We start from the raw sequence: 56281 nt of genomic DNA, 5'->3' as shown, positions 1-56281 counted from the left end.
GCGCATCGGCGAATTGGCCCAGGCCTGCGGGCTGTCCCGCGAAGCACTGCGCTTCTACGAGAAGCAGGGCCTGATCGGCGCCCGCCGGCTGGGCAACGGCTACCGCGACTACCCGCCGGAAACGGCCATGCTGGTGCACTACATCCGCACCGCACAGCAACTGGGCTTCACCCTGGCCGAGATCGGCCAGCGCTTGCCCACCCTGTGGCAGCAGGAGGACGCCGGCGCACTGCTGGCCATCGCCCTGCAGCAGAAGCTGGCCGACATCGATGCGCGCATCCATGCCTTGAGTGCGCTGCGCGATGACCTGGCCGGCCGCCTGGCCAGTGCCTGCCCGCTGCAGCCCAGCGCTGGCTGATGACAACCGGCCGCACAACGTGAACGGCACCGGAAGCGTTCACACTGCGTGCGTCAAGGCGGCGTGAGGGCAGGCCGATATGGTCGGACCCCCCCACGTCTTTGGATGCATCGATGAACTACTTGAGGAACGTCAGGGTTGCCTGGCGTCTTGGCCTTGGCTTTGGCCTGCTGTTGTTGCTGGTCGCGGCCGTGGTCGCCACCGGTGCCACCGCCACTGCCGTGCAGAAGCACGCCATGCAGCAGGTGGTGGACGTGAGCGTGGCCAAGGTGCGGCTGCTGTCGGAAATGCTGGACGCCAACAACCAGATGATGGTCGTGCGCCGCGAGATGCTGATCCGCCAGGGCGATGCCCGCGAGGCCGACGAGCAGCGCATTGCCGACCTGGTCAAGCGCTACGAAACCAGCTGGACCCGCTACCAGGCGCTGCCCGGTGATGCCGACGGCAAGGCGATTGGCGAGGCCATCGCGGCCAAGCGCGCCATCGCACGGCCCCTCAACAAGCAGACCAGCGAGCTGATGTCGCAGGGCGATTTCCCCGGCGCGGTGGCCCTGACCCTGGGCCCGGTGCAGGAAGCAGCCAATGGCTGGAACCAGGCCCTGGCCGATGGCGTGGCCTACGAGGAAAAGGAAAGCCGCGACGCGGCCGCCGAAGCCATCCGCCTGGGCGAGCGCAGCCTGCTGCAGCTGCTGGTGCTGGGCGGCGTTGCGCTGCTGGTCGGCATTGCGGCTTCGGTGATGATCGGCCGCAGCATGACCGCGCCGCTGGCGCGTGCCGTGCAGTTGGCCCAGCGCCTGTCCAAGGGCGAACTGGACCAGGAATTCCGCCTGGGCGGCCGCGATGAACTGACCCAGCTGGGCGAGGCCATGGCCAGCGTGCGGCAGAGCGTGCAGGCCGCCATCGGCGCGCAGCTGCAGATGGCCGAGCAGCATGAGGCTGGCGCGATCCGTTACCGCATGGATGCCAGCGCCTTCCCCGGCGACTTCGGCCGCATGGTGCAGGCCACCAACACGCTGGTGGAATCGCACGTGCAGGTGGAACTGCTGATGGCCGAAGTCATGCAGCGCTACGCAATTGGCGATCTCAGCCGTGATCTGCCGCAGTACCCGGGCGAGAAGGGCGAGTTTACCCGCACCCTGGCTGCGGTGAAGCAGAGCCTGATGGCCATCAGTGCGCAGATCGACGGCCTGGCCCGTGCAGCGGGCGCCGGCGATTTCAGCGTGCGTGGCGATGCCGCTGCGTTCCAGTTCCAGTACCAGGCCATGGTCGAGCATCTGAACGCGATGATGGCCAGCTCGCAGTCCAGCATTTCCGATGTCTCCGACGTGCTGCAGGCCATTGCCCAGGGCGACCTGACCGCGCGCATGGAGGGCCAGTACCAGGGCGTGTTCGCGCGCATGCGCGACGATGCCAACACCACCACCGCGCAGCTGACCGGCATCGTGCGCGGCATCCAGGATGCGGCCGGCAGCATCAACAACGCGGCGCAGGAACTGGCCGCCGGCAACAGTGACCTGTCGCGCCGTACCGAACAGCAGGCGGCCAATCTGGAAGAAGCCGCGGCTTCGATGGAAGAGCTGACCTCGACCGTGCGGCAGAATGCCGAGCTGGCCCGCCAGGCCGACAGCGAAGCCCATGCGGCCGGTGCCGCGGTGCGTGCGACCGAACAGGCCATGGCGCAGATGGCGACGGTGATGGGTGAGATCGACCAGTCCTCGGCGCGCATCTCGGAAATCTCCGCCACCATCGACGGCATCGCGTTCCAGACCAACATCCTGGCGCTGAATGCCGCCGTGGAAGCGGCGCGTGCCGGCGAGCAGGGGCGCGGCTTTGCCGTGGTGGCCAGTGAAGTGCGTACCCTGGCCCAGCGCGCCGGCGTTGCGGCCAAGGAGATCAAGGAATTGATCGACGATTCGGCGGCCAAGGTGCGCAGCGGCCTGGATGTGACGGTGGAATCGCAGGCCGCCATCGCGCGCCTGGCCCAGGCCAGTGCACGTACCAACCAGTTGATGAGCGATATTGCCGCGGCCAGCAAGGAACAGGCCGCCGGCATCGAGCAGGTCAACCAGGTGGTGGTGCAGATGGACCAGGTGACCCAGCAGAACGCTGCACTGGTGGAAGAAGCCACCGCGGCCAGCCGCGCGCTGGAAGAACAGGCCGAAGCGCTGGCCACGTCGGTCGCGGTGTTCCAGCTGGAGCAGGGCGGTGCAGCCCGCGCTGCGGTGGCGCGCGCGGCCTGACCGGCCGCCCCCCGGTAGAGTCGAGCTTGCTCGACTGCCTTTGCACGGAGATCAGGAGCAGTCGAGCAAGCTCGACTCTACTTGGGCTCCGGCGGTCAGGAACGTAGAGTCGAGCTTGCTCGACTGCCTTGGTACGTAGATCAAGCGCAGTCGAGCGAGCTCGACTCTACCGCCCGGCGCGGTTTTCGGCGATGCTCGGGGGCAAAGGGGGATCGCGCATGGACAGCAGGGAACCGGAACCGGCCTATGGCGATGTGCCGCGGCTGCAGGATATCGAGGTCGTAGCCGTTGCCGCGCGCGAGCCACCGACCGACTGGTCGATGCTGCCGCTGACCCGTGGCGACGATGATTCCCTGGTGATGCGGGCCCTGCGGCGCATGCGCCGCGAACCGGCGCTGCTGTTCACCGTGGCCTATCTGCTGGTGTCACTGCCGGGCCTGTGGTGCAGTTTCTGGTTCTACCAGGGCTTTGAACTGTCGATCCTGGATTACATGCAGCCCAGCGACTTCCTCGTAGCCGGCATGCGCGACCCGGTGTACGTGCTGTTGTTGCTGCTGGGCGTGTTGCTGGTGTTGCTGGTCAGCTGGCCCGACACTCTGCGCGCGCGCAACGCGGCCAAGCTGCAGACGCTGCGCCAGCGCAGCATGCTGTGGCGGGTGGTGCTGTCGCGCTCGGTGCTGACCAGTTGGGATGGGCTGCGGCTGCGCGCACTCACCGCGATGACCCTGGCCGTGGCAGCGTTCATGGCCGTCGGCGCAGCGAACTATGTGATGGTGCGCGGCGAGCAGATCCGCAACCACGGGCGCGGCGAAGTCGTGCAGCTGCAGCTCAATGGCGATGCAGCACCGTTGCCGGGCACCGCGCGTCTGCTCGGTTCCAGCAGCGCCTTCCTGTTCGTCTGGTGGCCACAGCAGCGGCGTGCCGAAGCGATTCCGATCGCCGCCGTGCGCAAGCTGCAGGCGCTGCCGGTTGCAGTGCGCACGCCGGTGCCGGCCGCACCCGCGCCGGGGGCGCCACGTTGACCGGCCCGGTGTCGCCCTGCCTGGTGATGTTGCCGGGGCTTGATGGCACCGGCCACCTGTCGGTCGCGTTCCTGGCCGCCGTACGCGCGCACGGTGTGCCCACCCGCGCGCTGGCCCTGCCCAGCAACGGCCCGCAGGACTACGCCAGCCTGCTGCAGCTGCTGCGCCCGCAGCTGCCCAGCCAGCCGTTCGTGCTGCTGGGTGAATCCTTCGCCGGCCCGCTGGCCATGCAGTTGGCGGCCGAGGCGCCGCCCGCGCTGCGCGGACTGGCACTGTGCACCACCTTCGCGCGCCGGCCGTTGCCGGTCCCGGCGGCAGGTGCGGCGTTGCTCGCACCCGCCTGGCCACTGCCGGCGTGGCCGATGCCACCGTTGCTGCTGCTGTCGCGGCTCTTGCTGGGGCGCTGGCGCAGCCGGCAGACCGTGCGTGAGCTGCGCTTGGCGCTTGCCCAGGTGCCAGCAGCGACGCTGCGCCAGCGTGCTGCCGCTACCCTGCGCGTGGATGCGCGGCAGGCGCTGCCGCGCATCGCGGTGCCCACGTTGTGCCTGCAGGCCCGCCAGGACCGCCTGCTGTGGCCGCCCAGCGTGGCCGAACTGCAGGCGCTGCTGCCGGACGCCCGGCATGTCACCCTGGAAGGGCCGCACCTGCTGCTGCAGGCGCGCACCGACGCGGCCGCCACCGTGGTGTCCAGCTGGGTGAAGGCCCTGCCGGGCTGACGCGCCGTTCGCTAGCGGTGGTCCTTGCGCCCACTTCCACTGCGCTTGCCACCGCCGTCCTGCTTGTTCACGGTGGCCCAGGCAATGCGCTCGGCCGTGCTCTTGCTGGCGCCACGCTCGCGTTCGCTTTCTTCGATGTGCGCGGCCTGGCGCTTCTGCTTGTCGGTGTACGCGGATTTGTCACCCTGGGACATGTCGTTTCTCCGGGAAAGAAGATTCAGGCCAGCAGGCGCAGCTTGGGTTCGCGCGCCCATTGGCGGGTTGCCGCGGCAGCCAGGAAACCCTTGGCGTCCTCGGCCTCGACGATGCCGGCGTCATTGCCCACGCGCGCGGCCTTCAACAGCGCCTGGCCGCCCGCATCGCTGGCGATCGCCTTCAGATGGGCCCAGGCGTGGCTGACGAACTCCACGGCGGCCGCTTCCTTGACCAGTGCCTTGGCGGCATCTGCGCTGAGCACCACCGCCACCGCATCGAACAGCACCGACGGCGTACCGGCCAACTGGCCGTCGGCGGCCTGCACCTTGCCATCGCTCAGGCGTGCGCCGCCCACCTTCGGCGCGACCAGCTTCACTTCGGCGCCGGCCTTCTGTGCGGCCTTGCGCAGGCTGGCGATCAACCCCGCATCCGAGCCTTCGTCGAACAGGATGCCGATGCAGCGCCCCTGCAGCGTGTCCTTGGTACGGCCGATGATGCGTACTTCCGGAACGGTGGGCATGTCGCGTGCCGGCGTTGCGGTCGGCGCAGGTTCGGGCAGGTCTGCCAGCGCCAGTCCGTCGGCCACGCGCTTGGCCAGCGACTCATCGATGTTGCGCAGATGGCTGACCGTGCGCACGCGCACCTTCAGCGTTTCCACCTTCGACAATTCGAACACCAGGGACGAGGCGAGGTGTGCCTGCTCGGGTTTTTCCAGGCTGCGGAAGAACGCCCGCGCCTGGCTGTAGTGGTCGGCGAAGCTTTCCGCACGGGTGCGCCCCTTGCGTCCGTCGTCGGCCATGGCGTGGCTGCGGAAACCGGCCTGCGTCTCGCGCGGGCTGTCGTCTTCCAGCGAACTGGGGTCATACGCCACGCGCCCCTTCGGCACCTGCATCTGCATATGCCCATCGCGCTGGTGGTTGGCGAAGGGGCACTTGGGCGCATTGACCGGAATCTGATGGAAGTTGGGCCCACCCAGGCGGATCAACTGCGTGTCCAGGTATGAGAACAGCCGGCCCTGCAGCAACGGGTCGTTGCTGAAGTCGATGCCCGGCGGCACGTTGGCCGGGCAGAACGCCACCTGTTCGGTTTCGGCGAAGAAGTTGTCCGGCCAGCGGTCCAGCACCATCCTGCCGATCACCTGCAGCGGCACCAGCGATTCGGGAATGATCTTGGTCGGGTCCAGGTGGTCGAACGGGAACGCTTCGGCCTCTTCTTCGCTGAACAGCTGCACGGCCAGTTCCCATTCGGGGAAGTCGCCGCGCTGGATGGCCTCGAACAGATCGCGTCGATGGAAATCATTGTCGGCGGCCTGCAGCTTCACCGCTTCGTCCCAGACCGTGGACTGGATGCCCAGTTTCGGCCGCCAGTGGAACTTGACGAAGGTGGAATCGCCGGCGTCGTTCAACAGGCGGAAGCTGTGCACGCCGAAGCCTTCGATCATGCGCAGCGACCGCGGAATGGCGCGATCGCTCATTGCCCACATGATCATGTGCATCGATTCGGGCATCAGCGAAATGAAATCCCAGAACGTATCGTGCGCGCTGCCGGCCTGAGGGTAGCCACGGTCCGGCTCCATCTTCACCGCGTGCACCAGGTCGGGGAATTTCATCGCGTCCTGGATGAAGAACACCGGGATGTTGTTGCCGACCAGGTCCCAGTTGCCTTCCGGCGTGTAGAACTTCACCGCGAAGCCGCGCACATCGCGTGGGGTATCGACTGAGCCGGCACCGCCGGCCACGGTGGAGAATCGGGTGAACACCGGCGTCTTGGTACCCACCTCGGTGAGCACGCGGGCGCGGGTGTACTTGCCCAGCGACGTGGTCAACTGGAAATAGCCATGGGCCGCAGTGCCGCGCGCATGCACGATGCGTTCGGGAATGCGCTCATGGTCGAAGTGGGTGATCTTCTCGCGGAGGATGAAATCCTCCAGCAGGGTGGGGCCGCGCGGCCCCTGGCGCAGCGAATTCTGGTTCTCAGCCACCGGGATACCCTGGGCGGTGGTCATGGCCGGGTGCGTGCCACCGGCCAGCAGGTGTAGTTCATCACCCTCACCGCGCGGCGGGTTCTGGGTTTTCTGCGACGGGGCGGTTGCGCGCTTGCCGGTGGGCTTGCTGGCGGCCATCAGGGTGTCTCCGGGGTACGAGGGGGCAGGGCATGACAGTCGCGCCCGGTCCGTTAACCCACGGTCCGCCGCGGGTGAACGTACGGGCAAAAGCCGGCTCGGGTATGCTTGCCGCATGCGAGTCGAGCCCACCGACATCGAAGCCCTGTTCGACGCCATTCCGGACGTGCTGTTCTTCATGAAGGACCGGCAGGGGCGTTATACCCACGTCAACCAGACCATGCTGCGGCGGCTGGGGCTACGTGCGCGCAAGGACGTGATCGGGCGCACTGCCGCCGAGATCTATCCCACCGGCCTGAGCGCCGACTACGTGGACCAGGACGCGCGCGTGCTGGGCGGTGAAGTGATCGAGAACCTGATGGAGCTGCACCTGTTCGCCAACCGCGAGCCGGGCTGGTGCCTGACCTGCAAGCGGCCGCTGCTGGTGGAGGGGCAGATCCAGGGGCTGATCGGCATCTCCCGCGACCTGGGGCAGAAGGACAGCCTGGGCGCGCAGTACGAACAGCTGCGGCTGGCGCTGGCCCATCTGAACGCCCATTACGCCGAAAACGTGCGCATGCAGACCCTGCTGGACATCACCGGCTTCTCGCTGTCCAAGCTCGAGCGCAGCTTCCGCAAGGTGTTCCAGATGACCCCGCAGCAGGTGCTGACCCGCCTGCGCATCCAGATGGCCATGCACCTGCTGCACGGCCAGGACAGCATCGCCTGCATCGGCCAGGCCTGTGGGTTCAGCGACCAGAGCGCGTTCACCCGCAAATTCAAGGCCGAAACCGGTTTTTCGCCGCGCGCCTACCGGGCCCGCATCGGCGAACCGCTGCCGGCCTGAGCGCCCTGCTGCACTGTGCCTATCCCGCCGGGTGGGGGACAATGTAAGGTGTCGCCCCTGTAGCCGCCGCCAGCCCTGCCGATGCCCGCCAACCCTTCTTCGACCGCTTCGACCTCGCGCCTGGGCCATTCGCTCAAGCCGCGCCAGCTGATCATGATGGGCCTGGGCAGTGCGATCGGCGCCGGGCTGTTCCTGGGCTCCGGTGTGGGCGTGCAGGCGGCCGGGCCGGCGGTACTGGTGTCCTACCTTGTGGCCGGTGCGCTGGTGATCATCGTGATGAACGCCCTGGGCGAGATGGCCGCGGCCAAGCCGACCAGCGGTGCGTTCTCGGTGTATGCCGCCGATGCCATGGGTGCCACTGCCGGTGCCACCGTGGGCTGGCTGTGGTGGGTGCAGCTGGTGATCGTGATCGCCGCCGAGGCGGTGGGCGCGGCCGGGCTGCTGGCCACCGTCTGGCCCGCAGTACCGGTACCGATGGCCGCGCTGGCCTTCATGCTGTTCTTCACCGCCATCAACCTGCTGGGGGTGAAGAACTTCGGCGAGTTCGAGTTCTGGTTCGCCATCCTGAAAGTCGCCGCGATCCTGGCCTTCATCGCGATCGGCATCGCCCTGCTGATGGGCTGGCTGCCGCAGGTCACCTCGCCGGGGCTGAGCAACTTCTCCCAGCACGGGGGCTTTGCGCCCAAGGGCCTGGCCGGCATCGGTGCGGCGCTGCTGGTGGTGGTGTTCGCCTTTGGCGGCACCGAGATCGTGGCGGTGGCCGCCGCGGAAACCGAAGACCCCGAGCGCAGCATCGCCCGCGCGATCCGTACCGTGGCCTGGCGCATCCTGGTGTTCTACATCGGTTCGCTCAGTGTCATCATCGCGGTGGTGCCGTGGAACAGCGAGTCGCTGAAATCGCCGTTTGCCGCCGTGCTGCAGGTCGCCAACATTCCAGGCGCGGCCACGGCCATCACCCTGATCGCGGTCATTGCCCTGCTGTCGGCGCTCAATGCCAACCTGTACGGTGCCTCGCGCATGATCTTCTCGCTGGCCCAGCGCCGCGAAGCGCCGGCCGTGCTGGGTTGGACCGACCCGCGCCAGGTGCCGGTGATCGCCGTGCTGGCCAGCGTGCTGTTCGGCTTCGCCGCCACCATCATGGAACTGCTGTTCCCGGACAAGGTGCTGCCGGTGCTGCTGAACATCGTCGGCTCCACCTGCCTGCTGGTGTGGACGCTGTCGCTGGTCTCGCAGCTGGTGCTGCGCCGCCGCGCCGACCGCCTGGGCACGCGCCTGCCGTTCCGCATGGCCGGTTTCCCGTGGCTGACGGTGTGCGCGCTGGCCATCCTGGCGCTGATCTTCGGCCTGCTGCTCAGCGAAGCGCAGACCCGCCTGCAGTTCCTGTCCATGGTGGCGCTGACGGCGACCATTGCGGCCGGCAGCGCGATCGCACGGCGCCTGCGCGAGGCCTGATCGCCGTCTTCGGATCGAAGCCGCCGGGCGTGGCCCGGCGTGATCGATACATGCTGCCTACATCTGCGGTGCGATCCTGATGGCCTGGGTCCTGAACGACCCGTCGAACAGGAGCACCGCATGCTGCGCAGCCGTCCTTTCCTGATGTTCACCGGCCAGGCCGAGGCCGCCCTGGCGCTGTACGCCGAAGCCTTCGCCGATTTCCGCCTGCTGGCCCTGCAGCGCCATCCCGAAGGCGCCGGCGCGGGCGTGCCGGGGCAGGTGCGGCAGGCGATCTTCCTGCTGGGTGGCACGCACTATCTGTGCTTCGACAGCCTGGACGTGCACGATTTCACCTTCAGCCCGTCGATTTCGCTGTTCGTGGAGTGTTCCGGTGCCGAGCAGTTCGAGCGCGCGGCGCGGGCGCTGGGCGAGAGCGGGCATTGGCTGATGCCGGTGGGCGACTACGATTTCAGCAACCGCTATGGCTGGGTGCAGGACCGCTTCGGCGTGTCGTGGCAGTTGAGCCTGGGGCAGATGCCGGACCCGTGATCGGATGATTGTGGGTGTGGACCTTGGTCCACACTCCTTTAAAAAAACGGCCCGCTTGCGCGGGCCGTTTGTTGATCATGCCTCGACTTCGTCGTCCTTGTAGGCATCGACTGGGATGCAGGCGCACATCACGTTCTTGTCGCCGTACACGTTGTCCACGCGCGCCACCGGCGGCCAGTACTTCTGCAGCTTCAGGCTGGGCAGCGGGAAGGCGGCCAGTTCGCGCGGGTAAGCGTGGGTCCACTCGCTGGCCGTCACCGCGGTGGCGGTGTGCGGGGCGTTCTTCAGCGGGTTGTCCTCGCGGTCCAGGCGGCCGTCTTCGATCGCGCGGATTTCCTCGCGGATCTGGATCATCGCGTCGATGAAGCGATCCAGCTCGTGCAGCGATTCGCTTTCGGTCGGTTCGACCATCAGCGTGCCGGCCACCGGGAAGCTCAGGGTGGGGGCATGGAAGCCGAAGTCGATCAGGCGCTTGGCCACGTCCTCGGCAGCCACGCCGCTGGTCTTCTCCAGCGGGCGCACGTCCAGGATGCACTCGTGTGCCACCAGGCCGTTGCGGCCGGTGTACAGGGTCTTGAAGTGCGGGGCCAGGCGCTTGGCGATGTAGTTGGCGTTGAGCTGGGCCACCTGGGTGGCCTTGCGCAGGCCTTCGGTGCCCATCATGGCGATGTACATCCAGCTGATCGGCAGGATCGAGGCGCTGCCGAAGCTGGCCGCGCTGACCATGCCGACCGGGCCGTTGTCGCCCAGCTTGCCCGGCAGGAACGGGGCCAGGTGTTCCTTCACTGCGCACGGGCCCACGCCCGGGCCACCGCCGCCGTGCGGAATGCAGAAGGTCTTGTGCAGGTTCAGGTGGGACACGTCCGAACCCCACTTGCCCGGCTTGGCCACGCCCACCAGGGCGTTCATGTTGGCGCCGTCGGTGTACACCTGGCCGCCGTGCTGGTGGATGATCTCGCAGATCTCGACCACTTCCTCCTCGAACACGCCGTGCGTGGACGGGTAGGTGATCATGATCGCGGCCAGGCGGTCGCTGTACTTCTCGGCGTTGATGCGGATGTCTTCGACGTCGACGTTGCCGTTGGCATCGGTCTTGGTCACCACGACCTTCATGCCGCACATCTGCGCCGAGGCCGGGTTGGTGCCGTGCGCCGAATCCGGAATCAGGCAGATGTCGCGGTGGCCTTCGCCGCGCGAGCGGTGGTAGGCGCGGATCGCCAGCAGGCCGGCGTACTCACCCTGCGCGCCGGAATTGGGCTGCAGGCTGACCGCATCGTAGCCGGTGCATTCGACCAGCATGGCTTCCAGCGATTCGATCAGTTCCTTGTAACCCAGCGCCTGGTCGGCCGGCACTAGCGGATGGATCTGCGAGAACTCCGGCCAGGTGACCGGGATCATCTCGGCAGTGGCGTTGAGCTTCATGGTGCACGAGCCCAGCGGGATCATCGTGCGGTCCATCGCCAGGTCCTTGTCGGCCAGCGAACGCAGGTAGCGCAGCAGTTCGTGCTCGCTGTGGTGGGTGTTGAACACCGGGTGGGTCAGGAACGCGGACTGGCGCAGCAGGCCGGCCGGCAGCGCGTCGGCGGTGCTGGCGTCCAGCGCTTCCACATCCAGGCCGGCACCGAACACGGCGGCCAGAGCCACGATGTCGGCGCGGGTGGTGGTCTCGTCCAGGCTGATGCCCACCGAGTCGCTGTCGATCGCGCGCAGGTTGTAGCCGGCGGCACGTGCCTTGGCGTGGATCTCATCGGCGTGCACGCCGGTGATGTGCAGGGTGTCGAAGAAGTCGCCACCGACCTGCACGCCGGCGTTGCGCAGCGCCGCGGCCAGGATCGAGGCCAGGCGGTGGGTGCGGCGGGCGATGCGGGTCAGGCCGTCCGGGCCGTGGTAGACGGCATACATCGAGGCCATCACCGCCAGCAGCACCTGCGCGGTGCAGATGTTGGAGGTGGCCTTCTCGCGGCGGATGTGCTGCTCGCGGGTCTGCAGGGTCAGGCGGTAGGCCGGGTTGCCCTGCGCATCGATGGACACGCCGATCAGGCGGCCCGGCATCGAGCGCTTGTAGGCATCGCGGCAGGCCATGAAGGCCGCATGCGGGCCACCGAAGCCGAACGGCACGCCGAAGCGCTGGCTGTTGCCGACCACGATGTCCGCGCCCCATTCGCCCGGGGCGGCCAGCAGGGTCAGCGCCAGCAGGTCGGTGGCCACGGCCACCAGGCCGCCACGCGCGTGCACGGCATCAACCAGCGCCTTGTAGTCGCCCACCTGGCCGAAGGTGTCCGGGTACTGCAGCAGCAGGCCGAAGGCTTCGGCTTCCAGTGCTTCGGCCGGGGTGCCCACGCGCAGCACGATGCCCATCGGCTCGGCGCGGGTGCGCAGCAGTTCCAAGGTCTGCGGGTGCACCGCGTCGTGCACGAAGAAGGTATCCGACTTCGACTTGGCCGAACGCTTGGCCAGGGTCATCGCTTCAGCGGCGGCGGTGGCTTCGTCCAGCAGCGAGGCGTTGGCGATCTCCATGCCGGTCAGGTCGGCGCACAGTGTCTGGAAGTTGATCAGCGCTTCCATGCGGCCCTGCGAGATTTCCGCCTGGTACGGGGTATAGGCGGTGTACCAGGCCGGGTTTTCCAGGATGTTGCGCAGGATCACGTTCGGCGTGTGGGTGCCGTAGTAGCCCTGGCCGATGAAGCTGCGCAGCACGGTGTTCTTGTCGGCGATCGCACGGATCTTGGCCAGTGCCTGCACTTCGGTGATCGATTCGGGCAGGGCCAGCGGCGCGGGCGACTTGATCTTCGCCGGCACGATGGCATCGGTCATCGCATCCAGCGTGGCGTGGCCGACCACGTCGAGCATCTGCGCGATCTCGGCGTCGTTGGGGCCGATGTGGCGTTCAACGAACGCGCTGTGGTGCTCGAGCTCACGCAGGGAGGGGGTGTTCTGGGACATGGCGAAGGATCCGTCAGGGAAGGGCACACGCACGGGCACAAGCCGCCGGTCGGCGGTCTGCGGGGCGCCCCTCTGTCCTTTTGCCTGAGAGTTTAAAAGCGCGGAAAACCGCAGCTTCGTGCCCCTTCGGCGCCGGATCGAACCGGTCTCTCCAGAGTTGTGTTACGGGTGGTATCGGGCCTGAGCGATTACGGGCGTTGCGCCTTCGGCAGCGGTGTTCCGCTTCTCCCACCGTGTTGCCCGCCGATTATAGCCGGTTGCCGGCCGGGCGCAGCGGGTCGCCGGCCTGTTGATGGGGCTGAATGGAGGATGGCCCAGACCCTGCGTGGCCGCGTTCCTCCATGGCGCCGGCAGGCCGGGGCGCCTATCATGGGCGGACTCTCGTATTCATCTGGCGCCGTCCCTGCCACGGGGAAGCGGCGCCTGCCGTGCATGCTGCGCACGGCCCTGCCGGACGCCCGCCGATGACCGCCGCCGTTGCACCCTCCACCCGTCGCATGGCCCTGCTGCTGGCCGGCCTGGCCATGTTCGGGCCGTTTTCCATCGACACCATCTTCCCGGCCTTCCCGCAGCTGGCCCAGCGCCTGGCCGTGGATGAAGTGGCGGTGCAGCAGACCATCAGCGTGTACCTGCTGTTCTACGGCCTGATGAGCCTGGCCCACGGCCCGCTGTCCGACGCCTGGGGGCGCAAGCGGGTGATCCTGGGCGGCCTGGTGGTGTTCGTCGGTGCCTCGGTGGGCTGCGCGCTGTCCACCGATCTGAGCACGCTTCTGGTGTTCCGCGCCGTGCAGGGCCTGTCGGCCGGTGTGGGCATGATCGTCGGCCGCGCGGTCATCCGCGATCTGTACCACGGCCATGACGCGCAGCGGCTGATGAGCCAGGTGTCCATGCTGTTCGGCATCGCCCCGGCCATCGCACCGATCATCGGCGGCTGGATCCTGCTCAGCGGTGCCGGCTGGCCGCTGATCTTCTGGTTCCTGGTGGTGTTCTCGCTGCTGCTGCTGGTGGCCACGGCGCGTTTCCTGCCCGAAACCCACCCCGTGGACGCCCGCGTACCGCTGTCCCCGCGCGGCCTGCTGCGCGACTACGTGCGCATCGGTTTCAACCCGCGCTTCCTGCGCCTGGCGCTGGCCGGCAGCATCAATTTCGGTGGCATTTTCCTGTACATCGCCTCGGCGCCGGTGTTCGTGATGCAGCACCTGCACCTGGGCGAAGGCGGCTTTGCCTGGTTGTTCATTCCCACCATCGGCGGCATGACCCTGGGCTCGTTCCTGTCCGGGCGCATGGCCGGGCGTACCCTGCCGACCCGCCAGATCAGCATCGGTTTCACCCTGTGCGCGCTGTCGGCGCTGCTGAACATCGGTTACGTGGCGCTGGCGCCGCAGCTGGCGCTGCCCTGGGCGGTGCTGCCGATCTTCCTGGGCGGCACCGGCATGGCGCTGATCTTCCCGATCCTGGCCCTGGCGGTGCTGGACATGTACCCGCACCAGCGTGGCCTGGCCTCGTCGCTGCAGGCCTTCGTGCAGCTGATGATCAGCACCGTGGTGGCCGGCGTGGTCTCGCCGCTGCTCAGTGCCAGCCCCCTGCACCTGGCGCTGGGCCAGGCCGGTTTCTTCGCCGCCGGCTTCGTGTTCTGGTACTGGGAACACCTGCGCCAGCGCACCCTGCAGGCACCTGTCCAGGAGCAGCCGCCGCTGGCGTGAAGCGGCGCGGAGGCCGGGCTGGGTTATTCTTGCGCCCCCTTGCTGTGCGATACGACCCCCATGTCCACCACGTCCAAGATCCGCCGCGACCAGCGTCGCCGCCAGGAAAAGCAGGCTGCCAACAAGGCGGCGGCCACCGCTTCGCCGGTCGAACCGCATGCCGAACTGCGCGATCCGCAGCGTGCCCTGCTGGCCGGCGTGGTCCGCCGCGATGGCGAATGGGTGCTGGGCATGGATGGCCGCATTGCCGGCCAGACCCACAGCGCCGCGCACGTGCTGGCCATGATCATGCAGGCCGGTGAGCTGCACGAGCGCAATGGCACGCCGGTGCGCCTGATCTATTCCGATGCGCTGCGCGATGCGGCGCAGGCCGAAGTGCAGGAGAAGGGGCAGACCTTCGACGAGTTCAAGGCCGAGCTGGCCGCGGTGATGGCGGCGAAGAAGGGCTGAGGCCGGCCTTACGTTTGTAGAGTCGAGCCATGCTCGACTGCATTGCTTGAAAGGGGCGGATCCTCGCGGATCCGCCCCTTTCCGTTTTACTTCGCCGGTGCCGCGCTGGCCTGCCAGCCGCACATCTGGCCTTCGTTCTGCTGCTTCAGCCACTCGTTGACCGGGGTGAAGTACTCGATCATCGGGCCGGCATCGAGCTTGTCGCTGCCGGTCAGCTCCTTCAGCGTGGCCTGCCACGGCTGGCTGGCACCCTTGCTCAGCATCGCCCAGTACTTCTGCCCGGCTTCCTTGTTGCCGTAGAAGGTGCACTCATGCAGCGGGCCCTTGTAGCCGGCCGCATCGCACAGGCCCTTGTAGAACTGGAACTGCAGGATGCGGGCCAGGAAGTAGCGGGTGTACGGGGTGTTGCCCGGCACGTGGTACTTGGCGCCCGGATCGAAGAACTCCTCACCGCGCGTGCTGGCCGGGGCCACGCCCTGGTACTTGGCCTTCAGGTCCCACCAGGCCTTGTTGTAATTGTCCGGGGTGATCGAACCGTCGAACACGCCCCAACGCCAGCGGTCGATCATCAGGCCGAACGGCAGGAACGAGACGCCCGACAGCGCCATGCGCATCTGGTTGTTGATCACCGCTTCGCGGCTTTCGGTCGGGGCATCGACCAGGCCGATCGAGCTGAGGTACTTGGGCGTCATCGCCAGCACGATGGTGTCGCCGATCGCTTCGTGGAAGCCATCGTTGGCACCGCCCTGGAACAGCGGCGGCAGCGGGTTGTAGGCCAGGTCGTAATAGATGTGGCCCAGCTCGTGGTAGATGGTGGTGAAGTTTTCTTCGTTGGGCTTGATGCACATCTTGGTGCGCACGTCGCCTTCCATGTTCATGTCCCAGGCGCTGGCGTGGCAGACCACGTCGCGGTCGTCGGGCTTGATGAACTGGGTCTTGTCCCAGTACGACTGCGGCAGCGAAGGCATGCCCAGCGAGACGTAGAAGTCCTGGGCACGTTCGGTCATCTGCCGTGCGGTGCGCAGCTCGGCTTCACGCTGTGCCTTGTAGCGCGCCGTCACATCGGCGTCCTTGCCGGCCTTGTCCAGCGCCGCGCTCAGGTTGGTCTGGTACTGCTTTTCCAGCGCTGCGGTGATGTCCAGGCTGCCGGCACCGGGGTAGGGCTCCAACTGGTCCCACAGGTTCGACCAGTCCTGCTGCCACATGTTGCCCAGCAGGTGCGCGGCGATCAGGCCGTTGCCCACTTCGGCCTTGTCCTTGCCGTAGGTCTTGTCCAGCTTGCCGCGGGTGTAGCAGTGCAGCTGCTCGTACATCGGCTTGACCTGTTCCCACAGGCGGTCGGTTTCCGGCCCGATCTGCTCCGGCGGCATGTCGTAGCCGCTGCGCCACATCTGCCCGGCATCGCTGAAGCCCATGCCCTTGGCGCCTTCGTTCACCAGGCTGACGAACTGCTGGTAGTCGGCGCGCATGCCCTTGGTGGTGCTGTGCCAGCCCTGCCAGGCGTCCAGCTGCTTGTCATAGTCGCGGCTGCGCGACAGCACCTGTTCCAGGTCGCCCAGCTGGCGGCAGGTGGCCGGATCGTTGGCGTCGGTGCAGTACTTGCCGGCGCCGTAGCTGCCTTCCATGCGGGTGGCGATCTGGGTCAGCTGGGCCAGCTTGGCGGCATCGCGCGGTGCCGGCATCGACGACATCAGCTTCAGCAGGTGGATGGCGCGCTTGCTGTCCTCGCTCATCGGCTGGCCTTCGAACTTGGCGGCCTGTTCAATCCAGCTGTTGAGCTGGGTCAGCGAGCGTTCGTTGGCCTTGGCGGCGATGCGTTCGGAATCGCTGTTGATGTAGGTAGAGGACAGCCACTGCGCCGAGGTCATCTCGGGGTAGGCGGCCTTGTATTCAGCGTTGATGCGGGCAACGAACTGGTCGGCGGTTTCCCCGGCCGGCGCGCTGGGGGCGGCGGCTTCAGAACCGGGGGTAGCTTCCTTCTTGCAGGCAACCAGGGCCAGCGTGGCGGCGGCGATTGCCGAGGCCAGCAGCAGATGGCGGTGTTTCACGGGTAGTCCTTGGGTGGTGAACGACGGCCGAAGGCTAGTGGGCGGCCGCAGCCACTGCAAGTGGCAAAGGTCCGGCAGGGCTGTGCCCTGCACCCGCTCACTGCAACGGCAACGGCAACGGCAACGTCAAGAGCGGGCATTCCGCGGGTTGGCGGGGTGGTTGGCCGGTGGCCAGTAGATCCACGCCATGCGTGGATGAAATCTGTCGGATATCCAAATGAATCTGGGGTCAGAGCCCGTTGCGCAGCAACGGGATCCGGCCCCGTCATTCCGGCAGATCGCAGGAAACTGTCGAAGGCGGGGTGGGTCCGGTCGAGGGGGCGTGAGCCGCATGGATGCGGCGACCGAGCTTACATGGACGTACTTGCAGCGTCCCCCTCGACCGGACCCACCCCGCCAACCCACGGATAGCCAGCTTCTGCTGTTGACGTTGACCTTGACGTTGATTCGGCAGGTGCAGGGCTGCAAGCCCTGCCAGCAAAAACCCTACCGTGCGCAGTTGGCGAACACGTCGCGGTCGCGTTCGTACAGCGCCGTCCTCACCTGCATCAGCCCCAGCACCGAGGGGAACAGGTTGTCGTGGTCGGTGTAGGCCGTCGCGCGCTTGCGCACGCACTGCAGATCCAAGCCACGGCTGTGCGCGAAGCCCGGCGAGAACCACATCGTCATCGGTACCCGGGTCTGCTCGGCCGGCGCGATGGCGTAGGGCACGCCATGCAGGAACAAGCCCTTTTCGCCCAGTGATTCGCCATGGTCGGACAGGTAGATCATCGCCGTGTCGTAGTCGTCCAGCCCCTGCAGCGTGCCGATCGTCCGGGCCAGGAAATGATCGGTGTAGAGCACTGCATTGTCGTAGCTGTTGGTGATCTGTTCGCGGCTGCACTGGCCGATGTCGCGGGTGTCGCAGGTCGGGGTGAATCGACGGAACGCGGCAGGATAACGCTCGAAATACGCCGGCCCATGGTTGCCCAGCTGGTGCAGCACCACCACCCGGTCGCCGGGCTTGGCGCGCACCTGCGTGGCCAGGTCCTGCAGCAGGATCTCATCCATGCAGCGGCCATCCGCGCACAGCCCCGGCGTGGTCGCATCGGCCAGCGACTGGAACGGCAGACCTTCGCATACGCCCTTGCAGCCCGATTGGTTGTCACGCCACAGCGGGGTGATGCCGGCGCGGTTCAGTACGTGCAGCAGCGACTGGTGCGCGCGGATCTTCTTCTCGTCGTAGTCGTGCCGGCCCCAGGGCGAGTACATGCACGGCAGCGAGACTTCGGTGCTGGTGCCGCACGAGTGCATGTCGGGGAAATTGATCACCGGCGCCTGGGCCAGCTCGGGCGTGGTGTTGCGGCCGCCGTTGAGGCCCCAGTCCTGCGCACGCAGTGTTTCCCCCATTACGATCACCAGCAGCCGCGGCTTGCTGGTGGGCGCGCGCGGGGTGGCCATGGCGTCGGTGCCGATCGGCAGCTTCGGCGTGCGCTGCACCGGGTTGTCGCTGCGCAGTGCGCGCGGCAGGCCCAGCATCACGTTGGCCGGCGTGGCCAGGTAGCGCACCTCGCGCTGGTTGCGCATCAGTGCCGACACATCCTGGAACGACAACAGCGCACCGCCCAGCGCGGTCGCCGCTGCCAGCAGCAGGAAGCCCGCGCGCCACAGCAGCGTGCGGCCCCAGCTTCGCCTGCGCAGCTGCACGCGCCACAGCAGCAGCATCGGTACGGCCGCCAGCCACAGCAGCGGCCACAGCAGCGAGGCGGTCATCAGCTCCCGGCTTTCCTTCGGGTCGGTGGCCAGTACGTTGCGCAGCATGTCCGCATCCAGATAGATGTGGTAGCGGCCCATGTAGTGCGCGGCGAACGCGGTGACCAGCAACAGCAGGCTGACCATCACCGTGGCGTTCCAGCGCCACACCAGCAACCCCAGCAGCAGGCCATGCGCGCCCAGCAGCAACAGCAGCAGCGAAAGTGCATAGCGCAGGCTGCCGGGGTGGCTGGCCATCGCGCTGTGCCAGAACAGCCCGTTGCCTGCGACGGCGAAGAACAGGCTGGCCAGCGCGATCAGCGCTTCGGTGGACAGCAGCGGCCGCCACTGCAGCAGCGATGCCAGCGCGGGAAGACGCGGCGAGCGTTCAACCGATGCGTTCATGCCTGTGCCTCCTCGCGGCGCGGCCGCGCCAGCCAGAGCTGCACGCTCAGGAAAAGGCCGAGCGACAACAGCCAGCACAGCAGCGCGGTGGCGACATCGTGCGAAAGGAAGTGCGCACCGCGCAGTTGCTGGCTGACGCCGAACACCAGCCCGGCGGCCAGGCCGATGCCCAGCCCCACCCAGCGCCAGCTGGGGCGCCAGAGCTGGGCGAAGAAGTACAGGCACAGCCATGCATAACCGGCACTGGCGTGGCCGGCCGGGAAGCAGGCACGCGCCGGCATGCCCTGCGGGCGGTGATCGAACAGACCCACGAAGGCATCGTGGCCGCCATAGCGCAGCAGGTCCCACGGGCAGTCCATGGGCACCAGCGCCTTCAGCAGCGATACCAGCCCGGTGCCCAGTGTGACGGCAGCCACCACGTACAGCAGCGCCCAGCGCAGCGTGCGGTCACGCCCGCGCCGCCAGTGGTGGAAGCACAGCAGGATGGCGACCAGGGCGGCCAGGGTGCTTAGCCACTTGCCGCCCTGGTGCACCAGGGTGCCGGTCAGCCACGCGTGCTGAAAGGCCCAGTGCCCGCCCTGCAGTTGGTACAGGTGATCCGCCAGCCACTGGTCCCCGCCGAAGCCCATCAGCAGGGCGAACGCTGGAATGCCGATGGCCAACGGCAGCCACAGGTGGGTCAGCGCGAAGCGCGAGCCCAGCCGGGAAGGGGCAATCGCGAGTGCGGGGGCAGGAGGATGTGCGGGCATGCGGGCCGGTGCCGTGGCGGGAATCGCGGCCATGCTGGTCAGCAACGTGTCGGAGAAGGGTCGGACCGGTGTTGGCGACGGGTTAATCTGCCGGCGCCGGCCGCGATCCGTTCAGTATTCCTCCTGCGACATCCCGACCGTTGCCGCATGGCAATCCACGTTCCAGGCCGTACCTGGCAGCAGCAACCAGTGATTGCGGTTGGCCACGCCAATATCGACCACCTGCGCGCGGTCCACGCAGGGGCTCATGGCCTGGTCCAGCACCAGTACCCAGCGTGTGTGCGGCGCTTGCGCCAGCCACGGCCCCGCGTAGTGCCACTGCTCGTCCCAAGGGCGCTTGAAGCCGAACTCCTGCACCGGCCGATCGGCCTGCAGCAGGTTCTGCTCCCGCCAGGCAACCATCGCCAGTTCGGCATCGGGCCCGATCCGCTGGCCAACCCGTTGCATCAGCGCCGAGGCTGAGGCGAAGGGATCCAACGCCGGCATCAGCAGACCGCCGTACAGCAGCCACAGCAGGCCATGGCTGAGCAGCACCAACAGACCTGCGCGGCGCAACCGCAGCCACACGGCCAGCGTTGCCACGGCGATGGCGAAGCTCAACAACCCTTGTCCCAGCACCGGCAGCAACGTCTCGGGCATCGCCCGTCGCGCCAGTTGTGCCTGCGCCCATGCGCTGTCGCTCATCAGCAGCACGCCCAGCGTACCGGTGCACAGCATCAGCGCGGCGCTGTAACCGAACAGGTAGCGCCGCACCCACAGCAGGCGCAGCAGGCCCGGCAGCAGTGGTGCAACCGCCAGCGCCAGCGCTGGCAGCATGGGAAGCACATAGACCTCACGCTTGCCGGGGCTGGCGCTGAAGAACGCCAGGACCAGCACCGCCCATCCCAGCAGCAGCCAATGGCGCAGGTCGCCGCGGCGCAGGCGCCGCCACCACGGCCGCAGCAGCCAGGGCAACAGCAGGCTACCGGGCAGCCACAGCGTGGCCATCACCTGCAGGTAGTACCAGACCGGTTGCCGGTGGTGCCACGCATTGGCGTAGCGCGTGCCGGTCTGTTTGAAGAGAAGCTCATGCGCATACGACTGCAAAGCGGTGCTGGGCTCATGCAGCAGGGCCCAGCCCAGCGGCGCCAGCCAGACGGCCGTGCCCAACAGGAAGGCCGGCAGCAACCACAGCAGCGTGGCCGGGTGCGGGCCGTCCACGGCCCGTCCCAGGTGGCGCCGGTGCAGCCGCCAGCCGAACCAGGGCAGCACGATCAGCAGCGGCAGGAAGCCCACGCCCTTGGTCACCGTGCCGACCCCGGCGGCGACGCCGGCCAGCCACAACGCAGGCAGGTTGCGGCGTTCGCACAGATGGCGAAGCACGCCCCACAGGGCGAGCGTGGTCATGCCCACCAGCACCATGTCGATCTGCGCGCGCTTGGCCATCAGGCCGAACTGCAGGGTGCAGAACAGCGCGGCCACGGCGAGCAGCGCATGCCGGGGCGACCATAGGCGCCGCGCCAGGTCCGCCACCAGCCACAGCGTCAGCAGCGCAGCCAGCAGGGAAGGCAGCAGGAACGACCACTGCCAGCTTCCCACCAGCTGGTGCGCGGCCGCCTGCAACCACATGAACACCGGGGGTTTTTCCGCATACAGTTCGACCCCGCGATGGGGCAGCAGCCACTGCCCGCTCTCGACCATGCTGCGGGCCGCCAGTACGAAGCGCGGTTCATCCGGCGGCTGCGGCTGGCGCAGCCCCAAACCAGCCGCAAGGGCAACGGCAACCAGCAGCCACAGCAGGGGTTGCAGCCAACGGCGGGGCAGGGCGTCGGGCACGGCAGGCTCCGGGGCAAAACCCACAGGCTGCGCTTGGCGGCGTGGGAAACCTGTCGGAAGGGCGCCATCCCGACCGCTTTCCGACACGGTCACGGCTACCATGGGGCCAGTTCCCGTGGATCCGCTACGCATGCGCCTGTTGGTGATCGAAGACAACCGTCAGCTGGTGGCCAATCTGTTCGACTACTTCGAGTCGCGCGGGCACGTGCTGGATGTGGCCCCCGATGGCATCACCGGGCTGCACCTGGCCGGCAGCCATCCCTACGATGCGGTCATCCTGGACTGGATGCTGCCGCGCATGGAGGGGCCGGAAGTGCTGCGCCGCCTGCGCAGCGAGCACGGTTCGGAAGTGCCGGTCATCATGCTGACTGCCCGCGATGAACTGCCCGACAAGATCGCCGGCTTCCGCGCCGGCGCCGACGACTACCTCACCAAGCCCTTCGCCCTGCCGGAACTGGAGGTGCGGCTGGAGGCGCTGCTGCTGCGGGCCCAGGGCCGCAATCCACGCAAGCGCCTGCAGGTGGCCAATCTGGTGCTGGACCTGGCTACCCTGGAAGCGCAGCGTGGCGGACAGGCACTGCACCTGTATCCGGCGTGCCGCAAGCTGCTGGAAGTGCTGATGCGCGCCAGCCCCGGTGCGGTAACCCGGCAGCAACTGGAATTCGCCCTGTGGGGCGATGAACCGCCCGATGGGGACCTGCTGCGCTCGCACGTGTATGAGCTGCGCCGCAGCGTGGACGGTCCCTTCGCCGACAAGCTGATCCACACCCTGCCGCGGGTGGGCTACCGCCTGGCTGCCAGCCCGGCGGCAGAGGACGACAGCAATGCCCCGCGCGCGTAAGCCCGGCCCGCTGTACCGGCGTGTGGTGTGGTGGCTGCTGGGCTACCTGGCGCTGCTGTCGCTGGCGGTGTTCAGCGTCGGCAACTACGTGCACGAGCATGCCGAACATGCCGCCTGGCGTGCGCTGCTCAATTCCGAACTGGACAGCATCCTGGAACACACCCGGCATGAGCCGGACTATCACTGGCAGGATTCGGACACGCTCAGCCTGTACCGGTTCGGCCAGCCCGACCTGCCCGAGAGCGTGCGCACGCTGCATCCCGGCCTGCACGACGGCGTGCTGATCGACGACCGCGAAACGGCCGTCATGGTGCGCGATACGCCCACCCTGGGCCGCGTGGCGCTGGCGCTGGACATCACAGATTTCCACGACCTGGAACAGTTCGCCACGCGCTGGGTGATGCTGGCCGGCATCATCATGATCTTCGTCACCGTGATGATGGCCTCCTTCGGCATGGAGCGCATGGTGCGGCCGTTGAGCCTGCTGGCGCGCAACATCGGCGCGCTGCGCCCCGGCGAGCAGGGCCAGCGCATCGACGTGGATCCGCGTGGCAGCTCCGAGCTGCACACCATCGCCGATGCCTTGAATGATTACCTGGACCGCAACGAACAGTTCGTCGAGCGCGAACGGGTGTTCATCAGTACGGCCAGCCACGAACTGCGCACGCCGATTGCCGTCGTGACCGGCGCGGCTGAACTGGCACTGGAGCAGCCGGGCCTGCCCGAGCGAGCGCGCCAGCAGATGCAGCGGGTGCTGCGCACCGCGCAGGGCGTGGAAGAGCTGATCGAACTGCTGCTGGTGCTGGCGCGCGACCCGGCGCGGTTGAGCTCGCGTGCCGAGCGCATCGCGCTGGACCAGTTGCTGCCGGAGATCGTCGACGACCATCGCCACCTGCTGGGTGACAAGGACCTGAGCATCGGCATCCAGGCGGCGGCGGTGGATATCGTTGCGCCGCTGGCAGTGGTGCAGGCGGCCATCGGCAACCTGCTGCGCAACGCCATTGAGAACAGCGGGCGTGGCCACATCGCGCTGATCCTGGACGCACAGGCCGTGCTGACTCTGCAGGACCCGGGGCACGGCATGAGCCCGGAAGAAATCGCTGCGATCCATGCGCGCCTGGCCCGCGGTGAGCGCGCCGACCGCGGTGGCATCGGCCTGGAACTGATTGCCCGTCTCTGCGAGCACCTCGGCTGGACGCTGCAGTTCCAGCCCTGTGAACCACGCGGCACCCGGGTCACGCTCGACTTCGCCGCATCGCGCCCGGCCTGATCCGAACGCGTGGCAGGTGCCAACCCCGGTTGGCACGCCAGTCCCTGGTAGGTGCCAACCTTGGTTGGCACGCCGGTCCCCGGTAGGTGCCAACCTTGGTTGGCACGCCGGTCCCCGGTAGGTGCCAACCTTGGTTGGCACGCCGTGCGTCGACCAAGGTCGACGCCTACCAGAGCGGATGGCCGCCCCGACGTCCGGTCGACGCCTACCAAAGCCGATTACCGCCCCCAACCGGCGCGGATTACCGCGCTTTCGGCCGCCTCACGTGCTGGTCGATCAGGATCACGTTGCCATCCGGGTCGGCCAGCTGCACATAGCCCGTTCCCTGGCCATCGGGGTCGGTGCGCACGGCCAGTTCGATCCCTTTGCCTTCAATGGCGGCCTGCAGCTCGCGTACGTCCTGGAAGTCGGCCAGTTCCTGCTTGTGCTGGTCCCAGCCTGGGTTGAAGGTCAGCAGGTTGCCTTCGAACATGCCCTGGAACAGCCCGATCACGATGCCGTCGTTGCGCAGCACCAGCCAGTGCTGGCTGGCATCGCCGCCGGTCACCGAAAACCCAAGCGCCTCGTAGAACGAGCGCGAGGCGGCCAGGTCCTTCACCGACAGGCTGACTGAAAAAGCACCCAGTTGCATGGCACAGGCTCCGTTATGGAAGGGCAGGGTGGCCGGCACTGCAGCATGACCCTGCGTGAAGAGGATGTTAACCTCGGGCCGTGCCGCACCGATGCGGCACTTCTTTTTTCCACGCCCTTTCGATCGACAGAGGATCCCATGCCGACCGAACCCGCTACCGCGCTGATCACCAGCGATATCGTAGGCCTTGGCCTGATTGCTGCCACCCTGGCCCTGATCTTCTGGGCCGCCAGTGGCCCCACCCCGTTGCTGAAGAAGATCTTTGCCTGGGTGCCGGCCCTGCTGCTGTGCTACTTCATTCCGGCCATCTACAACACCGTTGGGCTGATCGATGGCCACAACACCGCCCTGTACAACCCGATCGCCCGTGACGTGCTGCTGCCGGCGGCGCTGGTGCTGCTGACGCTGTCGATCGACCTGAAAGGCATCGCCAAGCTGGGCCCGAAGCTGATCCTGGTGTTCTGCGCCGGTACGGCCGGGGTCATGCTGGGTGCCATCGTGTCGTTCCAGGTGATGAAGTTCATCCATCCGGAAACCGTGGCCGGCGACACCTGGGCGGGCATGGCCGCGCTGGCGGGCAGCTGGATCGGCGGCGGCGCCAACATGGTGGCCATGCGCGAGATCTTCGGCACCGACGCCACCACGTTCGGCCAGTTCGCTGTGGTCGATGTGGCCTGCGCCAGCTTGTGGATGGCCATCCTGCTGTTCCTGGCCAACCGTGCGCAGCAGATCGACACCCGCAGCGGCGCCGATACCCGCGCCATCGATGAAATGAAGGCGCGTATCAGTGCCTATGAAGCGCAGAATTCGCGCATTCCCACCCTCACCGACCTGATGGTGATCGTCGGTGTGGCGCTGGGCGGGGTGGGGCTGGCGCATGCCATTGCCGCGCAGCTGGCCGCCTGGTTCAAGGCCAACGTCGGCTGGTCCAGCCAGTTCAGCCTGGACAGCCAGTTCGTGTGGGTGGTGCTGCTGTCCACCGCCTTCGGCCTGGGCCTGAGCTTCACCCGCGCACGGCGCCTGGAATCGGCCGGTGCATCGCGCCTGGGCACCGTGTTCCTGTACTTCCTGATTGCCTGCATCGGCATGCAGATGGACCTGCTGTCGCTGCTGGATCGCCCCTGGCTGTTCGTCCTGGGCCTGATCTGGATGGCCACCCACGTGCTGGTGCTGTGGATCGTGGCACGCCTGGTGCGCGCACCGCTGTTCTTCTTCGGTGTCGGCTCGATGGGCAATATTGGCGCGGCCGCATCGGCGCCGGTGGTGGCCGCTGCGTTCCATCCGTCGCTGGCGCCGGTGGGCGTGCTGCTGGGAACGGTGGGCTATGCCACCGGCACCGGCCTGGCCTACGTCACCGGCTTGATCCTGAAGGCGATGGCGGGCGCGTAACCGGCCGGGGGAATGCGCAGGCCGCGCCTGACGCATTCCCCGGCAACCGCACGAACGGTGCGGTGCATACCGGAACCGATCCGGTGCGCTCCGTCCCGTGTGCACTTCCGCTGGCAGCCGCCAGCCTGTGCCCAGGTATGACCATGACGAAAGAACGGATGTTTCGTGCGGCAGTACTGACCCTGGTGCTTGCCGCTGGCAGCGCCTTCGCGCAGGCGCCTTTGACACCGCAGCGCGCTGACGTACAGGCGATCACCGAAAGCAGCGCGCGCGAGGTTGCCGCGTTGCTGGCCCAGCCGGGGTTTGCCGCCAGTGCGCGCGCCGCCCTGCAGTCAGGGCCGGAGCAGGGAGTCGCCCTGCAGCAGGTGATGGCCCGCTTCGATCCGCAGGCACGCACCCGCGCCAGCACGCTGCTGGCCACGCAGGACCAGCAGGTGCGCTAGCGCAAGGGTCTGGCCCAGCAGGGGCCGGGGCTGCTGCAGCTGCGGGCGTTCGTGCCTGCAGGTTCTTCGCTGGCTGCGGTCGCGCCGGAGCGGTTGTGGGTGGCCAGCCTGCCACGCGGCAACGACCGCGACTGGACCACGCTGACCGCCTACGACGCACAGGGCCGCGCGCACCTGCTCGATGCCCGGCAGGCACCGGATGTGCCCGTGCTGATCGTGGACGTGGATACCCGCCGTGCAGTGAAGGAAGGCATGGCTCTGGTCAACGCGGGCCTGCGCGCGCGCGGGCTGCAGTCACCAGAACGCATCACCCTGTCGGCCGACGGTGCCAGCGCGTCGCTGGACATCACCCGCCTGGACCGCATTCGTCTGAATGACGATCAGGAGCCGTGGGCGCTGGGCGCGGCCGAAGTGTTCGCGGTCGTGTCAGGCCTGCAGGTCGACGCCAGCGAGCCGGAAATGATGACGGTGGACATGCCGTGGCTGGACCATGACCAGACCGACTACACGCCCCAGCAGCCGTTGGTGATCTGGGGCAACTACCGCTTCAACGCGGCCAACGTGCAGCTGTTCGAAGACGATGGCGATACCAACTACCAGGAACTGCTGGTCGCCCTGACCACCGGGGTGAAGACGGCGCTGGGCGCCTTCGCTCCGGAATATGCGGTGATTGCCGATATCGCCGGGGCGATCCTCAAGGCCATGCCGACCTCGTGGTTTGCCAACGACATCGATTACCTGGACAGCTTCTACCTGCTGCAGCGCGGGCAGGGCTACACCGACCGCATGGGTGCGGCGAACAACGCCAAGGTCACCCTCACGCCCATCACCCTGGTGGAATAGGCCAGCAGGGCTTGCAGCCCTGCACCTGCTGTAGAGTCGAGCCATGCTCGACTGAAGCAACGGCAACAGCGGACATTCCGTGGGATGGCGGGGTGGGTCCGGTTACGGGGGACGCCGTGAATCCGTCCATGGAGGCTCGGTCGCGCGGCTTTAGGTGGGTGCCGACCGTTGGTCGGCACATCTGTCAGATATCGATAAACAAAATGGGGTCAGATCCGTTTCCTTCGGAAAACGGATCTGACCCCGCGTGTGTCCCGCCGTCACCGGCAATCTGTCGATGGTGGGGCGGTGTCGGATTGCGGGGTGTCCGCCGCATGGATGCGGCGGCCAAGCCTACACGGACGTACTTGCGGCGTCCCCGCAATCCGACACCGCCCCGCCAAACAAACAGAAACCCAGAGCCGACGCTCCGGCAGTTGCGGTTGCGGTTGCTCCGGCTTCTGCGGGCGCCGGGCTGCAAGCCCGGCACCCACACAGCACCTCAGCAGCAGCGTCCGCCGTTGCGGCCGCCGTATCGCGCTTCCTGTCGCTCGCGGAAGAACGTCTTGTAGTCCATCGGCTCCTGATCCGGATGCTTCTCCAGCATGTGCCGGACGTAGTTGTCGTAATCAGGAATGCCACAGCACAGCCGCGCGGTCTGCACCAGGCGCCGCCAGATGCGGCGGTGCGCCTGGTACTGGCCTACCGGAACCAGTTGGGTACTCATTACAGATCCACCATTTCGTGCGGCTTCAGCGCCACGTACGGGGTCTCGCGGTCGGTCCGCTGCGGGTTGCGACGGGCGGCCAGGATGGTCTTGATCGCATACACCAGCACCGAGGCCACCACCAGCAGGAACAGCGCGGTCAGGCCCGTGTTGACGTAGGCGTTCACCACGATCTGCTGCATCTGCGCCACGCTCTTGGCCGGTGCGGTGATGGTGTCACTGGCAATGGCGGCCTGGAACTTGTGCGCCTGTGCCAGGAAACCCTGCGCCGGGTTGCTGTCGAAGATCTTGATGAAGCCCGCATACGTGGTGCAGATCAGCAGCCACACGGCCGGCACGGCGGTCACCCACGCGTAGCGGTCACGCTTCATCTTGAACAGCACCACCGTGCCCAGCATCAGCGCGATACCCGCCAGCATCTGGTTGGAAATGCCGAACAGCGGCCACAGCGTCTGGATGCCACCGAACGGATCGACCACGCCGGTGTACAGCAGGTAGCCCCACAGCGCCACGCAGCCGGCCGTGCCGATGATGTTGGCCGTCCACGATTCGGTCTTCTTCAGGGCCGGCACGAAGTTGCCCAGCAGGTCCTGCAGCATGAAGCGGCCGGCGCGGGTGCCGGCATCCACGGCGGTCAGGATGAACAGCGCTTCGAACAGGATCGCGAAGTGGTACCAGAACGCCATCATCGCGTCGCTGCTGCTGGGAATGGCCTCGTGCAGGATCTGCGCGATGCCCACCGCCAGCGTGGGGGCACCACCGGCGCGGTGCAGGATGGTCGGTTCACCGATCGCCGCCGCTGTGGCATTCAACTGTTCCGGGGTGATGGTGAAGCCCCAGGTGTTGGTGATGTAGTGCGCGGCCGACACGGCGTCGGCACCGATCACCGCTGCCGGGCTGTTCATGGCGAAGTAGATGCCCGGATCGATGATCGAGGCAGCCACCAGCGCCATCACCGCCACGAACGATTCCATCAGCATGCCGCCGTAGCCGATGTAGCGCATGTGCGCTTCGTTGGCCAGCAGCTTGGGCGTGGTGCCCGAGGAAATCAGCGCATGGAAACCGGACACCGCGCCGCAGGCGATGGTGATGAACAGGAACGGGAACATGCCGCCCTTCCACACCGGACCGTCACCGCTGGCGGCGAACTGGGTCAGTGCCGGCATCTTCAGCTCCGGCATCACCACCACGATACCGATGGCCAGGGCGATGATCGTGCCGATCTTCAGGAAGGTCGACAGGTAATCGCGCGGGGCCAGCAGCAGCCAAACCGGCAGCACCGATGCGACGAAGCCATAGCCGATCAGCATCCAGGTGATCTGGGTACCGGTGAAGGTGAACGCCGGGCCCCAGACCGGGTCGGCTGCCACCTTGCCGCCGAACCAGATCGCGGCCAGCAGCAGGATCAGGCCCACCACGGAAATCTCACCGATCTTGCCCGGCCGGATGTAGCGCATGTACACGCCCATCAGGATCGCAATGGGCATCGTGGCGATCACCGTGAACATGCCCCACGGGCTTTCCGCCAGCGCCTTCACCACCACCATGGCCAGCACCGCCAGGATGATGATCATGATCAGGAAGGCGCCGAACAGGGCGATGGTGCCGGGCACCTGGCCCATTTCCTCGCGCACCAGGTCACCCAGCGAACGGCCGTTGCGGCGGCTGGACAGGAACAGGACCATGAAGTCCTGCACTGCGCCGGCCAGCACCACGCCCACCACCAGCCACAGCAGGCCGGGCAGGTAGCCCATCTGCGCGGCCAGCACCGGGCCCACCAGCGGGCCGGCGCCGGCAATGGCGGCGAAGTGGTGGCCGAACAGCACGTGTTTGTTGGTAGGAACGTAATCCAGACCGTCGTTGTTGATCACTGCCGGGGTGGCCCGGGTCGGATCGAGCTGCATCACCTTGTTGGCGATGAACAGGCTGTAGTAGCGATAGGCGACCAGATACAGCGATACCGCGGCCACCACGATCCACAGTGCGTTGATGTGTTCGCCGCGGCGCAGGGCGACGGTGCCCAGACAGAACGCGCCGAGCAGGGCCAGTGCGGCCCAGCCCAGTTTGGAAAACCCTTTCATGAGGTGCTCTCTCCCGGAAAGACAGTGAAAGAGTCCCGCGTGCCCTTGGTAGGGTCAATGTCCACGGGAGCCTTCTTCGGTAGTACTTTGGTCGAACACAACGCAGGCGATGCCGCGCGGCGGACATGACGCGCGGCAAACACCAGTAATGGAACAATCGGTTGCGGCGCCATCCATTGGCCCGCCGCGCTGCAGCGTCCATCTTCATGGGCATCCATCCCACAGGAGTTGCCATGAGTCTTCCCGAGCCGGTGCGCGTGCTGCGCACGATCCGTGGCATGCCCACGTCCGACGGCGCCGGCGTGCGCCTGACCCGGGTCATCGGCGGCCCCTCGCTGCCGGATCTGGACCCCTTCCTGTTGCTGGATGAATTCGGCACCGACCGCGCCGAGGACTACATCGCCGGTTTCCCGGAGCACCCGCACCGGGGCTTCGAGACCGTCACCTACATGCTGGACGGGCGCATGCGGCACCGCGACAACCACGGCAACGAAGGCCTGCTGACCCCGGGCAGCGTGCAGTGGATGACCGCCGGCCGCGGCCTGGTGCATTCGGAAATGCCCGAGCAGGAAAGCGGGCAGATGCGTGGCTTCCAGCTGTGGGTGAACCTGCCGGCGCGGGACAAGATGACCGACCCGAAGTACCAGGAGTTCGCGCCCGAGCGCATTCCGGTGGTACAGCCGGCCGACGGCGTGCAGGTGAAGGTGATCGCCGGTACGGTGGATGGCACGGCAGGGCCGATCGCGCAGCCGGCCACTGATCCGGTCTATCTGGATATCAGCCTGGCGCCGGATCGCGCCTGGACGTACACGCTGCCGGAAGGCCACAACGCCTTCGCCTACGTGTTCGAAGGTGCGCTGACCGTGGGCGAGCAGGATGCGGCGCGCGATGTGGCGCGGCAGGAACTGGCCGTGCTGGGCGGTGGCGAGCAGCTGCACGTGTCGGCCGGCGCCGAGGGCGCGCGGTTGATCCTGGTGGCGGGCCGTCCGCTGCGCGAGCCGGTCATGCGCCACGGGCCCTTCGTGATGAACACCCGGCAGGAACTGATGCAGGCCTTCGTCGATTTCCAGGAAGGTCGCTTCTGAGCGGTAGCGCCGGGCACCGCCCGGCGTTTTTTCCCGCGCCCACGCAACGCAGTTCACCGGGCATGGCCCGGCGCTGGCGATGGGTCGGGCGGGATGGCGGGGAGGCTGCCAGGCAGTCATCCCCGCGTTCATTCAGCGGCCGTCGGCCACGGCAGTGGGGTTCAGGCTCAGGCCCTGCGCCAGCTGCTGCAGGCTGCCCATTTCCTGAGTGCTGCCCGGGTACAGGGCGATCTGCGCGTAGCGGCCCTTGTCCAGCTTGACCACGCTGATGCGGCGCTCGGCATAGCCGGGCGGCTGCTGGCCGCCCAGGTCGGGCTTGTACCAGTACATCGATTCACCGCCGAAGCTGCCCTTTTCCTCGCGCAGCGAGCGGCTGAGCGGAATGTTGGGATCGCGTTGGCTCAGCATCAGGCTCAGCACTTCGCGGCCGTCGGCGGTGCTGGCGCGGCAGATCAGGAAATCGCTCTGCACCTGCTGCTGCCATTGCAGGCCACTGCTGGCTGGCAGCGTAGGACAGTCAACCGGCGCCTGTGCGGCGGCGTTGGCCGCGGCAAACAACAGGCTCGACAACAGAACAGGCACGAACTTCATGCATTCCCCCAAGGTGGTGTGGCCTAGAGTCCCCGCCGATGGCACCGGCGGCGCGGGCATCCCATCCCCGGATGCCGACGTTCCCGGCACGTGCACGGGAGGTCAAGCCGACCTTAACGGAACGTGAGCGATCGCACAAATTGCGGTTGCAGATGTAACCATTGCGGCCGGGTGACGGCCGCAATGGTCGGGGCGGAGATCACCGGTCGCTGCCGACCCACTTGTAGATCATGCCGCCGATCATGCCGCCCAGCAGCGGCGCGATCCAGAACAGCCACAACTGCCCGGTAGCCCCACTGCCGGCGAAGAAGGCCACGGCGGTCGATCGGGCCGGGTTCACAGAGGTGTTGGTCACCGGAATGCTGATCAGATGGATCAGGGTCAGGGCCAGGCCGATGGCCAGCGGCGCAAAGCCAGCCGGCGCCTTGCCGTGCGTGCTGCCCATGATCACCACCAGGAACACAGCAGTCAGCACCACTTCGCACAGGAAGGCGGCCGCCACGCTGTAGCCGCCCGGCGACAGTGCCCCGTACCCATTGCTGGCGAACGCGCCGGCCTGGCTGCCATCAATGGCAAAGCCGCTGGCACCGGACGCAATCTGCAGCAGGATGAAGCCCGCCAGCAGCCCGCCGACGCACTGGGCCAGGATGTACGGCAGCAGATCGCGGGCCGGGAAGCGGCCGCCGGCCCACAGGCCGACGCTGACGGCCGGATTGAAGTGCGCGCCCGACACATGGCCGAACGCATAGGCACCGGTGACCACGGTCAGGCCGAAGGCCAGCGCCACGCCGAGGAAACCGATACCCAGCGGATTGCCGTCGCCGCCGAACTTGGCGGCCAGTACCGCGCTGCCACAGCCGCCCAACACCAGCCAGAACGTGCCGAGAAATTCGGCGGCCAAGCGCTTGCCCATGCCCATGACGTGCACTCCATTGAGGCGCGCGGATGCGTGCGGTCGCATTGAAGTGGGCGGCCGGTGATGAACATGTGTACAGCGCGTAGAGTCGAGCTTGCTCGACTGCCGTCAATACTGCGGCAACGGAATGAATTCCTTGTCGTCACCCGGGATCGTGCCGAAGCGACCGGCTTCCCAATCGTGCTTGGCCTGTTCGATGCGTTCCTTGGAACTGGACACGAAGTTCCACCACAGGTGGCGCGGGCCATCCAGCGGTTCGCCGCCGAACAGCATGGCCTTCACCGGCGTCTTTGCGCGCAGGCGACCGATGGCGCCGGCTTCGGGAATGACCAGGTGCTGGGCGGGAATGTCCACGCCATCCAGCTGGGCCTGGCCTTCCAGGATGTACAGCGCACGTTCGCGGTGGCCATTGTCGATGTCGATCTCGGCATCGGGGTCCAGGTCGATGGCCACGTTCAAGGTATCGGCGAAGACCTTCACCGGTGATTCCTCGCCGTAGGCGCGGCCGGCGATCACCCGCAGCCAGACGCCGTTGCGGCGCTGCTCGGGCAGGGTGGCGGCGGCGTGGTGGTAGAACGCCGGTTCGATTTCCTCATGCGATTTGGGCAGCGCGACCCAGGTCTGCATGCCATGGATCGGGTTGTCGTGGCCGCGATCCGGCGGCGGCGTGCGTTCGGAATGGGCGATGCCGCGGCCGGCGGTCATCCAGTTCACGTCGCCAGGGCGGATCACCTGGTCCGAGCCCAGCGTATCGCGGTGGCCGATGGCGCCGGACCACAGGTAGGTCACCGTGGCCAGGCCGATATGCGGGTGCGGGCGCACGTCGATGGCGGTGCCGGGGTGCATGATGGCCGGGCCCATCTGGTCGACGAACACGAACGAACCGATGCTGCGGGCCTGCAGCGTGGGCACGGCGCGGCGCACTTCCAGGCCGCCGATGTCGTGGACGCGCGGGGCGATGATGGTGGTCATGCGGGCGTTCTCGCTGGCAGGAATCAAGGGCGCCAGCATGGCACGCCGTGGTGACGGCGACATGCCCCATGCGGGTAACAGCCTGTTCCGTAGCGTCGAGCTTGCTCGACGGGGTTCCCGCCAACGGCGCAGCCCCTCGTGGCTGGGCGCGCTGCGCGCATTCCGTGGGTGGCCGGGCGGGTGGGTTGCGCAGGGGACGCTGCAAGTACGTCCATGTAAGCTCGGTCGCCGCATCCATGCGGCTCACGCCCCTGCGCAACCCACCCGCCCGGCCCCTGACGGTTTCCGGGGGCGTCCAGCCACGGAAAAAAAAAGAAAATCAAATTCAAACGCGGGTCGCTTCGCTCCTGGTGGCCACCAAGGTAGCCACCCACCAGTTCGTAGTGATCCCAAATGAAGTGGCTGTTTACCCACCGTCGCCGGGAAACTGTCAGGGGTGGGGCGGTGTGGGCTGGCAGGACCGCAGGCGCCATGGGCCCGAGGCATGCCTCGGGCGGGTTGGGCAGGACGCCCAACCCCGGTCTTGCCGTGTGCGCAGGATTGCGCACACGAGCAAGGCGCCTACGAGCCCCCATGGACGGGTTTACGGCGTGTTCTGCCAGCCCACACCGCCCCGCCCAGCAAACAGAAAAGCCAGAGCCGGCTGTTGCTGTTGGCTCTGCGGGTGCCGGGCCGCAGGCCCGGCCGACCAACTCACACCACCGGTTCGCGCAGGGCAGGGTTGTCCCAGCCCGGGCGCGGGGCGAAGCGGTCGCCGTGGCGCTGCTGCAGCGCCTTCAGCCGCTCGACGATCGCATCGGCACCCACCGCGCGGATGTGCTGGATCGGGCCGCCACGGAACGGGGCGAAACCGGTGCCGAAGATCACACCCGCATCCAGCAGGTCCGCATCGGCCACCACGCCTTCGTGCAGGCAGGCCACCGCCTCGTTCAGCAAGGGCAGGATCAGGCGGTCTTCCAGATCGGTCGGGGCCCGGTAGTTGCTGGCCACGTCCGGCTTCTTCGGCTTGCCGTTTTCCCAGGTGTAGATGCCCTGGCCGTCCTTCTTGCCGCGCTTGTCCGGTTCCACCGTCTGCAGCGCCGCCGGAATCTGCAGGCCCAGGAACGGGGCCAGTTCACGGCCCACGCCGGCAGCCACGTCCAGGCCCACGGTATCGATCAGCTCGATCGGCCCCATCGGCATGCCGAACTTCACCGCGGCCTTGTCGATCACCGGGCCCGGAATGCCTTCGGCATAGGCGGTGGCCGCTTCCAGCATGTACGGGAACAGCACGCGGTTGACCAGGAAGCCCGGGCTGCCGGCCACCGGCACCGGGAACTTGCCCAGTGCCTTGCAGAACGCGGCCAGGCGGCGCTCGGTTTCCGCCGCCATGCCGTCGTGGTGGATGATTTCCACCAGCGGCATCTGCGCCACTGGGTTGAAGTAGTGCAGGCCGGCAAACTGCGCCGGGCGCTGGATGTGGTCGCGCAGTTCCACCAGCGGAATCGACGAGGTGTTGGTGGTCAGCAGGGCGTCCAGCTTCATCTTCGGTTCCAGCGTCTGGTACAGCGCACGCTTGGCCTCGGGGTTTTCGATGATGGCCTCGATCACCAGATCGGCTTCGGCCACGCCGTTGCCCTCCAGGTCGGCACGCAGTCGCGCGGCCACCGCCGGGCGCTTGCTCTCATCGCGCACCTTCTTGGCAAACAGCGCCTGGGCGCGCTCCATGGCCGGGTCGATGAAACGCTGCTCGCGGTCCTGCAGGGTCACTTCGAAGCCCTTGTAGGCGGCCCAGGCGGCAATGTCGCCACCCATCACGCCGGCACCGACCACGTGCACGTGGCGGATGCCGGAATCACCGCTGCCCAGGCCCTTCAGGCGCTCGGTCAGGAAGAAGATGCGGATCAGGTTGCGCGCGGTCGGCGTGCTGGCCAGCTTCACCACCGCACGGCGCTCGGCATCCAGGCGTGCCTGGATCGGCTTGCCGCCGCTGCGCTGCCAGGTGCTGATCAGCGCGTACGGCGCCGGGTACTGGTCCTTCTTCGCCTTGCGGGCGACCTGCTTGACCATCTGCGGTGCCAGCAGCGTGCGCGCCAGCCAGGTATTGGTCGCCCATGCGGTCGCGCGCTGCTTGAACGGCCGGGTGGTGCCGGACAGGGCCAGCGCCACGGCGGTATCGAGCACCACGGCCGGTGCCACTACCTTGTCGACCAGACCGATGCCACGCGCTGCCGAGGCCGACAGGGTGCGCCCGGTCAGCATCAGGTCCATCGCCGCCGGCGCACCCACCAGATGCGGCAGTCGCGCGCTGCCGCCCCAGCCCGGGAAGATGCCCAGCTGGGTTTCCGGCAGGCCGATGCGGGTGCTGCTGTCATTGGAGGCCACACGGTAGCGGCAGGCCAGCGCCAGTTCGGTACCGCCGCCCAGGCAGTGGCCATGGATGGCCGCCACGGTGGGGCAGGGCAGCTCGGCCAGCTTCTGGTAGGTGGACTGGCCGCGGCGGATGGCATCGTTCACGGTGCCGCGGCGGTCGAATTCCTGGAACTCCTTCAGGTCGGCACCGGCAATGAAACCGGCCTTCTTCGCCGACTGGATCACCACGCCCTTGGGCGGGTCCAAGGCGATGCGTTCGAGCAGGTCGCCCAGTTCCAGCAGCACGTCCTGCGACATCGCGTTGACGCTGGTGTCCTGACGATCCAGGGTAAGGACCACCACGCCGTCTTCACGGATTTCGGGGTGCCAGTGGCTGAAGCGGAGCCCATCGAAGCCTGAGAGCATGGACGTTCCATCCGGTTGTGTATGGAGAAGCGGCTATGATCCAGAGGTTGTTTCCCCCGCGTCAAATCCCAATAGGAGGGGTAGGCGACCCCGGATCCATGGCCGTGGAACCGGACGCTAGCGGAACGGTGGTTAAAAGCTGGTGCGGCGCCGGGTGATCGGCGACTGAACTTTTCCCGGGATTGGCAGTCTCATTGCCCGACGTCGGTTGGGCTGACAGGAGTGCGGCCCCTCATGGCCGAGGTTGAAACACCACAGGAGCTGGATCTGGAACTGGTCCGGCGCGTGCAGCACGGCGAGAGCGCCGCGTTCGATGTCCTGGTGCGCAAGTACCAGCATCGCGTGGTGGCCCTTGTCGGTCGCTACATCGCCGACTGGAGCGAATGTCAGGACGTGGCCCAGGACACTTTCATGCGCGCCTATCGCGCCATTGGAAGCTTCCGCGGCGACGCCCAGTTCTCAACCTGGTTGCATCGGATCGCCGTGAACACTGCCAAAAACTACCTGGCTTCACACAATCGACGCCCGCCCACCGATGACATCGACATCGGTGACGCCGAGCAGTTCGACAGCGGCACCCGTCTGCGCGACACCGACACGCCCGAACGCGAGTTGATGCGCCAGGAACTGGAACAGACGGTGATGAAGGCCGTCAACGCGCTGCCGGAAGAACTCCGGTCGGCGATCACCCTGCGCGAGGTGGAAGGCCTGAGCTACGAGGAAATCGCGCAGAAGATGGGGTGCCCGATCGGCACCGTGCGTTCGCGGATCTTCCGGGCGCGCGAGGCGATCGACACTGAACTCCGGCCGCTGCTGGACATCGGCAGCGCCACCCGCGAGAAGAGCCGCGTATGACCAGTAACCCGTTGAACGAATCGCAGAACCATCAATCCCCGGCCGGGCAACGCCTGGACCAGCGCCACCGCGAACAGCTGTCGGCTCTGGTCGATGGCGAGCTGGGCGCCGACGAGGCGCGCTTCCTGCTGCGCCGCATGGAACATGATCCGGAACTGGCCGGCTGCCAGGAACGCTGGCAGCTGCTGGGCGATGTGATGCGTGGCCAGGCCTCGCTGCTGGCCCCGGCCGGTTTCAGTGAACGCGTGGCCGCGGCGATTGCCGCCGAATCCGCGCCGGTGGCTGAACCGCGCCGGCAGGTGCGTCGCACGGGCTGGCGTGCCTGGGGCGGCGGTGCCGCACTGGCAGCCTCGGTGGCCGCCGTGGCCCTGTTCATGGGCGGCGAAAAGCTGCAGCCCCCCGCACCCGGCGAAGCCCCGGCCCCGCAGGTGGTGGCCAGCCAGGCCGAACTGGCGCCGGCTGCCGCGCCGGTAACCGAAGCGTCGGTGGACAGCGCCGCGATGGCCGTGGCCGCTGTGCCGGCGGTGGCCATGGCCGCCAGCCGCCGCCAGGATGCCCGCCGCGCCAGTGCCACCCGCAGCCAGCAGGCCGCGCGCGTGGCCCAGCGTGACGAGGCGCCGCAGCGCGCCGTTGCCACGGCTGCGGTACCGCTGGCGCCGTCGGTGCCCGCCGCCAACACGCGCCATCTGCCCTTCGGCGATGTCGGCAGCCTGCAGGCACGGCCCTGGCCGAAGTCCAGCCTGGCCCCGGCCGGGGGCAGCGCCCTCAACGCCAGCTTCCCGGCCGCGTCCGGTGGCGCCGCGTTCTATCCCTTCGAGCCGCGCCTGCAGGACGATCTGCCGACGCCGCCGCGCCCGCGCGACTGACCTGGAGCGCGCCGGTCCACGCCCCGCCGCTGGCGGGGCGCCTCTCCCGTTTTCCATCCGACCCGGAGGTTGCCGTCCGATGACTGCCCGATTCCGTACCCATGCCATGGGCCTGCTGGTGATGACCCTGCCGTTGATGGCCTGCGCGCAGGCGCCGTCACCGGCTGCCCCGGCGCCGCCGGCCGCAGCGGCCGCCGCCCCCCGCGCACCGGCGCAGCCGCTGGTCAGTGGCCTGCCTGATTTCACCAACCTGGTCGAACAGGTCGGCCCGGGCGTGGTCAACGTCGATACCACCATCGTGCGCCAGAACCGCCAGGCGCGCGGCGGCATGGGCCCCGGCGACGACGAGATGCCCGAATTCTTCCGCCGCTTCTTCGGCCCGGACTTCCCGATGCCGGGGCAGGGTGGGGGCGACAGCGGGCCCAGCATCAAGGGCCGTGGCATGGGCTCGGGCTTCATCATCTCCCCCGACGGCTACGTGCTGACCAACTACCACGTGGTGGCCGACGCCAGCGAGGTGAAGGTCAAGCTGGGTGACAGCCGCGAGTTCGCTGCCAAGGTGGTCGGCAGCGACCAGCAGTACGACGTGGCCCTGCTGAAGATCGAAGGCAAGAACCTGCCGACCGTGCGTCTGGGCGATTCCAACACCCTGAAGCCGGGCCAGTGGGTGGTCGCGATCGGTTCGCCGTTCGGCCTGGATCATTCGGTCACCGCGGGCATCGTCAGCGCGCTCGGCCGCAGCACCGGTGGCCCGGACCAGCGCTACGTGCCCTTCATCCAGACCGACGTGGCGATCAACCAGGGCAATTCCGGTGGCCCGCTGCTGAACACCCGCGGTGAAGTGGTCGGCATCAACTCGCAGATCTACTCCGCGTCCGGCGGTTACATGGGCATCAGCTTCTCGATCCCGATCGACCTGGCGATGAGCGCGGTTGAGCAGATCAAGAAGAGTGGCAAGGTCACCCGTGGCCAGCTGGGTGCGGTGGTCGAGCAGGTCGATTCGCTCAAGGCGCAGGGCCTGGGCCTGCCCGACAGCCGTGGCGCCCTGGTCAACCAGATCGTGCCGGGCAGCGCCGCGGCCAAGGCCGGTGTGCAACTGGGTGACGTGATCCGCTCGGTCAATGGCCGCGCGGTCAACACCTGGTCCGACCTGCCGCCGCTGATCGGTGCCATGGCGCCAGGCAGCAAGGTGACCCTGGTGGTCTACCGCGACGGCAAGCCGCGTGAACTCAGCGCCACCCTGACCGCGTTGACCGAAGACGGCCAGGCCGACGGCCGCGGTACGTCCACCGCCGACGCGGATGTGCCCCCGCAGACCGGTGCCAACGCCCTGCTGGGCCTGGACGTGACCGAGCTGACCGCGCCGCAGCGCAAGCAGCTCGGCCTGGATGCGGGCGAGGGCGTGCGCATTACCGGGGTGAAGGGTGAAAGTGCCCGCGATGCCGGCCTGGCGCCGGGCATGGTCATCCTGCGTGTCGGCAATACCCCGGTCGGCCGTGTCGACGCGCTCAACCGCGCGCTGTCCGGCTACAAGAAGGGCGATGTGGTCCTGCTGCTGGTGCGTGCCAACAGCGGCAACAGCGCCTTCGTGGCGGTCAAGGCCGGTCAGTAAGGCCTTCACGGCCGCCCCCAGGCGGCCCTGGCAATCCCCCGAAGCCCCGCTCTGGCGGGGCTTTGGCCATTTCCAGTCGCCCCGCGAGCGCCCCCAAGCGGGCAGGCCCCGGGCATGCGATAATCCACCGTTACCCTGACGACGCCGCGCGCCGCCGCCACCTATGTCTTCTGATTCGATGCGGAACATCCGCAACTTCTCCATCATTGCCCACGTCGACCACGGCAAGTCCACGCTGGCCGATCGCATCATCCAGCTCTGTGGCGGCCTGCAGGCCCGCGAGATGGAAGCGCAGGTGCTCGACTCCAACCCGATCGAGCGCGAGCGTGGCATCACCATCAAGGCCCAGTCGGTGTCGCTGCCGTACCTGGCCAAGGATGGGCAGACCTACCACCTGAACTTCATCGACACCCCCGGCCACGTCGACTTCTCCTATGAAGTCAGCCGTTCGCTGGCCGCCTGCGAAGGCGCGCTGCTGGTGGTCGATGCCGCCCAGGGCGTGGAAGCGCAGTCGGTGGCCAACTGCTACACCGCCGTCGAGCAGGGCCTGGAAGTGGTGCCGGTCATCAACAAGATCGACCTGCCCACCGCCGATATCGAACGCGCCAAGGCCGAGATCGAGGCCGTGATCGGCATCGACGCCGCCGACGCCGTGCCGGTCAGTGCCAAGACCGGCCTGAACGTGCAGGACGTGCTGGAAGCCATCGTGCACCGCATCCCGGCACCGCAGCCGCGCGACACCGACAAGCTGCAGGCGCTGATCATCGATTCCTGGTTCGACAATTACCTGGGCGTGGTCTCGCTGGTGCGCGTCATGCAGGGCCACATCAAGGCCGGCGACAAGCTGCAGGTCATGTCCACCGGCCGTACCCACCAGGTCGACAACGTCGGCGTGTTCACGCCGAAGCGGAAAGTGCTGCCGGCGCTGCGTGCCGGTGAAGTGGGCTGGGTCACCGCCAGCATCAAGGACGTGCACGGCGCACCGGTGGGCGACACCCTCACCCTGGCTGCCGATCCGGCACCCAAGCCGCTGCCGGGCTTCCAGGAAATGCAGCCGCGCGTGTTCGCCGGCCTGTTCCCGGTCGATGCCGAGGACTACCCGGACCTGCGCGAAGCGCTGGACAAGCTGCGCCTGAACGATGCCGCGCTGCGCTTCGAGCCGGAAAGCTCCGAAGCCATGGGCTTCGGTTTCCGCTGCGGCTTCCTGGGCATGCTGCACATGGAAATCGTGCAGGAGCGCCTGGAGCGCGAATACAACCTGGACCTGATCAGCACCGCACCGACGGTGGTCTACGAGGTCCTGAAGACCGACGGCACCATCATCAACATGGACAACCCGGCCAAGCTGCCGCCGGTGAACCATGTGGAAGAGATCCGCGAGCCGATCATCCGCGCCAACGTGCTCACCCCCGAGGAGTACATCGGCAACATCATCAAGCTGTGCGAAGAAAAGCGCGGCAGCCAGATCGGCATCAACTACCTGGGCAGCCAGGTGCAGATCAGCTACGAGCTGCCGATGGCCGAAGTGGTGCTGGACTTCTTCGACAAGTTGAAGTCGGTCAGCCGTGGCTATGCCTCGCTGGACTACCACTTCGTGCGCTTCGATGCCGGCCCGTTCGTGCGCGTGGACGTGCTGATCAACGGTGACAAGGTCGACGCCCTGTCGTTGATCGTGCACCGCAGCCATGCCGACCGCCGCGGCCGCGAGCTGTGCGAGAAGATGAAGGACCTGATCCCGCGCCAGCAGTTCGACGTGGCCATCCAGGCCGCCGTCGGCTCGCAGATCATCGCCCGCACCACGGTCAAGGCCATGCGCAAGAACGTGCTGGCCAAGTGCTATGGTGGCGACGTTTCGCGCAAGAAGAAGCTTCTGGAAAAGCAGAAGGAAGGCAAGAAGCGCATGAAGCAGGTCGGCCGCGTGGAAATTCCGCAGGAAGCCTTCCTGGCCGTGCTGCAGATGGACAACAAGTAAGCCCGCAGCGGCCCTTCGGGGCCGTTCGTCCGGTTACGTTGCAAAGGACCCTGAATGAAACTGTTTGAGATCCTCCTGGTCGTACTGACCCTGGCCTCGGGCCTGATCCTGCTTGCCGAAAAGCTGTACTTCGCCAAGCGCCGTGCCCAGCGCGCCGGCCTGCTCGACACCGAGCCGGTGCTGGTGGATTACTCTCGCGCCTTCTTCCCGGTGCTGGCCATCGTGCTGGTGGTGCGCAGTTTCATTGCCGAGCCGTACAAGATTCCGTCCAGCTCGATGATGCCCAACCTGCTGATCGGCGATTTCATCCTGGTCAACAAGTTCTCCTACGGCCTGCGCCTGCCGATCAGCAACACCAAGTTCGTACCGGTGGGCGAGCCCTCGCGCGGCGACGTGGTGGTGTTCCACTTCCCCGGCCACAGCGACACCGACCCGGCCAAGGGTGAGAACTTCATCAAGCGCGTGATCGGCGTGCCGGGCGATACGGTGTCCTTCGACGGCGACAGCGTCACCCTCAATGGCGAAGCGCTGAAGTATGACAACAAGGGCATCTACGCCGGCCACCGTGGCCAGGGCGAAGGCGCCAACCTGCTGGTCGAGCACCTGCCGGGCCGGACCCATACCGTGCTGGAGACCGATTTCCCGCGCGGCCAGGGCCAGTGGACCGTGCCTGCTGGTAAATATCTGGTGATGGGCGACAATCGCGACAACAGCGACGACGGCCGGTTCTGGGGCCTGCTGCCGGAAGAAAACCTGCGCGGCAAGGCTTTCCTGATCTGGCTGAACTGCTCGGGCTGGTTCTGCAAGGACGGCTTCGAACCGTCGCGTATCGGTTCGGGCATCAACTGAAACTGACTTCACATCCATTCGCGTATCTGGGGAGAAACGCCATGAAGACGATGAACACGCAGCGCGGCATGACTTTGACCTCGTTCCTGGTCGTACTGGCCGTGGTCGGGTTCTTCCTGTACATCGGCATGAAGCTGTTCCCGATGTACCAGGAGTACTACTCGGTGCGTTCGGCGATGAAGAGCCTGGCGGCCGAGCCCAACGTGGGCACCATGGCGCCGGCGCAGATCCAGGACCTGTTCTTCAAGCGGCTGTACATCAACTACTCGGACAACGTGAAGCCGGCCAACGTCAAGTTCGCCCGACGCGATGGCGGCTGGACCCTTACCGTCAACTACGAAGTGCGCCGCCCGCTGGTCGGCAACCTGGACGTGGTTGGCAAGTTTGAATCGACCCAGGACCTGACCCGTAGCGGTGCCGAATAAACCTTTCCAACGTGGTGACCTGATCGGTCACAGCTTCCGCGATCCGGCCCTGCTGAAGCAGGCGCTGACCCATCGCAGTGCCGGTGCGCCGCATAACGAGCGCCTGGAATTCCTGGGCGACAGCATCGTCAACCAGATGGTGGCCGAGGCCCTGTACCACCGCTGGCCCAAGGCCGACGAGGGCGCGCTCACCCGCGCCCGCGCCGCGCTGGTGCGGGAAGAGGCGCTGGCGGTGATCGCGCGCACCCTGCAGCTGGGCGAGCGCCTGATCCTGGGCGCAGGCGAAATGAAATCCGGCGGCCACCGCCGCGACTCGATCCTGGCCGACGCCGTGGAAGCGGTGGTGGCCGCGATCTACCTGGATGGGGGCTTCGAGGCCTGCCGCACGGTGGTGCTGCCCTGGTTCAGTGCCTCCATGGAGGCGCTGCCGGCCACCGGGCGCCCGGAAAAGGACCCCAAGACCCGCCTGCAGGAATGGCTGCAGGCCCGACAGAAGGCGTTGCCGCAGTACGAACTGGTGTCAGAATCCGGTGACGACCACGCCAAGCACTTCCGGGTACGCTGCAACGTAGCCGACCCCGCCGCCAGCATCGAGGGCGAAGGTTCCTCGCGGCGGATTGCCGAACAACAGGCGGCTGCGGCCGTCCTTGAACAACTGGATTCCAAGTGAGCGAACAGATTCCCCATCATTGCGGCAGTGTGGCCGTCATCGGCCGCCCGAACGTGGGCAAGTCGACCCTGACCAACGCGCTGGTTGGCGCCAAGGTCAGCATCGTCTCCAACCGCCCGCAGACCACGCGCCATCGCCTGCTGGGCATCGCCACCTATCCCGAAGGCCAGCTGGTGCTGGTCGACACCCCGGGGCTGCACAAGGTGCAGAAGCGGGCGATGAACCGGGTGATGAACCGCGCTGCCCGCGGCTCGCTGGAAGGCGTGGACGCCGGCCTGCTGGTGATCGAAGCCGGTCGCTGGGACGAAGAGGACAGCCTGGCCTTCAACGTGCTGCGCGACGCCGGCGTGCCGGTGGTGCTGGTGGTCAACAAGATCGACCGCCTGAAGGACAAGGGCGCGCTGCTGCCGTTCCTGCAGGAAGTCACCAACGGCCGCGATTTCGCCGCCGTGCATCCCATTTCCGCGCAGAAGCGCAACGGCCTGGAAGCACTGGTGCGCGACGTGCTGAAGCTGCTGCCGGAAGCCCCGCCGATGTTCGGCGAGGACGAGATCACCGACCGCAGCCAGCGTTTCCTGGCCGGCGAACTGGTGCGCGAGCAGCTGATGCGCCAGCTGGGCGAAGAACTGCCGTATGCCACCACGGTGGAAATCGAGCGCTTCACCGAAGACGGCAACCTGCTGCGCATCGGCGCGGTCATCTGGGTCGAGCGCGAGGGCCAGAAGGCCATCGTGATCGGCAAGGGCGGCACCCGCCTGAAGGAGATCGGGGCCAAGTCGCGCCTGCAGATGGAGCGTCTGTTCGGGGCCAAGGTGTTCCTGGAGACCTGGGTGCGCGTGCGTGAAGGCTGGTCCGACGACGAGGCCGCACTGAAGGCCTTCGGCTACGAATAAGCCGTTGCGGTCGCTTCGATGCTGATCGAGGACGACACCGGGTTCGTGCTGCACGCACGGGCCTACCGCGAGACCAGCCTGCTGGTGGAGGTGCTGAGCGCGCAGCATGGCCGTATCGGCGTGCTGGCGCGCGGGGTCTCCACCGCGAAAGGGCAGGTGCTGCGCGCCGCCCTGCAGCCCCTGCAATGGATCCGCTTCAGCGCCCAACAGCGCGGTGAGCTGGCGCAGCTGCGCGGTGCCGAGGCCCTGGATGCAGCCCCGCGGCTGGTGGGGCAGGCCATGCTGGCCGGTTTCTACCTGAGTGAACTGACCCTGCGCCTGGCCCCGCGCCAGGACCCGCTGCCCGATCTCTATCTGGCCTACGGCGAAGCGCGCGCACGGCTGGCGGTCGGGGCCGGCCTGGCCTGGACCCTGCGCCGTTTCGAGCGCGAGCTGCTGGCGGCACTGGGCCTGGGCTTCGATCTGGAAACGGCCAGCGACGGCCAGCCGATCGATCCGGCGGCGCGTTATGCGCTGGACCCACAGGAGGGTCCGCAGCGGCTGTTGAGCGTGCGTGACGGCGAGCGCAGCGCGGCGGCCACCGGTTCAGCGCTGCTGGCGCTGGGCGCCGACGAAGAACCCGATGCGGCCGACCTGGCCAGCCTGCGGTTGCCGATGCGGCGGGTGCTGGCGCACCACCTGGGCGCACGCGGCCTGAAATCCTGGGAACTGTTGGAGCAGCTGTCCCCCCGCCGCTGAGGGGTTTGTCGGCAGGGCTTGCAGCCCTGCACCCGCTACCGTCAACGTCAACGTCAAAAGCGGGCTATCCGTGGGATGGCGGGGTGGGTCCGGTTGAGGGGGACGCTGCAAGTCCCCCTCCGGGGCCCGGCCCAGCCGCTGGCGGCTGTGCGTTCGGGCGCTTGCGAAGCAGTGCTTCGCAAGCAAAGCGCCCTCACCCATGTAAGCTCGGTCGCCGCATCCATGCGGCTCACGCCCCCTCAACCGGACCCACCCCGCCTTCGACAGTTTTCCGCGATCTGTCGGAAACGCGTGCTGCTCTGGTAGGTGTCGACCTGGGTCGACACAATCTGTCAGATATCGAGTTGTTTCTGGGGGCAGAGCCCGTTGCGCAGCAACGGGATCCGACCCCGTGCCGTGCCGTCAGATCGCGGCCAACTGTCAGAGGCGGGGCACTGTGGGTGTGCGGGGTGTGAGCCGCATGGATGCGGCGACCAAGGCTACATGGACGTACTTGCGCCGTCCCCGCACACCCACAGTGCCCCGCCATCCCACGGGATGCCCGCTTTTGACGTTGACGTTGACGTTGACGTTGATTCGGCAGGTGCAGGGCTGCAAGCCCTGCCGAGACACCCACGCCCTCAGTGCAGCAGGGAAGCTACCGCGGCGCGGAAGCCCGCCTGGGCCTGCCCGGAGTCAGGGGAGTGGTGCAACTGGCGCACGGCACGGCCCAGCCGGGCCGCCCCCACGAACCCGCAACTGGCCTGCAGCCGATGCAGCTGGCTGCGCAGCTGGCGTTCGTCGTGCTGGTCCACCGCCTGTTCGACCGCATCGCGTACCCCCGGCAGCTCGGCCAGGAACAGCTCACGCAGGGCAATCAGGTGGTTGCGCTGGCCGTTCAGTGCCGCCAGGGCCGCCGTCTCATCCCAGTCCTCCACGGCCAGCTCCACCGCGGCCGGCGGCAGCGGCGCAGCGCCCGGGCTGTTCACCAGCGCCCGGCGCACCGCTTTCAGCAGTTGATCACGGCCCAGCGGCTTCACCAAGGTGTCGCTGAAGCCGGCCTCGCGCAGGCTGGCGTGAATGGAGGCATCGCCGTCAGCTGTATGAGCCAGGGCCGGGGTGTCCGGATGCGACTGGCGCAGCGCCTGCAGCAGCTGGGCGCCATTGCCGTCGGGCAGGTTCACGTCGATCAGCCACAGGTCATGCGTGCCGGGCTCGCCACGGGCAAGCGCGCTGGCAAGTGAGTCAGCAGTGTCCACATCGGCTGGTAACGTTTCCAACGCCGCTTTGAAAAAACCGCGGCTGATGATGTCGTCCTCGACAAGCAGGAAGCGGGGCCGGCTGGTCCGCGGGGTCATCTGCATAGGGCTGCCTCCATGTCAGCTGTGGACAATCATCATGCACGGCGGCGGCGTGTGCAAGCGGCCATCGGCCCGCCCGGCCAGGATCTGCGACAATGTGCGCCCTTTTTTGCCCGCAGCCTGTCGCCACGTGGCCCGATCCCGTTCCCGCATCGACCGTACCCCGTTCCAGACCGAAATCCTCGACCTCAGCCATGACGGTCGTGGCGTCGCCCGCCGTGAAGGCGAAGGCGGCAAGGTCACCTTCATCAGCGGCGCCCTGCCGGGCGAAGTGGTGATGGCCGAACAGACCGCCCGCAGCCGCCACTTCGACGAGGCGCGCACGGTGGAAGTGCTGCAGGCCTCGCCGCAGCGCGTCACCCCCAAGTGCCCGCACTTCGGCACCTGTGCCGGCTGCGTGCTGCAGCACCTGGACGAAAGCCAGCAGATCGTGGCCAAGCAGCGCGTGCTGATGGACAACCTGGAGCGCATCGGCCACGTCACCCCGGGCAACGTGCTGCCGCCGCTGGTCGGGGACAGCTGGGGCTACCGCCGCAAGGGCCGCTTCTCGGTCCGCCGGGTGGAAAAGAAGGACAAGACCCTGGTCGGTTTCCGCGAACAGGACCCGCGTTTCGTGGCCGACCTGAGCCAGTGCCTGACCGTGATCCCGGAAATCGGCACCAAGGTCCAGGACCTGTCCACCTTCATCGAAGGCCTGGATGGCAAGCGCGACATTCCGCAGATCGAGTTCATCGGCGGCGACAACGCCATTGCCTTGACCGTGCGCCACCTGCAGCCGCTCAGCGATGCCGATCGCGCCGCCTGGGCCGCGTTCGGCCAGCAGCACGGGTTTGCCATCTACCTGCAGCCGGGCGGCCTGGACACCGTGCACCCGCTGGACGGGCAGGGTGTGCCGCTGTCGTTCCGGCTGGCGCCGTGGGACGTGGAACTGGCGTTCCGCCCGCTGGACTTCATCCAGGTCAATGCCAAGCTGAACGAGGCGATGATCGCCCGCGCGCTGGAGCTGCTGGAGCCCGGTGCTGACGAACGCGTGCTCGACCTGTTCTGCGGCCTGGGCAATTTCACCCTGCCGCTGGCCCGCAAGGTGCGCGAAGTGGTGGGCGTGGAAGGCGATGCCGGCCTGGTCGCGCGCGCCCGCGAAAACGCCGAGCGCAACGGCCTGGCCAATGCACAGTTCTTCAGCGCCGACCTGACCCAGGACCAGCGCGCCACCCCGTGGATGCGCCAGGGCTTCGACAAGCTGCTGCTGGACCCGCCGCGCTCGGGCGCGATCGAAGTGCTGCAGCAGCTGCCGCTGAAGCAGTTCAAGCGCATCGTCTATGTCAGCTGCCACCCCGGTTCGCTGGCGCGCGACGCCGGCTATCTGGTCAACGAACAGGGCTTCACCCTGGTCAGCGCCGGTGCCATGGACATGTTCCCGCACACCGCGCACGTGGAAAGCATCGCGGTCTTCGAAAAGCAGTGACAACGCGCGGGCACCGGCAATACCCCGGTGCCCGCCGCCGCAGGTGGAGGCGCGTCGGCTATCGGGGCGCCGGCGCGCTGCGCCACTGGCCATCCTCGCGGATGAATGCCAGCGTTTCGGTGCCTTGCTCATCGCCCACCTGGGCGGTGACCGCACATTCGAATACGGCACGCTCGTCGGGCACTTCGCAGTCGGCAACCTCCAGCACCTGCGCGTCGCGCACGGCCAGCATGAAGCGCGCGCGCTCCTCTGCATCGCTCTCACGCGCCGCCACGGTTTCCAGGTGCGCGCGCAGCAGCGGTTGTACTTCCTCGCGACTGGGCGCAGGCGTCGGCAGGCGGCGCGGATCGGGCAGGGTCCACTGGTCGTCCACCCAGGCCAGGTGCAGCAGACGCGCACCCGATTTCATGCCGGCACTGCCGACCACGATGCAGGTGGCGGTGTCGGCGGTGCTGCCCATCGCGCAGCTGCTCAGCGATTCCAGCGTGGGCCGGAACGCCATCGCGACCAGGCTGCTGCTGTCACTGCGCGGGCGCGCGGCGATCTGCGCGGCAATCGCCAGATCCATCGCGTCCTGCGCCTGTTGCAGGGTGGGCAGTGCAGGGGCCTGGGCCAGGCATGCGCCCGCGGGCAGCAGCAGGGCCAGCGCCAGCGGGCGCAGGGTGGAAAGGTGCAGTGTCATGGTTCAGCGATCCTTGCAGGGCGGCGCAGTGTAGTGCGGCGGCCGCGCGCCGGGTAGGCAGGTCGCTGCTGGCGGCCGCATACTTCGCCCATGGGCATTGAAATCGAACGCAAGTTTCTGGTGACCGGCGACGGTTGGCGTACCGCCGCGCATCGGGTCATTCCGATGGCGCAGGGCTATATCAACGACATGGGCGCACTGGATCGCGGCACCCAGAACGCCTCGGTGCGCGTGCGCATCGAAGGCGAACAGGCGGCGCTGAACCTGAAGTCGCGCACCCTGGGGCACACCCGCCAGGAGTTCGATTACCCCATTCCCGTGGACGATGCCCGCGACCTGCTGGCGCTGTGCGTGGGCGGGTTGATCGACAAGCGCCGCCATCTGGTCGAACACGCCGGGCTGACCTGGGAAGTGGACGAGTTCCTGGGCGACAACGCCGGCCTGGTGGTGGCCGAGGTGGAACTGGACAGCGCCGACCAGGCCATCGACCTGCCGGACTGGGTGGGCGCGGAAGTGACCGACGACGCGCGCTATTACAACGTCGCGCTGGCCAGCCATCCCTATTCACAGTGGTGAAGTGCTGATCGGCCGGTAGCGCCCCCTTTTGCCGCGGCGGGCGGCCCCCATCTTGGGGGTATGAGAATCGACATCTATTCCGACGTGGTCTGCCCCTGGTGCTGGATCGGCAAGCATCGTTTCCAGCAGGGCGTGCAGTTGCTGGGCGCCGATGCGCCCGCCCTGGACATCCATTGGCAGCCGTTCCAGCTGGACCCGGACGCTGATGCCACGCCGGTCCCGCTGCGCCAGGCCTATGCGCGCAAGTTCGGCGGGCCCGAGCGCACCGAACAGCTCCTGGGCCAGACCCAGTCCACCGCGCAGGCCGAGGGCCTGCCGATGGACTTCGGCCAGGGCCAGGTGCGGGTGACCACGTTGCCTGCGCACCGCCTGCTGTGGCTGGCCGGCGAACACGGCGTGCAGGACGCGGTGGGCGAAGCGCTGTTCCGCGCCCACTTCGAGCATGGCCAGAACCTGGCCGACCCCGCCGTGCTGGTGAAGGCCGGTGAGGCCGGCGGGCTGGCCGCGGCCGAGATCGAACAGATGCTGGCATCCGATCGCGGCCTGGCCCAGGTGCAGGCGAAGCTGGCCGACGCACAGGCGCTGGGCATTTCCTCGGTGCCCACCTTCGTGATCGACGGGCGCTGGGCGATTTCCGGCGCGCAGCCGCCGGAAGCCTTCGTCCAGGCGCTGCGCCAGATTGCCGCCGAGCAGGGCGCCCCCTCGGCCGCCGCAGGTGAAGCCGCCTGCGGCCCGGACGGCTGCGCGATGTAGTACGCGCGGGGTCAGAGCCCCTGCGGGGATCCGACCCCTGTGCCTGAGCCCCTGCGGGGATCCGACCCCGGGGTCGGATCCCCGCAGGGGCTCTGACCCCGTTCCCGTGTTCAGCCGAACACTGCGTCCATCGGCCGGTTCTGCGACAATGCGGCACTGCGCCATGCGGGCGCCTGTTGTGGAGATCGACCCATGCTGCTGATCGGCGTTGCCGGCACTGAACTGACCGCCCAGGAACGCGACTGGCTGCAGCACGATGCCGTGGCCGGGGTGGTGCTGTTCAAGCGCAACTTCGCCTCGCGCCAGCAGGTGACCGATCTGACCGCCGCCATCCGCGCCGCCGCACCGCGCCCGCAGTTGCTCTGCGTGGACCAGGAAGGCGGCCGCGTACAGCGCTTCCGCGAAGGCTACAGCGAACTGCCGCCGCTGCAGGACATCGGCGCTCTCTACGCGCGCGATCCGCAGCAGGCGCTGGCCCTGGCCGAACAGCACGCCTGGCTGATGGCCAGTGAAGTGCGCGCCAGCGGCCTGGACCTCAGCTTCGCCCCGGTGGTGGATCTGGCCCGTGGCAACCGCGCCATCGGCAACCGCGCCTTCAGTGAAGACCCGCAGGTGGTCGCCGCTTTCACTGCCGCCTATGTGCGCGGCATGCATGCGGTAGGCATGGCCGCCACGCTCAAGCATTTCCCCGGCCACGGCACCGTGCTGGAAGACACCCACGTCGATACCGCCATCGACCCGCGCGCGCTGGACGAACTGCGCGCGCAGGACCTGGTGCCGTTCGGCGCCGGCATTGCCGCCGGTGCCGATGCGGTGATGATGGCCCACGTGATCTACCCGCAGGTGGCGCCCGAGCCGGCCGGCTATTCGCCGCGCTGGATCCAGGACATCCTGCGCGGTGAACTGGGCTTCCGCGGCGTGGTGTTCTCCGATGACATCGGCATGGCCGCTTCGCACAGCGCCGGTGGCGTGCCGGCACGCGTGCATGCCCATCTGGATGCCGGCTGCGACGTGGTGCTGGTCTGCCACCCCGAGCTGGTCGATGAAGCCCTGCACGCCGTGCAGGGCCGTTCACTGAATACCGCCGCGCTGCTGGGCCTGCTTGGCCGCGGCGCACTTGGCTGGGACGGCCTGCTGGCCGATGCCCGCCATGGCACCACCCAATCCCATCTGCTGCAAACCCTTGGAAGAACCGTCTGATGCCGAACCTCACCATTTCCCAGGCCCTGGCCCAGGCTGACCTGCTGGTCGACCGCCCCACCATCGACAAGGCCATTGCCAGCATCGCCGACGCCATCGCGCGCGACTACAAGGGCGAGGTGCCGCTGTTCCTGTCCATCATGCACGGCGCACTGCCGTTCGCCGGCCAGCTGGCACTGGAACTGGGCGCGCGCGGCCAGGACGTGCAGTTCGATTACCTGCACGCCACCCGCTACCGCGGTGAAACCACCGGCGGCGACCTGGTGTGGAAGCACAAGCCGGCCACCTCGCTGTTCGGCCGCCGCGTGCTGCTGGTGGACGACATCCTGGACGAGGGCTACACCCTGCAGGGCGTGCGCACCTGGTGCCTGGAACAGGGCGCCACCGACGTGCGCATTGCTGCCATGACCGTGAAGAAGCACGACCGCGCGCTGCCGGACGTCACCGCCGATTACGCCGGCATCGAGCTGCCGGACCGTTACGTGTTCGGCTTCGGCATGGATGTGAACGAGACCCTGCGCTGCGTGCCGGCCATCTATGCCATGAAGGAGTGACGGCGCGGCCGTCCGCGGCCGGTCCCACCTTGTCGCCGGCGCCCTCGGGTGCCGGCGTTCGTCTTTTTCTGGAGTGATTCCCATGCAACAGATTGCCCTGGCCGTGATCGGCGGTACCGGTGTCTACAACCTGGCCAAGCTGGACGATGTGCAGACCCACGAGGTCGAAACCCGCTTCGGTCGTCCGTCGGGCCCGGTGCGCATCGGCACCCTGCTGGGCCACCGCGTGGCCTTCCTGGCCCGCCACGGTGAGGGCCATTCGCTGCCGCCGCACAAGATCAACTACCGCGCCAACCTGGCCGCGCTGCAGCAGATCGGCGCGCAGCGCGTGCTGGCGCTGAACACGGTGGGCGGCATCGGCGACGATTTCGGTCCGCGCGTGCTGGCCTGTCCGGACCAGGTAATCGATTACACGTGGGGTCGTATCAGCACGATCTGCGAAGAAGACGGCACCGACGTGGTCCACGTCGATTTCGGTCATCCGTACACGCCGATGCTGCGCAGCAAGATCCTGGCGGCGGCGAAAGTGACCGGGGTGAAGGTGCACGACGGCGGCTGCTACGGCGCCACCCAGGGCCCGCGCCTGGAAACCATTGCTGAAATCGCCCGCATGCGCCGCGATGGCTGCGATCTGGTGGGCATGACCGGCATGCCTGAAGCCGCGCTGGCACGGGAGCTGGGGCTGGATTACGCCTGCCTGGCGATCGTGGCCAACTGGGCCGCCGGCTGTGGCGACGGCGAGGAGATCACCATGGCCGAAGTGTTGGCAAACGTGCAGGCCGCCAGCAACGGACTTCCGGAACTGGTAGGCGAATTGGCGCGGGGGTGATTGTCATCCTCGGGCAAGCTTTGCATACTCAGCCGGTACGCGGGTTCAGCGTACACCACCCATTCATTGCAAAGGTCTCGCATTAACATGCCGAACGGTACCGTCAAGTGGTTCAACGACGCCAAGGGATTTGGCTTCATCTCGCCGGAGGATGGCAGCGCCGACGTGTTCGCGCACTTCTCCGCCATCAACTCCAAGGGCTTCCGCAGCCTGCAGGAAGGCCAGCGTGTCACTTATGACGTGACCCAGGGCCCGAAGGGTGCCCAGGCTTCGAACATTACGCCGGCCGAGTGATCCACTCGACAGTGCGTTGAAAACCCCGCTACGGCGGGGTTTTTTTTTGCGCAGGGCAACGGCGGGCGCTCCGGCGTCGGCCAGAAGATCCACGCGGTGCGTGGATGCCGTCGCCGGTTCCCTTCGCCATTGGCAATCCGCCTCGGGCACAATGCAGGCATGACGGAACGACTGCGCATTGCCGTGATCGGCTACGGCACCGCTGGCCAGGCATTGGCCATCCTGCTCACCCGTGATGGCCACGAGGTGGAGATCTTCGAACGCGTGCCCACGCCGGGCCCGGTAGGGGCCGGCTTCCTGCTGCAGCCCAGCGGCCTGCAGGTGCTGTGGCAGATGGGCCTGCTCGACGCCGTGCGCGCGCACGCCGCGCCGGTGCACCGCCTGTACGGCGATACGCCCTGCGAACGTGCGGTGATGGACATGGGCTATGCCGGTCTGGATGTACGCCTGCACGGGCTGGGCATGCAGCGCGGCGCGCTGTTCTCGTTGCTGGAAGATGCGCGCGAAGGCGCCGGCCACCTGCACGTGGGCACCGCCATCGAGGCGGTGGACAGCGCGCAGGGGCGCGTACGCGATGCGCAGGGGCGCTGGCACGGACCGTTCGACCTGGTGGTGGCCGCCGATGGCGCGGCATCCACCCTGCGCGGCAGTGTTGAGGGCGGCACCGGGCTGGACCGGGTGTACCCGTGGGGTGCGTTGTGGTGCCTGCTGCCGGCCGAAGACTGGCCGCACATGCAGGAGCTGCGGCAGCGCTACGTGGCGGCGCGCAAGATGATCGGCCTGCTGCCGGTCGGTACCCGCCCCGGTGATGCCACGCCGCGCCTGAGCTTCTTCTGGAGCCTGCCGCGTGATGATTTCGAGCGCTGGCAGCAGGACGGCATGGCGCCCTGGCTGCAGGAACTGCATGCCCTGTGGCCGCAGGCCAGCGCGCGCTTCGCGCACCTGGTCGATGCCGGCCAGCTGGCACGCGCGGTGTACCGCGATGCGGTGATGAAGCGCTGGCACCATGGCCGCCTGGTGCTGGCCGGTGATGCCGCACACTCGATGAGCCCGCAGCTGGGGCAGGGCGTGAACATGGCCCTGATCGATGCACTGGCGCTGCGCGATGCGCTGCGCAGCCACCGTGGCGAAGCGGCGCTGCAGGCCTACCAGGCACAGCGGCGTGCGCATGTGGCGGTGTACCAGCGCTGGAGCCGCTGGCTGACGCCGCTGTTCCAGTCCAATGGCGATCTATGGGCGCATGCGCGCGACGTCCTGCTTGGCCCGATGGGGCGCATGCCGGGCGGGCGCGGGCACATGCTGCGTGTGCTCAGCGGCACCCAGCACGGCTGGTTCGGCGCACTGCCGCTGGATCCGGGCTTCATCGCCGCGCTGGCCGAAGCGCCGCGTGCGGCTGCCAGCAGCAGTGCGATCAACGCTGCCGTGAACGTGCCCGTCACCTGAACTAACGAACATCTCACCCCGGTTGTGCGAGAACAGCTGTGCACGCGCACGCCGCGTCGCCCGTTTTCCTTTCCGTGATCGAACACTCCGTGATCGAACTTCGCGCATGGCCCGGGCGGCCGCGCCGTCGCGGCCTGCTGCGGCCCGGATGCGCCGCACGTTCGAAGGAGGATGCCATGTTGTTCGCGGTCCACGAGCTGGAATCGGAAATCTGCAAACTGCGCGGTCTGCTGCAGATGCTGCACGAAGACCAGCCCGACGTGCTGGAGGATGTCTTTGAATTCCACGTAGGTAGCCTGATCAGCCACGCGGGCGCCGAACACCATGGCTACATCCGCACCTGCGCGCAGGAAATGCTGGCGGCGGTGCGGGCGCTGCCGCGCCACGTCGGCAACAGCGAGCCCACGTTTCGATTGATGCCCGACATGCTGGCACGCCCGGCCTAAGCCTGACGGGGCGGTACCGGCACCAGGCTGCCTTCCACGCAGGCAATGCGCTGTTCGTCGCGCGCGGGCGATATCAGCACGCCCGCGGTGAACGCGGAAAACGCGGGCAGCACGGTGATTCCCGGGCGCAGCCAGAACGCGGGAAAGCGCCGGCGCAGCGCCGGCAGGGCGATCTGCGGATGCAGGTGGCCGGCAATCACCCAGGCGCCGGCTTCGGGCTGTGGTTCGTGGCGCAGCACGATGTCCCCCAATCGCATCTGATCATGCAGCTGCACGCGCAGCGCCGGTGCGGCAAGCTGGCGGTCGTGGTTGCCACGGATCACATGCACGTCCAGGCCCGCTTGCTGTTCGCGCCAGGCCAGCCATTGCGCCAGCCACGCCGTGCGGTGCAGCGGGCCATGCAGCATATCGCCCAGGATCCACAGCTCGCGGCACGCGTGCTGCTGCACAAGTGCATGCAGCCGTTGCAGGTCGCCCTGGGTGCCGCCGGCGGGCAAGGCGATGCCGGCGCGGCGGAACACATCCGCCTTGCCCAGATGCAGGTCGGCAATCAGCAGGGCCTGCCGGGCCGGCCACAGCAGTGCACGCGCGCCGAGCAGGCGCAGCGTCTGCCCGCCCAGCTGCATGGCCAGCTCAGTGGTCATGGCGCCGCTCCAGCTGCTGTGCCGCACGCTGCACGCGGGTACGCCAGTCTTCGTTGCTGAACTGGCCGCGCAGGCGCTCGGCCCACAGCGGAAAACCCAGCGGCGTGAGTGAGGCCGGCTGCTGCAGCGACACCGCCTGACCGCCAATGCGTGCCAGCGCCTGCTCCAGCCCGGGCAGATCCAATGCGTCCTGCAGCACTTCCTGCTCGGCCAGGGCCAGCAGCATGTGCTCGGGGTCATGCTGGCGCAGCACGTCATGCAGCAGGCCCGCAGAGGCCTGCAACTGGCGCAGCGAGCGCGGCATGCCGCCGGGCAGGCTGGGCACCAGCAGTCCGGCCACGCGCGCGATGCCACGGAACTGGCGGCGTGCCAGCTCGCCCAGGTTCACGGCCGCGCGCAGATCGTCCAGCAGCCCGTCGCGGGTGAACAACACATGCCACGCCTGCGCATCCAGGGTGATCGGCTGTGCCGGTGCCAGCACCAGGCCATGATCGTTCACCGCATAGCCAATGCTGTTGCGCTGCAGCCGCGTGCAGCGCAGTGACAGCAGCGCGGCCAGTGCTTCATGCACGTGGCGCCCGGCGAACGGGTAGACGAACACGAACTGGCCCTCGCGGCGGCGCACGTCCTCCACCAGCAGCTGCGCCGGCGAGGGCCGCTCGGACACGCGTGCCTGCAGCGCCAGCAGCGGCGCCAGCCACGTTGATTCGGCACTGTCATCACTTCCGGAGAGCACTGCGAGCAAGGCCTGCCCCAGTGGCATCGACAAGGGCAGCTGGCCGCCCTGCCAGCGCGGCACGCTGCCATCGCCGCGCCCACGCGCCACCCGCACATAGGCGGTCATGTCACGCAGCTGCACCAGCTCCAGCAGGCGCCCGGCGAACTGGAAGCGGTCGCCCGGGCGCAGGCGCCCTGCGAACTGTTCTTCCACCGAACCCAGGCTGCCGCCGCGCAGGAACTGCACGCGCACGCTGCCATCGCTGCTGATGGTGCCGATCGACAGGCGGTGGCGCAGGGCCTGGCGGCGATCGGGCACCCGGTAGGTGCCGCTGTCATCGATCTGCACCTTGTGGAAATCCGGATACTGCGACAGCGCCCGCCCGCCCTGCACGATGAAGTCCAGCACGGCCTGCCACTGCGCATCGGTCAGATCGGCAAAGGCGTGGGTGCGCCGTACCTGGGCCAGCAGTGCATCGGCCTGGAAGCCGCCGGCCATCGCGCAGCTCACTGCATGCTGGGCCAGCACGTCCAGCGACAGGACCAATGGACGGCGTGCTTCCACCACGCCCTCGCGCAGCGCGTTGCGTGCCGCAGCGAATTCGGCCACTTCCAGCGCATGGCTGG

General features: G+C 67.7%; 51 protein-coding genes and 1 riboswitch (2 of these 52 cut by a window edge). Of the genes, 33 read left to right on the top strand and 18 right to left on the bottom strand.

Features of this window, described 5'->3' with window-relative positions; all coding sequences use genetic code 11:
• The 4 genes from C1932_RS14490 to C1932_RS14475 form a co-directional block, all read left to right on the top strand.
• On the top strand, window positions 1-358 hold the 3' portion of the coding sequence (locus C1932_RS14490; RefSeq protein WP_108762636.1) for a MerR family transcriptional regulator. The gene continues 2 nt to the left of window position 1, outside the view; 358 of the gene's 360 nt are visible here — the last part of the coding sequence; its start codon straddles the left edge of the window (only 1 of its three bases is visible, at window position 1); the stop codon is at window positions 356-358.
• Between the two features lie 113 nt (window positions 359-471).
• Complete coding sequence (locus tag C1932_RS14485; RefSeq protein WP_108762635.1) at window positions 472-2598, top strand: methyl-accepting chemotaxis protein; 2127 nt, start codon at window positions 472-474, stop codon at window positions 2596-2598.
• Window positions 2599-2816: 218 nt separating this feature from the next.
• Complete coding sequence (locus C1932_RS14480) at window positions 2817-3620, top strand: hypothetical protein (RefSeq protein WP_108762634.1); 804 nt, start codon at window positions 2817-2819, stop codon at window positions 3618-3620.
• Window positions 3621-3646: 26 nt separating this feature from the next.
• Entirely contained in the window at window positions 3647-4336 is a 690-nt protein-coding gene (locus C1932_RS14475; protein WP_108763459.1) for an alpha/beta hydrolase, read from the top strand.
• An 11-nt stretch (window positions 4337-4347) separates the two neighbouring features.
• On the opposite strand, the gene C1932_RS14470 is transcribed toward C1932_RS14475, so the two are convergent.
• Both C1932_RS14470 and C1932_RS14465 read right to left on the bottom strand, forming a co-directional pair.
• Complete coding sequence (locus tag C1932_RS14470) at window positions 4348-4530, bottom strand: hypothetical protein (RefSeq protein WP_108753823.1); 183 nt, start codon at window positions 4528-4530, stop codon at window positions 4348-4350.
• Between the two features lie 23 nt (window positions 4531-4553).
• A complete protein-coding gene (locus C1932_RS14465) occupies window positions 4554-6536 on the bottom strand; it encodes a catalase (RefSeq protein WP_234412391.1) in 1983 nt (660 codons plus the stop codon).
• A gap of 232 nt (window positions 6537-6768) precedes the next feature.
• Between C1932_RS14465 and C1932_RS14460 the strand changes: the two genes are divergently transcribed.
• The 3 genes from C1932_RS14460 to C1932_RS14450 all read left to right on the top strand — a co-directional run bounded on the left by C1932_RS14460 (window position 6769) and on the right by C1932_RS14450 (window position 9462).
• Window positions 6769-7479, top strand: a complete 711-nt coding sequence (locus C1932_RS14460; protein ID WP_108753821.1) for an AraC family transcriptional regulator — start codon at window positions 6769-6771, stop codon at window positions 7477-7479.
• 75 nt (window positions 7480-7554) lie between these two features.
• Window positions 7555-8931, top strand: a complete 1377-nt coding sequence (locus C1932_RS14455) for an amino acid permease (protein ID WP_199912037.1) — start codon at window positions 7555-7557, stop codon at window positions 8929-8931.
• 120 nt (window positions 8932-9051) lie between these two features.
• Entirely contained in the window at window positions 9052-9462 is a 411-nt protein-coding gene (locus C1932_RS14450) for a VOC family protein (protein ID WP_108762631.1), read from the top strand.
• Window positions 9463-9537: 75 nt separating this feature from the next.
• Here the strand turns inward: C1932_RS14450 and gcvP are convergent, their stop codons facing one another.
• A complete protein-coding gene (gene gcvP, locus C1932_RS14445) occupies window positions 9538-12405 on the bottom strand; it encodes an aminomethyl-transferring glycine dehydrogenase (RefSeq protein ID WP_108762630.1) in 2868 nt (955 codons plus the stop codon).
• Window positions 12406-12467: 62 nt separating this feature from the next.
• Window positions 12468-12570, bottom strand: a riboswitch (glycine riboswitch).
• Between the two features lie 299 nt (window positions 12571-12869).
• Here gcvP and C1932_RS14440 point away from each other — a divergent pair.
• Window positions 12870-14108 carry a multidrug effflux MFS transporter gene (locus C1932_RS14440; RefSeq protein WP_108756882.1) on the top strand — a complete coding sequence of 413 codons (1239 nt, stop codon included), beginning with the start codon at window positions 12870-12872 and terminating at the stop codon, window positions 14106-14108.
• Between the two features lie 60 nt (window positions 14109-14168).
• Entirely contained in the window at window positions 14169-14558 is a 390-nt protein-coding gene (locus tag C1932_RS14435; protein WP_108750728.1) for a hypothetical protein, read from the top strand.
• 86 nt (window positions 14559-14644) lie between these two features.
• Here C1932_RS14435 and C1932_RS14430 read toward each other — a convergent pair whose 3' ends face one another.
• The 4 genes from C1932_RS14430 to C1932_RS14415 all read right to left on the bottom strand — a co-directional run bounded on the left by C1932_RS14430 (window position 14645) and on the right by C1932_RS14415 (window position 21306).
• Complete coding sequence (locus tag C1932_RS14430; protein WP_108762629.1) at window positions 14645-16606, bottom strand: M2 family metallopeptidase; 1962 nt, start codon at window positions 16604-16606, stop codon at window positions 14645-14647.
• 486 nt (window positions 16607-17092) lie between these two features.
• Window positions 17093-18742 (bottom strand): phosphoethanolamine--lipid A transferase, encoded by a 1650-nt coding sequence (locus tag C1932_RS14425; protein ID WP_108762628.1) that lies wholly within the window; start codon window positions 18740-18742, stop codon window positions 17093-17095.
• Window positions 18739-19491 (bottom strand): phosphatase PAP2 family protein, encoded by a 753-nt coding sequence (locus C1932_RS14420; RefSeq protein WP_199911965.1) that lies wholly within the window; start codon window positions 19489-19491, stop codon window positions 18739-18741. Before C1932_RS14420 ends, C1932_RS14425 begins: the two co-directional genes overlap by 4 nt.
• A 111-nt stretch (window positions 19492-19602) precedes the next feature.
• Window positions 19603-21306, bottom strand: coding sequence for a glycosyltransferase family 39 protein (locus C1932_RS14415; protein ID WP_108763457.1), 1704 nt, complete (start codon window positions 21304-21306; stop codon window positions 19603-19605).
• A 130-nt stretch (window positions 21307-21436) separates the two neighbouring features.
• Here C1932_RS14415 and C1932_RS14410 point away from each other — a divergent pair, with 130 nt between their 5' ends.
• The gene (locus C1932_RS14410; RefSeq protein ID WP_108762627.1) at window positions 21437-22147 is read left to right on the top strand and encodes a response regulator transcription factor; all 711 of its coding nucleotides are present in this window, start codon (window positions 21437-21439) and stop codon (window positions 22145-22147) included.
• Window positions 22131-23417 carry a HAMP domain-containing sensor histidine kinase gene (locus C1932_RS14405; protein WP_108762626.1) on the top strand — a complete coding sequence of 429 codons (1287 nt, stop codon included), beginning with the start codon at window positions 22131-22133 and terminating at the stop codon, window positions 23415-23417. Before C1932_RS14410 ends, C1932_RS14405 begins: the two co-directional genes overlap by 17 nt.
• 241 nt (window positions 23418-23658) lie before the next feature.
• Here C1932_RS14405 and C1932_RS14400 read toward each other — a convergent pair whose 3' ends face one another.
• On the bottom strand, window positions 23659-24048 hold the full coding sequence (locus C1932_RS14400; protein ID WP_108762625.1) for a VOC family protein: 390 nt from the start codon (window positions 24046-24048) through the stop codon (window positions 23659-23661).
• Between the two features lie 138 nt (window positions 24049-24186).
• Between C1932_RS14400 and C1932_RS14395 the strand changes: the two genes are divergently transcribed.
• The 3 genes from C1932_RS14395 to C1932_RS14385 all read left to right on the top strand — a co-directional run bounded on the left by C1932_RS14395 (window position 24187) and on the right by C1932_RS14385 (window position 26723).
• Complete coding sequence (locus C1932_RS14395) at window positions 24187-25437, top strand: DUF819 family protein (protein ID WP_108762624.1); 1251 nt, start codon at window positions 24187-24189, stop codon at window positions 25435-25437.
• Between the two features lie 143 nt (window positions 25438-25580).
• On the top strand, window positions 25581-25880 hold the full coding sequence (locus C1932_RS19850; RefSeq protein WP_159094549.1) for a hypothetical protein: 300 nt from the start codon (window positions 25581-25583) through the stop codon (window positions 25878-25880).
• 9 nt (window positions 25881-25889) lie between these two features.
• Window positions 25890-26723 (top strand): DUF3103 family protein, encoded by an 834-nt coding sequence (locus C1932_RS14385; RefSeq protein WP_108762623.1) that lies wholly within the window; start codon window positions 25890-25892, stop codon window positions 26721-26723.
• A 481-nt stretch (window positions 26724-27204) separates the two neighbouring features.
• Here the strand turns inward: C1932_RS14385 and C1932_RS14380 are convergent, their stop codons facing one another.
• Together C1932_RS14380 and C1932_RS14375 are read right to left on the bottom strand one after the other, a co-directional pair.
• Window positions 27205-27429 (bottom strand): CstA-like transporter-associated (seleno)protein, encoded by a 225-nt coding sequence (locus C1932_RS14380; protein ID WP_049467479.1) that lies wholly within the window; start codon window positions 27427-27429, stop codon window positions 27205-27207.
• The gene (locus C1932_RS14375; protein ID WP_108753810.1) at window positions 27429-29510 is read right to left on the bottom strand and encodes a carbon starvation CstA family protein; all 2082 of its coding nucleotides are present in this window, start codon (window positions 29508-29510) and stop codon (window positions 27429-27431) included. The genes C1932_RS14380 and C1932_RS14375 overlap by 1 nt, the downstream gene beginning before the upstream one ends.
• 233 nt (window positions 29511-29743) lie before the next feature.
• Here C1932_RS14375 and C1932_RS14365 point away from each other — a divergent pair, with 233 nt between their 5' ends.
• A complete protein-coding gene (locus C1932_RS14365; RefSeq protein WP_108762621.1) occupies window positions 29744-30595 on the top strand; it encodes a pirin family protein in 852 nt (283 codons plus the stop codon).
• Window positions 30596-30727: 132 nt separating this feature from the next.
• Here C1932_RS14365 and C1932_RS14360 read toward each other — a convergent pair whose 3' ends face one another.
• The 4 genes from C1932_RS14360 to C1932_RS14345 all read right to left on the bottom strand — a co-directional run bounded on the left by C1932_RS14360 (window position 30728) and on the right by C1932_RS14345 (window position 35831).
• The gene (locus C1932_RS14360; protein ID WP_108762620.1) at window positions 30728-31186 is read right to left on the bottom strand and encodes a hypothetical protein; all 459 of its coding nucleotides are present in this window, start codon (window positions 31184-31186) and stop codon (window positions 30728-30730) included.
• 199 nt (window positions 31187-31385) lie between these two features.
• Complete coding sequence (gene aqpZ / locus C1932_RS14355) at window positions 31386-32105, bottom strand: aquaporin Z (protein ID WP_108762619.1); 720 nt, start codon at window positions 32103-32105, stop codon at window positions 31386-31388.
• Between the two features lie 105 nt (window positions 32106-32210).
• Window positions 32211-33074, bottom strand: coding sequence for a pirin family protein (locus C1932_RS14350; protein WP_108751630.1), 864 nt, complete (start codon window positions 33072-33074; stop codon window positions 32211-32213).
• A 693-nt stretch (window positions 33075-33767) separates the two neighbouring features.
• Window positions 33768-35831, bottom strand: a complete 2064-nt coding sequence (locus C1932_RS14345; RefSeq protein WP_108762618.1) for a 3-hydroxyacyl-CoA dehydrogenase NAD-binding domain-containing protein — start codon at window positions 35829-35831, stop codon at window positions 33768-33770.
• A gap of 234 nt (window positions 35832-36065) precedes the next feature.
• Between C1932_RS14345 and rpoE the strand changes: the two genes are divergently transcribed.
• The 9 genes from rpoE to recO all read left to right on the top strand — a co-directional run bounded on the left by rpoE (window position 36066) and on the right by recO (window position 44711).
• Window positions 36066-36686 (top strand): RNA polymerase sigma factor RpoE, encoded by a 621-nt coding sequence (gene rpoE, locus C1932_RS14340; protein ID WP_108750715.1) that lies wholly within the window; start codon window positions 36066-36068, stop codon window positions 36684-36686.
• Window positions 36683-37552: a sigma-E factor negative regulatory protein gene (locus C1932_RS14335; protein WP_108762617.1), complete on the top strand. Its 870-nt coding sequence runs from the start codon at window positions 36683-36685 to the stop codon at window positions 37550-37552. Before rpoE ends, C1932_RS14335 begins: the two co-directional genes overlap by 4 nt.
• Window positions 37553-37631: 79 nt before the next feature.
• On the top strand, window positions 37632-39164 hold the full coding sequence (locus C1932_RS14330; RefSeq protein ID WP_108762616.1) for a DegQ family serine endoprotease: 1533 nt from the start codon (window positions 37632-37634) through the stop codon (window positions 39162-39164).
• A 178-nt stretch (window positions 39165-39342) separates the two neighbouring features.
• On the top strand, window positions 39343-41136 hold the full coding sequence (gene lepA, locus C1932_RS14325; RefSeq protein WP_199912036.1) for a translation elongation factor 4: 1794 nt from the start codon (window positions 39343-39345) through the stop codon (window positions 41134-41136).
• A gap of 54 nt (window positions 41137-41190) precedes the next feature.
• Window positions 41191-41985, top strand: a complete 795-nt coding sequence (gene lepB / locus C1932_RS14320; RefSeq protein ID WP_108762614.1) for a signal peptidase I — start codon at window positions 41191-41193, stop codon at window positions 41983-41985.
• A 41-nt stretch (window positions 41986-42026) separates the two neighbouring features.
• The gene (locus C1932_RS14315; RefSeq protein WP_108750710.1) at window positions 42027-42410 is read left to right on the top strand and encodes a DUF4845 domain-containing protein; all 384 of its coding nucleotides are present in this window, start codon (window positions 42027-42029) and stop codon (window positions 42408-42410) included.
• Window positions 42400-43080, top strand: coding sequence for a ribonuclease III (gene rnc / locus C1932_RS14310; protein WP_108750709.1), 681 nt, complete (start codon window positions 42400-42402; stop codon window positions 43078-43080). Before C1932_RS14315 ends, rnc begins: the two co-directional genes overlap by 11 nt.
• Window positions 43077-43973: a GTPase Era gene (era, locus tag C1932_RS14305; protein ID WP_108762613.1), complete on the top strand. Its 897-nt coding sequence runs from the start codon at window positions 43077-43079 to the stop codon at window positions 43971-43973. The genes rnc and era overlap by 4 nt, the downstream gene beginning before the upstream one ends.
• A gap of 18 nt (window positions 43974-43991) precedes the next feature.
• Complete coding sequence (gene recO / locus C1932_RS14300) at window positions 43992-44711, top strand: DNA repair protein RecO (protein ID WP_108750707.1); 720 nt, start codon at window positions 43992-43994, stop codon at window positions 44709-44711.
• Window positions 44712-45331: 620 nt separating this feature from the next.
• On the opposite strand, the gene C1932_RS14295 is transcribed toward recO, so the two are convergent.
• Window positions 45332-46054, bottom strand: coding sequence for a response regulator (locus tag C1932_RS14295; RefSeq protein WP_108762612.1), 723 nt, complete (start codon window positions 46052-46054; stop codon window positions 45332-45334).
• Between the two features lie 127 nt (window positions 46055-46181).
• Here C1932_RS14295 and rlmD point away from each other — a divergent pair, with 127 nt between their 5' ends.
• Window positions 46182-47516, top strand: a complete 1335-nt coding sequence (gene rlmD / locus C1932_RS14290; protein WP_108762611.1) for a 23S rRNA (uracil(1939)-C(5))-methyltransferase RlmD — start codon at window positions 46182-46184, stop codon at window positions 47514-47516.
• A gap of 58 nt (window positions 47517-47574) precedes the next feature.
• On the opposite strand, the gene C1932_RS14285 is transcribed toward rlmD, so the two are convergent.
• On the bottom strand, window positions 47575-48198 hold the full coding sequence (locus tag C1932_RS14285) for a hypothetical protein (protein ID WP_108762610.1): 624 nt from the start codon (window positions 48196-48198) through the stop codon (window positions 47575-47577).
• 90 nt (window positions 48199-48288) lie between these two features.
• On the opposite strand from C1932_RS14285, the gene C1932_RS14280 reads away from it, so the two are divergent.
• The 8 genes from C1932_RS14280 (at window position 48289) to C1932_RS14245 (ending at window position 54293) form a co-directional block, all read left to right on the top strand.
• On the top strand, window positions 48289-48774 hold the full coding sequence (locus tag C1932_RS14280) for a CYTH domain-containing protein (RefSeq protein WP_108753798.1): 486 nt from the start codon (window positions 48289-48291) through the stop codon (window positions 48772-48774).
• Window positions 48775-48834: 60 nt separating this feature from the next.
• Window positions 48835-49527: a DsbA family oxidoreductase gene (locus tag C1932_RS14275; RefSeq protein ID WP_108762609.1), complete on the top strand. Its 693-nt coding sequence runs from the start codon at window positions 48835-48837 to the stop codon at window positions 49525-49527.
• A 192-nt stretch (window positions 49528-49719) separates the two neighbouring features.
• Complete coding sequence (gene nagZ, locus C1932_RS14270) at window positions 49720-50727, top strand: beta-N-acetylhexosaminidase (protein WP_108750700.1); 1008 nt, start codon at window positions 49720-49722, stop codon at window positions 50725-50727.
• Window positions 50727-51281 carry a hypoxanthine-guanine phosphoribosyltransferase gene (locus tag C1932_RS14265; RefSeq protein ID WP_108753796.1) on the top strand — a complete coding sequence of 185 codons (555 nt, stop codon included), beginning with the start codon at window positions 50727-50729 and terminating at the stop codon, window positions 51279-51281. The genes nagZ and C1932_RS14265 overlap by 1 nt, the downstream gene beginning before the upstream one ends.
• Before the next feature lie 82 nt (window positions 51282-51363).
• Complete coding sequence (locus C1932_RS14260; protein WP_108762608.1) at window positions 51364-52110, top strand: S-methyl-5'-thioinosine phosphorylase; 747 nt, start codon at window positions 51364-51366, stop codon at window positions 52108-52110.
• Window positions 52111-52197: 87 nt separating this feature from the next.
• Entirely contained in the window at window positions 52198-52404 is a 207-nt protein-coding gene (locus C1932_RS14255; RefSeq protein WP_005410590.1) for a cold-shock protein, read from the top strand.
• Window positions 52405-52563: 159 nt separating this feature from the next.
• Complete coding sequence (locus C1932_RS14250) at window positions 52564-53847, top strand: NAD(P)/FAD-dependent oxidoreductase (protein ID WP_108762607.1); 1284 nt, start codon at window positions 52564-52566, stop codon at window positions 53845-53847.
• A 176-nt stretch (window positions 53848-54023) separates the two neighbouring features.
• Window positions 54024-54293: a hypothetical protein gene (locus C1932_RS14245; protein WP_108753794.1), complete on the top strand. Its 270-nt coding sequence runs from the start codon at window positions 54024-54026 to the stop codon at window positions 54291-54293.
• Here C1932_RS14245 and pdeM read toward each other — a convergent pair.
• On the bottom strand, window positions 54290-54937 hold the full coding sequence (gene pdeM / locus C1932_RS14240; RefSeq protein WP_108762606.1) for a ligase-associated DNA damage response endonuclease PdeM: 648 nt from the start codon (window positions 54935-54937) through the stop codon (window positions 54290-54292). The two genes, C1932_RS14245 and pdeM, sit on opposite strands and share 4 nt — an antisense overlap.
• Window positions 54927-56281, bottom strand: the 3' portion of a protein-coding gene (locus tag C1932_RS14235) for a ligase-associated DNA damage response DEXH box helicase (protein ID WP_108762605.1). Its footprint extends 1105 nt past the window's final position; 1355 of the gene's 2460 nt are visible here — the last part of the coding sequence; its start codon lies beyond the right edge, outside the window — the gene reads right to left on this strand; the stop codon is at window positions 54927-54929. The genes pdeM and C1932_RS14235 overlap by 11 nt, the downstream gene beginning before the upstream one ends.

The organism is Stenotrophomonas sp. YAU14D1_LEIMI4_1 (assembly GCF_003086815.1).
GTDB lineage: Bacteria > Pseudomonadota > Gammaproteobacteria > Xanthomonadales > Xanthomonadaceae > Stenotrophomonas.
This window is presented reverse-complemented; position numbering and strand designations above follow the sequence as displayed.

Coding starts and splice junctions, on each gene's coding strand:
- C1932_RS14485 (WP_108762635.1), top strand. CDS start 472: ATGAACTACTTGAGGAACGTCAGGGTTGCCTGGCGTCTTGGCCTTGGC.
- C1932_RS14480 (WP_108762634.1), top strand. CDS start 2,817: ATGGACAGCAGGGAACCGGAACCGGCCTATGGCGATGTGCCGCGGCTG.
- C1932_RS14475 (WP_108763459.1), top strand. CDS start 3,647: ATGTTGCCGGGGCTTGATGGCACCGGCCACCTGTCGGTCGCGTTCCTG.
- C1932_RS14470 (WP_108753823.1), bottom strand. CDS start 4,530: ATGTCCCAGGGTGACAAATCCGCGTACACCGACAAGCAGAAGCGCCAG.
- C1932_RS14465 (WP_234412391.1), bottom strand. CDS start 6,536: ATGACCACCGCCCAGGGTATCCCGGTGGCTGAGAACCAGAATTCGCTG.
- C1932_RS14460 (WP_108753821.1), top strand. CDS start 6,769: ATGCGAGTCGAGCCCACCGACATCGAAGCCCTGTTCGACGCCATTCCG.
- C1932_RS14450 (WP_108762631.1), top strand. CDS start 9,052: ATGCTGCGCAGCCGTCCTTTCCTGATGTTCACCGGCCAGGCCGAGGCC.
- gcvP (WP_108762630.1), bottom strand. CDS start 12,405: ATGTCCCAGAACACCCCCTCCCTGCGTGAGCTCGAGCACCACAGCGCG.
- C1932_RS14440 (WP_108756882.1), top strand. CDS start 12,870: ATGACCGCCGCCGTTGCACCCTCCACCCGTCGCATGGCCCTGCTGCTG.
- C1932_RS14435 (WP_108750728.1), top strand. CDS start 14,169: ATGTCCACCACGTCCAAGATCCGCCGCGACCAGCGTCGCCGCCAGGAA.
- C1932_RS14425 (WP_108762628.1), bottom strand. CDS start 18,742: ATGAACGCATCGGTTGAACGCTCGCCGCGTCTTCCCGCGCTGGCATCG.
- C1932_RS14420 (WP_199911965.1), bottom strand. CDS start 19,491: ATGCCCGCACATCCTCCTGCCCCCGCACTCGCGATTGCCCCTTCCCGG.
- C1932_RS14410 (WP_108762627.1), top strand. CDS start 21,437: ATGCGCCTGTTGGTGATCGAAGACAACCGTCAGCTGGTGGCCAATCTG.
- C1932_RS14405 (WP_108762626.1), top strand. CDS start 22,131: ATGCCCCGCGCGCGTAAGCCCGGCCCGCTGTACCGGCGTGTGGTGTGG.
- C1932_RS14400 (WP_108762625.1), bottom strand. CDS start 24,048: ATGCAACTGGGTGCTTTTTCAGTCAGCCTGTCGGTGAAGGACCTGGCC.
- C1932_RS14395 (WP_108762624.1), top strand. CDS start 24,187: ATGCCGACCGAACCCGCTACCGCGCTGATCACCAGCGATATCGTAGGC.
- C1932_RS19850 (WP_159094549.1), top strand. CDS start 25,581: ATGACGAAAGAACGGATGTTTCGTGCGGCAGTACTGACCCTGGTGCTT.
- C1932_RS14380 (WP_049467479.1), bottom strand. CDS start 27,429: ATGAGTACCCAACTGGTTCCGGTAGGCCAGTACCAGGCGCACCGCCGC.
- C1932_RS14375 (WP_108753810.1), bottom strand. CDS start 29,510: ATGAAAGGGTTTTCCAAACTGGGCTGGGCCGCACTGGCCCTGCTCGGC.
- C1932_RS14365 (WP_108762621.1), top strand. CDS start 29,744: ATGAGTCTTCCCGAGCCGGTGCGCGTGCTGCGCACGATCCGTGGCATG.
- C1932_RS14360 (WP_108762620.1), bottom strand. CDS start 31,186: ATGAAGTTCGTGCCTGTTCTGTTGTCGAGCCTGTTGTTTGCCGCGGCC.
- aqpZ (WP_108762619.1), bottom strand. CDS start 32,105: ATGGGCATGGGCAAGCGCTTGGCCGCCGAATTTCTCGGCACGTTCTGG.
- C1932_RS14350 (WP_108751630.1), bottom strand. CDS start 33,074: ATGACCACCATCATCGCCCCGCGCGTCCACGACATCGGCGGCCTGGAA.
- C1932_RS14345 (WP_108762618.1), bottom strand. CDS start 35,831: ATGCTCTCAGGCTTCGATGGGCTCCGCTTCAGCCACTGGCACCCCGAA.
- rpoE (WP_108750715.1), top strand. CDS start 36,066: ATGGCCGAGGTTGAAACACCACAGGAGCTGGATCTGGAACTGGTCCGG.
- C1932_RS14335 (WP_108762617.1), top strand. CDS start 36,683: ATGACCAGTAACCCGTTGAACGAATCGCAGAACCATCAATCCCCGGCC.
- C1932_RS14330 (WP_108762616.1), top strand. CDS start 37,632: ATGACTGCCCGATTCCGTACCCATGCCATGGGCCTGCTGGTGATGACC.
- lepA (WP_199912036.1), top strand. CDS start 39,343: ATGCGGAACATCCGCAACTTCTCCATCATTGCCCACGTCGACCACGGC.
- lepB (WP_108762614.1), top strand. CDS start 41,191: ATGAAACTGTTTGAGATCCTCCTGGTCGTACTGACCCTGGCCTCGGGC.
- C1932_RS14315 (WP_108750710.1), top strand. CDS start 42,027: ATGAAGACGATGAACACGCAGCGCGGCATGACTTTGACCTCGTTCCTG.
- recO (WP_108750707.1), top strand. CDS start 43,992: ATGCTGATCGAGGACGACACCGGGTTCGTGCTGCACGCACGGGCCTAC.
- C1932_RS14295 (WP_108762612.1), bottom strand. CDS start 46,054: ATGCAGATGACCCCGCGGACCAGCCGGCCCCGCTTCCTGCTTGTCGAG.
- C1932_RS14285 (WP_108762610.1), bottom strand. CDS start 48,198: ATGACACTGCACCTTTCCACCCTGCGCCCGCTGGCGCTGGCCCTGCTG.
- C1932_RS14280 (WP_108753798.1), top strand. CDS start 48,289: ATGGGCATTGAAATCGAACGCAAGTTTCTGGTGACCGGCGACGGTTGG.
- C1932_RS14275 (WP_108762609.1), top strand. CDS start 48,835: ATGAGAATCGACATCTATTCCGACGTGGTCTGCCCCTGGTGCTGGATC.
- nagZ (WP_108750700.1), top strand. CDS start 49,720: ATGCTGCTGATCGGCGTTGCCGGCACTGAACTGACCGCCCAGGAACGC.
- C1932_RS14265 (WP_108753796.1), top strand. CDS start 50,727: ATGCCGAACCTCACCATTTCCCAGGCCCTGGCCCAGGCTGACCTGCTG.
- C1932_RS14260 (WP_108762608.1), top strand. CDS start 51,364: ATGCAACAGATTGCCCTGGCCGTGATCGGCGGTACCGGTGTCTACAAC.
- C1932_RS14255 (WP_005410590.1), top strand. CDS start 52,198: ATGCCGAACGGTACCGTCAAGTGGTTCAACGACGCCAAGGGATTTGGC.
- C1932_RS14250 (WP_108762607.1), top strand. CDS start 52,564: ATGACGGAACGACTGCGCATTGCCGTGATCGGCTACGGCACCGCTGGC.
- C1932_RS14245 (WP_108753794.1), top strand. CDS start 54,024: ATGTTGTTCGCGGTCCACGAGCTGGAATCGGAAATCTGCAAACTGCGC.
- pdeM (WP_108762606.1), bottom strand. CDS start 54,937: ATGACCACTGAGCTGGCCATGCAGCTGGGCGGGCAGACGCTGCGCCTG.